At 70.8% G+C, this 57,671-nt stretch carries 46 protein-coding genes and 1 tRNA gene (2 of these 47 running past the window's edge); 12 read left to right on the top strand and 35 right to left on the bottom strand.

Annotation, left to right across the window (positions count from 1 at the left end):
• Positions 1 to 824: the 5' portion of a Gfo/Idh/MocA family oxidoreductase gene (locus tag AAME72_RS10995; RefSeq protein WP_348786605.1), read on the bottom strand. The gene continues 274 nt to the left of window position 1, outside the view; only the first 824 of its 1,098 coding nucleotides appear in the window; the start codon lies at positions 822 to 824; the stop codon falls past the left edge of the window.
• Complete coding sequence (locus AAME72_RS10990) at positions 821 to 1,543, bottom strand: sugar phosphate isomerase/epimerase (protein ID WP_348790116.1); 723 nt, start codon at positions 1,541 to 1,543, stop codon at positions 821 to 823. The genes AAME72_RS10995 and AAME72_RS10990 overlap by 4 nt, the downstream gene beginning before the upstream one ends.
• 169 nt (positions 1,544 to 1,712) lie before the next feature.
• Here AAME72_RS10990 and AAME72_RS10985 point away from each other — a divergent pair, with 169 nt between their 5' ends.
• From AAME72_RS10985 to AAME72_RS10975, 3 genes are all read left to right on the top strand, one after another.
• Positions 1,713 to 2,903, top strand: a complete 1,191-nt coding sequence (locus AAME72_RS10985; protein ID WP_348786604.1) for an ROK family protein — start codon at positions 1,713 to 1,715, stop codon at positions 2,901 to 2,903.
• Positions 2,904 to 2,996: 93 nt separating this feature from the next.
• Positions 2,997 to 4,172 (top strand): Gfo/Idh/MocA family oxidoreductase, encoded by a 1,176-nt coding sequence (locus AAME72_RS10980; protein ID WP_348786603.1) that lies wholly within the window; start codon positions 2,997 to 2,999, stop codon positions 4,170 to 4,172.
• A complete protein-coding gene (locus tag AAME72_RS10975) occupies positions 4,169 to 4,906 on the top strand; it encodes a ThuA domain-containing protein (RefSeq protein ID WP_348786602.1) in 738 nt (245 codons plus the stop codon). Before AAME72_RS10980 ends, AAME72_RS10975 begins: the two co-directional genes overlap by 4 nt.
• A 1,699-nt stretch (positions 4,907 to 6,605) precedes the next feature.
• On the opposite strand, the gene AAME72_RS10970 is transcribed toward AAME72_RS10975, so the two are convergent.
• The 6 genes from AAME72_RS10970 to AAME72_RS10945 form a co-directional block, all read right to left on the bottom strand.
• Positions 6,606 to 7,034: a hypothetical protein gene (locus AAME72_RS10970; RefSeq protein WP_348786601.1), complete on the bottom strand. Its 429-nt coding sequence runs from the start codon at positions 7,032 to 7,034 to the stop codon at positions 6,606 to 6,608.
• A complete protein-coding gene (locus AAME72_RS10965) occupies positions 7,034 to 7,357 on the bottom strand; it encodes a hypothetical protein (RefSeq protein ID WP_348786600.1) in 324 nt (107 codons plus the stop codon). The genes AAME72_RS10970 and AAME72_RS10965 overlap by 1 nt, the downstream gene beginning before the upstream one ends.
• A gap of 238 nt (positions 7,358 to 7,595) precedes the next feature.
• On the bottom strand, positions 7,596 to 8,783 hold the full coding sequence (locus tag AAME72_RS10960) for an RHS repeat-associated core domain-containing protein (protein ID WP_348786599.1): 1,188 nt from the start codon (positions 8,781 to 8,783) through the stop codon (positions 7,596 to 7,598).
• A gap of 414 nt (positions 8,784 to 9,197) precedes the next feature.
• A complete protein-coding gene (locus AAME72_RS10955) occupies positions 9,198 to 9,629 on the bottom strand; it encodes a hypothetical protein (RefSeq protein ID WP_348786598.1) in 432 nt (143 codons plus the stop codon).
• 38 nt (positions 9,630 to 9,667) lie between these two features.
• Positions 9,668 to 15,970: an RHS repeat-associated core domain-containing protein gene (locus AAME72_RS10950; RefSeq protein ID WP_348786597.1), complete on the bottom strand. Its 6,303-nt coding sequence runs from the start codon at positions 15,968 to 15,970 to the stop codon at positions 9,668 to 9,670.
• A gap of 8 nt (positions 15,971 to 15,978) precedes the next feature.
• Positions 15,979 to 16,635, bottom strand: coding sequence for an LPXTG cell wall anchor domain-containing protein (locus tag AAME72_RS10945; protein WP_348786596.1), 657 nt, complete (start codon positions 16,633 to 16,635; stop codon positions 15,979 to 15,981).
• Between the two features lie 322 nt (positions 16,636 to 16,957).
• Between AAME72_RS10945 and AAME72_RS10940 the strand changes: the two genes are divergently transcribed.
• Positions 16,958 to 18,001 (top strand): Gfo/Idh/MocA family oxidoreductase, encoded by a 1,044-nt coding sequence (locus tag AAME72_RS10940; protein ID WP_348786595.1) that lies wholly within the window; start codon positions 16,958 to 16,960, stop codon positions 17,999 to 18,001.
• A gap of 34 nt (positions 18,002 to 18,035) precedes the next feature.
• Positions 18,036 to 18,830, top strand: coding sequence for a YqaJ viral recombinase family protein (locus AAME72_RS10935; protein WP_348786594.1), 795 nt, complete (start codon positions 18,036 to 18,038; stop codon positions 18,828 to 18,830).
• 18 nt (positions 18,831 to 18,848) lie between these two features.
• On the opposite strand, the gene AAME72_RS10930 is transcribed toward AAME72_RS10935, so the two are convergent.
• From AAME72_RS10930 to AAME72_RS10885, 10 genes are all read right to left on the bottom strand, one after another.
• Complete coding sequence (locus AAME72_RS10930) at positions 18,849 to 19,544, bottom strand: DUF998 domain-containing protein (RefSeq protein WP_348786593.1); 696 nt, start codon at positions 19,542 to 19,544, stop codon at positions 18,849 to 18,851.
• Between the two features lie 76 nt (positions 19,545 to 19,620).
• Positions 19,621 to 20,163, bottom strand: a complete 543-nt coding sequence (locus AAME72_RS10925; protein ID WP_348786592.1) for a GNAT family N-acetyltransferase — start codon at positions 20,161 to 20,163, stop codon at positions 19,621 to 19,623.
• A gap of 100 nt (positions 20,164 to 20,263) precedes the next feature.
• Complete coding sequence (locus tag AAME72_RS10920) at positions 20,264 to 22,264, bottom strand: S53 family peptidase (protein WP_348786591.1); 2,001 nt, start codon at positions 22,262 to 22,264, stop codon at positions 20,264 to 20,266.
• Between the two features lie 229 nt (positions 22,265 to 22,493).
• Positions 22,494 to 23,183, bottom strand: coding sequence for a 50S ribosomal protein L1 (rplA, locus tag AAME72_RS10915; RefSeq protein ID WP_348786590.1), 690 nt, complete (start codon positions 23,181 to 23,183; stop codon positions 22,494 to 22,496).
• 81 nt (positions 23,184 to 23,264) lie between these two features.
• Positions 23,265 to 23,696 carry a 50S ribosomal protein L11 gene (gene rplK / locus AAME72_RS10910; RefSeq protein WP_055890341.1) on the bottom strand — a complete coding sequence of 144 codons (432 nt, stop codon included), beginning with the start codon at positions 23,694 to 23,696 and terminating at the stop codon, positions 23,265 to 23,267.
• Positions 23,697 to 23,801: 105 nt separating this feature from the next.
• Positions 23,802 to 24,722, bottom strand: coding sequence for a transcription termination/antitermination protein NusG (gene nusG, locus AAME72_RS10905; protein WP_348786589.1), 921 nt, complete (start codon positions 24,720 to 24,722; stop codon positions 23,802 to 23,804).
• 54 nt (positions 24,723 to 24,776) lie between these two features.
• Positions 24,777 to 25,049 carry a preprotein translocase subunit SecE gene (gene secE, locus AAME72_RS10900; protein ID WP_348786588.1) on the bottom strand — a complete coding sequence of 91 codons (273 nt, stop codon included), beginning with the start codon at positions 25,047 to 25,049 and terminating at the stop codon, positions 24,777 to 24,779.
• Between the two features lie 42 nt (positions 25,050 to 25,091).
• A tRNA-Trp gene (locus tag AAME72_RS10895) sits at positions 25,092 to 25,164 on the bottom strand.
• 399 nt (positions 25,165 to 25,563) lie between these two features.
• Positions 25,564 to 26,265, bottom strand: coding sequence for a response regulator transcription factor (locus tag AAME72_RS10890; protein ID WP_348786587.1), 702 nt, complete (start codon positions 26,263 to 26,265; stop codon positions 25,564 to 25,566).
• Positions 26,266 to 26,269: 4 nt separating this feature from the next.
• On the bottom strand, positions 26,270 to 27,484 hold the full coding sequence (locus AAME72_RS10885; protein WP_348786586.1) for a PspC domain-containing protein: 1,215 nt from the start codon (positions 27,482 to 27,484) through the stop codon (positions 26,270 to 26,272).
• A 116-nt stretch (positions 27,485 to 27,600) separates the two neighbouring features.
• Between AAME72_RS10885 and AAME72_RS10880 the strand changes: the two genes are divergently transcribed.
• The 3 genes from AAME72_RS10880 to AAME72_RS10870 all read left to right on the top strand — a co-directional run bounded on the left by AAME72_RS10880 (position 27,601) and on the right by AAME72_RS10870 (position 31,951).
• Positions 27,601 to 29,187, top strand: coding sequence for a PspC domain-containing protein (locus tag AAME72_RS10880; protein ID WP_348786585.1), 1,587 nt, complete (start codon positions 27,601 to 27,603; stop codon positions 29,185 to 29,187).
• Positions 29,188 to 29,198: 11 nt separating this feature from the next.
• Entirely contained in the window at positions 29,199 to 29,708 is a 510-nt protein-coding gene (locus AAME72_RS10875; protein WP_348786584.1) for a hypothetical protein, read from the top strand.
• Between the two features lie 116 nt (positions 29,709 to 29,824).
• Positions 29,825 to 31,951: a RecQ family ATP-dependent DNA helicase gene (locus AAME72_RS10870; protein ID WP_348786583.1), complete on the top strand. Its 2,127-nt coding sequence runs from the start codon at positions 29,825 to 29,827 to the stop codon at positions 31,949 to 31,951.
• Positions 31,952 to 31,992: 41 nt separating this feature from the next.
• Here the strand turns inward: AAME72_RS10870 and AAME72_RS10865 are convergent, their stop codons facing one another.
• On the bottom strand, positions 31,993 to 33,000 hold the full coding sequence (locus AAME72_RS10865; protein ID WP_348786582.1) for a DMT family transporter: 1,008 nt from the start codon (positions 32,998 to 33,000) through the stop codon (positions 31,993 to 31,995).
• Positions 33,001 to 33,070: 70 nt separating this feature from the next.
• Between AAME72_RS10865 and AAME72_RS10860 the strand changes: the two genes are divergently transcribed.
• Positions 33,071 to 33,643, top strand: a complete 573-nt coding sequence (locus AAME72_RS10860; protein WP_348786581.1) for a CGNR zinc finger domain-containing protein — start codon at positions 33,071 to 33,073, stop codon at positions 33,641 to 33,643.
• On the opposite strand, the gene AAME72_RS10855 is transcribed toward AAME72_RS10860, so the two are convergent.
• The 10 genes from AAME72_RS10855 to AAME72_RS10810 form a co-directional block, all read right to left on the bottom strand.
• Entirely contained in the window at positions 33,640 to 34,371 is a 732-nt protein-coding gene (locus tag AAME72_RS10855) for a hypothetical protein (protein ID WP_348786580.1), read from the bottom strand. The genes AAME72_RS10860 and AAME72_RS10855 overlap by 4 nt on opposite strands.
• Positions 34,372 to 34,437: 66 nt before the next feature.
• Positions 34,438 to 35,574 (bottom strand): UDP-N-acetylmuramate dehydrogenase, encoded by a 1,137-nt coding sequence (locus AAME72_RS10850; RefSeq protein WP_348786579.1) that lies wholly within the window; start codon positions 35,572 to 35,574, stop codon positions 34,438 to 34,440.
• On the bottom strand, positions 35,571 to 35,999 hold the full coding sequence (locus tag AAME72_RS10845) for a MaoC family dehydratase (RefSeq protein ID WP_348786578.1): 429 nt from the start codon (positions 35,997 to 35,999) through the stop codon (positions 35,571 to 35,573). Before AAME72_RS10845 ends, AAME72_RS10850 begins: the two co-directional genes overlap by 4 nt.
• Complete coding sequence (locus tag AAME72_RS10840) at positions 35,999 to 36,445, bottom strand: MaoC family dehydratase N-terminal domain-containing protein (RefSeq protein ID WP_348786577.1); 447 nt, start codon at positions 36,443 to 36,445, stop codon at positions 35,999 to 36,001. The genes AAME72_RS10845 and AAME72_RS10840 overlap by 1 nt, the downstream gene beginning before the upstream one ends.
• Positions 36,446 to 37,136: 691 nt before the next feature.
• Positions 37,137 to 37,805, bottom strand: a complete 669-nt coding sequence (locus AAME72_RS10835; RefSeq protein ID WP_348786576.1) for a ThuA domain-containing protein — start codon at positions 37,803 to 37,805, stop codon at positions 37,137 to 37,139.
• Positions 37,806 to 37,808: 3 nt separating this feature from the next.
• Positions 37,809 to 38,501, bottom strand: a complete 693-nt coding sequence (locus AAME72_RS10830; protein ID WP_348786575.1) for a DUF624 domain-containing protein — start codon at positions 38,499 to 38,501, stop codon at positions 37,809 to 37,811.
• On the bottom strand, positions 38,498 to 39,412 hold the full coding sequence (locus tag AAME72_RS10825; RefSeq protein ID WP_348786574.1) for a carbohydrate ABC transporter permease: 915 nt from the start codon (positions 39,410 to 39,412) through the stop codon (positions 38,498 to 38,500). The genes AAME72_RS10830 and AAME72_RS10825 overlap by 4 nt, the downstream gene beginning before the upstream one ends.
• A complete protein-coding gene (locus tag AAME72_RS10820) occupies positions 39,412 to 40,344 on the bottom strand; it encodes a sugar ABC transporter permease (RefSeq protein WP_348786573.1) in 933 nt (310 codons plus the stop codon). Before AAME72_RS10820 ends, AAME72_RS10825 begins: the two co-directional genes overlap by 1 nt.
• 93 nt (positions 40,345 to 40,437) lie before the next feature.
• Positions 40,438 to 41,715 carry an extracellular solute-binding protein gene (locus AAME72_RS10815; protein ID WP_348786572.1) on the bottom strand — a complete coding sequence of 426 codons (1,278 nt, stop codon included), beginning with the start codon at positions 41,713 to 41,715 and terminating at the stop codon, positions 40,438 to 40,440.
• 50 nt (positions 41,716 to 41,765) lie between these two features.
• The gene (locus AAME72_RS10810) at positions 41,766 to 42,776 is read right to left on the bottom strand and encodes a hydroxyacid dehydrogenase (protein WP_348786571.1); all 1,011 of its coding nucleotides are present in this window, start codon (positions 42,774 to 42,776) and stop codon (positions 41,766 to 41,768) included.
• 158 nt (positions 42,777 to 42,934) lie between these two features.
• Between AAME72_RS10810 and AAME72_RS10805 the strand changes: the two genes are divergently transcribed.
• From AAME72_RS10805 to AAME72_RS10795, 3 genes are read left to right on the top strand one after another with little or no spacing between them, the layout of a single operon-like run.
• Positions 42,935 to 44,953 (top strand): heparinase II/III family protein, encoded by a 2,019-nt coding sequence (locus tag AAME72_RS10805; protein WP_348786570.1) that lies wholly within the window; start codon positions 42,935 to 42,937, stop codon positions 44,951 to 44,953.
• Positions 44,950 to 46,086: a substrate-binding domain-containing protein gene (locus AAME72_RS10800; protein ID WP_348786569.1), complete on the top strand. Its 1,137-nt coding sequence runs from the start codon at positions 44,950 to 44,952 to the stop codon at positions 46,084 to 46,086. The genes AAME72_RS10805 and AAME72_RS10800 overlap by 4 nt, the downstream gene beginning before the upstream one ends.
• Positions 46,083 to 48,059, top strand: coding sequence for a DUF2264 domain-containing protein (locus AAME72_RS10795; RefSeq protein WP_348786568.1), 1,977 nt, complete (start codon positions 46,083 to 46,085; stop codon positions 48,057 to 48,059). The genes AAME72_RS10800 and AAME72_RS10795 overlap by 4 nt, the downstream gene beginning before the upstream one ends.
• Positions 48,060 to 48,165: 106 nt before the next feature.
• Here AAME72_RS10795 and AAME72_RS10790 read toward each other — a convergent pair whose 3' ends face one another.
• From AAME72_RS10790 to AAME72_RS10765, 6 genes are all read right to left on the bottom strand, one after another.
• A complete protein-coding gene (locus AAME72_RS10790; RefSeq protein ID WP_348786567.1) occupies positions 48,166 to 48,918 on the bottom strand; it encodes an ABC transporter ATP-binding protein in 753 nt (250 codons plus the stop codon).
• Positions 48,905 to 49,810 (bottom strand): ABC transporter ATP-binding protein, encoded by a 906-nt coding sequence (locus AAME72_RS10785; protein ID WP_348786566.1) that lies wholly within the window; start codon positions 49,808 to 49,810, stop codon positions 48,905 to 48,907. The genes AAME72_RS10790 and AAME72_RS10785 overlap by 14 nt, the downstream gene beginning before the upstream one ends.
• A 16-nt stretch (positions 49,811 to 49,826) precedes the next feature.
• The gene (locus AAME72_RS10780) at positions 49,827 to 52,529 is read right to left on the bottom strand and encodes an FtsX-like permease family protein (RefSeq protein WP_348786565.1); all 2,703 of its coding nucleotides are present in this window, start codon (positions 52,527 to 52,529) and stop codon (positions 49,827 to 49,829) included.
• Positions 52,526 to 55,549, bottom strand: coding sequence for a hypothetical protein (locus AAME72_RS10775; protein WP_348786564.1), 3,024 nt, complete (start codon positions 55,547 to 55,549; stop codon positions 52,526 to 52,528). The genes AAME72_RS10780 and AAME72_RS10775 overlap by 4 nt, the downstream gene beginning before the upstream one ends.
• A 141-nt stretch (positions 55,550 to 55,690) precedes the next feature.
• Positions 55,691 to 57,082 carry an LLM class flavin-dependent oxidoreductase gene (locus AAME72_RS10770; protein WP_348786563.1) on the bottom strand — a complete coding sequence of 464 codons (1,392 nt, stop codon included), beginning with the start codon at positions 57,080 to 57,082 and terminating at the stop codon, positions 55,691 to 55,693.
• A protein-coding gene (locus AAME72_RS10765) for an ABC transporter ATP-binding protein (protein ID WP_348786562.1) crosses the window boundary here: on the bottom strand, positions 57,079 to 57,671 show its end. It continues 1,126 nt past the right edge of the window; 593 of the gene's 1,719 nt are visible here — the last part of the coding sequence; the start codon falls outside the window, past its right edge — the gene reads right to left on this strand; its stop codon occupies positions 57,079 to 57,081. Before AAME72_RS10765 ends, AAME72_RS10770 begins: the two co-directional genes overlap by 4 nt.

The following is a 57,671-nucleotide window of genomic DNA, read 5'->3' as shown; positions in this document are numbered from 1 at the left end:
CCCTCGAAGGTGTTCGGGTCGGGGACGACGACCGTGCCGTCGACGCCGGCGACCTCGAACAGCGTGCGGCCGAGCTTCGAGTCGAAGCTGAAGATGGCCTGCGCCGTCTGCCCGCTCTCGAACTGGTACAGGGCGCTCACGTGGGTCGGGACGGTGACCTCGAACTCCTCACCCGCGCGCGGGCCAGAGCCGATGACGCGCTTCGCCTTCGACTTGGAGGCGACCGCGCTCACGCTCTTCACCGGACCGAACAACTGCACCAGGGTGGTCAGGTAGTACGGGCCGATGTCGAACAGCGGACCCGCGCCCTCCTGGAACAGGAAGTCGGGGTTCGGGTGCCAGGACTCGGGGCCCGGGCTCTGCATGAGGGTCAGCGCGGTGAGCGGGGCGCCGATGCTGCCGCTCTCGACCAGGCGGCGCGCCGACTGGATGCCGGCGCCGAGGAACGTGTCCGGCGCCGTCGCGACGCGCAGCCCCTTGGCGTGCGCCGCCGCGAGCAGCTCGGTCCCGCTCTCGCGGTCGAGCGCGAACGGCTTCTCGCTCCACACGTGCTTCCCGGCGTCGAGCGCCTGCAGGGCCACCTCGACGTGCACCTTCGGGATGGTCAGGTTGACCACGATCTCGATCGCGTCGTCCGCCAGCAGCTCGGCGACCGAGCCGGAGCCGGGGACGCCGTACTTCTCCGCCTGACTGCGGGCGCGCTCCTCGTCGATGTCCGCGACGAAGCGCACGTCGAGGTCGGGGAACGTCGTGAGGTTCTCCAGGTACTGGTTGCTGATGACGCCCGCGCCGATGACTCCGACGCCGACCTTCCCGGCGCTCACGCGAGGCCCTTGGAGGTGAGGAAGGCGAAGCTGTCGGCGACGGCCTGGAAGCGGTCGCCGCGGGAGTCGTCCAGCTCGATGACGCGCAGGGCGTCCGGAGCGGCCTGGATGATCTGCTCGATCGGGAGGGAGCCCTGACCGACCGCGACCTGGTCCTTGGTCTCGGTGGTGCCGGGGCCGTCCTTGACGTGCAGGGCGACGACGCGGTCGCCGAGCTTCGGGAGCAGCGTCACCGGGTCGTGGCCGCCGACGGCCACCCAGTACGTGTCGACCTCCAGCACGACCTCGGGCGAGAGGCGACCCGCGAGGAACTCGAGAGCGGTGACGCCCTCGATCTCGCTCTCCACCTCGTGCGCGTGGTTGTGGTATCCGACGCGGACGCCGTGCGCGGCCGCGGCCTCCGCGGCGGCGTTGAGCTGGTCGGCGATCTGCGCCACGTCCGCGACGCTCTGCCAGCGCTCGGGGGCGACGTACGGGTCGATCACAGTCTGGATGCCGAGCTCCTTCGCGGCGCCGAACACCTCGTCGAGGTCGCCGCCGACGAAGCCCTGGTGCGTGGTCGGGGCGCTGAGCCCGGCCTCGGTGAGGCCCTGGCGGAGGGCGTCCCCGAACGAGAGGAAGGCGAAGGGCTCGACCTGGGTGAAGCCGATGTCCGCGATGCGCCGCAGCGTCCCGACCGTGTCCTCGGTCAGGAGCTCGCGGACCGTGTAGAGCTGCACGGAGAGTTTTGACGTCGACACAGTTCTCCTCGTCGAGTTCGTTGGTGAGGGCGTCGGGATGCCGACGTCGCGCATCCATTCAAACCGGACTTTTGTCGATTGTCAATCAAAAGTCGACCGATCGCGAGCACCTTTGGTCCGTCGCGGAACGGTGTGGTTCAATACGAGCATGACCGAGAGCGCCCGCCAGCCCGGCATCGTCGCTGCGGACGCCGCCGACCTGCTGGCGATCCTGCGTGACGGCGTGCCGCGCACGCGCGCGCAGCTGGCCGAACTGACCGGCCTCGCCCGCTCCACCATCGCGGTGCGCATCGACAGTCTGACCGCCGCCGGCCTCGTCGCCCCCGCCGGGGACGACGTCTCGACCGGTGGTCGCCCGCCGGCCCGCATCCGCTTCAACCCGGACTCCCGCGTCGTCATCGGCATCGACCTCGGCGCGACGCACGGCGTCGTGGCGCTGGCCGACCTTGCCGGCACCATCACGACCAGCGAGTCGCGACGGCTGCAGATCTCGGACGGCCCCGAGCGCGTGCTCGACTGGGCGGTGGACACCGCCGCCCGCCTCTATGCCGCCACCGTGCGCCCGCGGACCGACCTCGTCGGCATCGGCATCGGGGTCCCCGGGCCGGTGGAGCACTCCACCGGCCTGCCGGTGAACCCGCCGATCATGCCCGGCTGGGACCGCTTCGACATCCCCGCCTACGTGCAGCGCACGTTCGACGTCCCCGTCCTCGTCGACAACGACGTGAACCTGCTCGCCCTCGGCGAGCACGCCCTGGTGTGGCCCGACCAGACCGACCTGCTCTTCATCAAGGTGGCCACCGGCATCGGCGCCGGCATCATCAGCGGCGGCCGCCTGCAGCGCGGAGCGCAGGGCTCGGCGGGCGACCTCGGCCACGTCCGCGTACCGTTCGGCAGCGAGACGCCGAGCCACGGGGCGCAGGACGCCGACCTGGAGGCGCTCGCCAGCGGTCCCGCCATCGCGCGGTCGCTCACCGCCTCCGGCATCCCCGCCCGCACCAGTGACGACGTCGTCTCGCTCGCCCGCACCGGCAACGCGGACGTGCAGACCGCGATCCGCCAGGCCGGACGCGACCTCGGCGAGGTCGTCGCCACCTGCGTGAACCTCCTCAACCCGTCGATGGTGATCGTCGGCGGCAGCCTCTCCCACGTCGGCGAGCAGCTGCTCGCCGGCGTCCGCGAGGTCGTCTACCACCGGTCGACGCCTCTCGCGACCCAGCACCTCACGATCACCCAGTCGCGCTCCGGTGAGACCGGCGGCGCGATCGGAGCGGCGATCATGGTCATCCAGCACGCGCTCGATCCGCTCTCCGCCACCGCCCGGCCGCTCACACGCTGACCGGGCCGCCTCCCGCATCCCCGTCCACCTCGTCGACCCCACCAGCATCGAATCGATTCGACAACCGAACTACACTCATCTGAAAGGACAGCCGTGAGCACAGCACATCCCCCGATCCGAGCCGGCGTCGTCGGACTCGGCTGGGCAGGACAGCAGCACATGGACGCGTACGCCACTCTCCCCGGCGTCGAGCTCGTCGCGATCGCCGGCATGGAGGACGGCCCGCGCGCCGAGCTCGGCGAGAAGTACGGCGTCGAGCGCCGCTACAGCGACTGGAAGGACCTCGTCGCCGATGGCGACCTGGATGTGGTCAGCGTCGCGGTCCCCACCTTCTTGCACGCTCCGATCGCCGTCGGCGCGCTGGAGGCGGGCATCCACGTGCTGAGCGAGAAGCCGATCGCGCGCACCGCGGAGGAGGCGCAGACCATGGTGGACGCCGCGCACCGCTCCGGCCGGGTGCTGGAGGTCGCGTTCAACCACCGCCGCCGCGGCGACATCGAGGCGCTCAAGGCCGCGATCGACGCCGGCCAGATCGGCAGGCCCTACCACGCGCGGGCCACCTGGCTGCGTCGCGCGGGCATCCCCGCCCTCGGCAGCTGGTTCACCAACCGCGAGATGGCCGGCGGCGGCCCGCTCATCGACATCGGCGTCCACGTGCTCGACTACGCGCTGCACCTCTTCGGCGAGCCGCAGGTCACCGCCGTCTCCGCCGTCACGCACGCCGAGCTCGGCGTCCGAGGACGCGGCGGCGCCAAGTCGGACAAGCAGCACGTCGGCTCCGCATACGAGGTCGAGGACCTCGCCAGCATGCTGCTGCGCCTGGAGGGCGGCGGCTCGATCGTGCTCGAGACCAGCTGGGCCGCGTACCGCCCCGCCGGCGACGAGTTCGGCATCACGCTCTACGGCACCGAGGGCGGCGCCGACCTTCGGGTCGTCGACTACGCGCCTGCCGGCGAGCTGACCATCTTCACCGGCGACGGCGAGGAGACCGAGGACATCTCGGTCACGGCCGACCCGGGCCGCGGCCACCTGGCCGTGGTCGAGACCTTCCTCGAGCACGTCGCCGACGCAGGCAACTGGGCGAACTGGGACGGCTCGCTCGCCCTCGACCGGGCCCGCGTCATCGACGCCGCCTACGAGTCCGCCCGCATCGGCGCCGAGGTGCGCCTGAGCCCGGCGACCACGGGCCTCGAGGATACCGGCCCCCAGGAGACCGCATCCACCGCATCGACCGCATCCACCGCATCCACCGCATCCAAGGGAGCATGACCATGTCGGCACTTCGTGTCACCGTCTGGAACGAGGGCGTCCACGAGACGACCCAGCCCGAGATCGCCGCGATCTACCCGAACGGCATCCACGGCGCGATCGCCGAAGGCATCTCCGGGCTGCTCGGCGAGGAGGTCGTCGTGCGCACGGCGACCCTCGCCGACCCCGAGCACGGCCTCAGCGAGGACGTGCTCGCCGAGACCGACGTGCTGCTCTGGTGGGGCCACATCGCCCACGACCAGGTGGCGGACGACGTCGTCGAGCGGGTGCGCGAGCACGTGCTGGGCGGGATGGGCCTGATCGTCCTGCACTCCGGCCACTTCTCGAAGATCTTCATCCGGATGCTCGGCACCACCTGCTCGCTGCGCTGGCGCAACCCGGAGGGCGGCGAGCGCGAGCTGGTCTGGAACGTGAACCCCTCGCACCCGATCTCCGAGGGCGTGGACCAGCCGATCGTCATCGAGGCGCAGGAGATGTACGGCGAGTTCTTCGACATCCCGTCGCCCGACGACCTGGTCTTCATCAGCTCGTTCACCGGCGGCGAGGTCTTCCGCTCCGGCGTGACCTTCACCCGCGGCCGCGGCAAGATCTTCTACTTCTCCCCCGGCGACCAGGAGTATCCCGTCTACTTCCACCCCCAGGTCCGCCGCGTCCTCGCCAACGGCGTCCGCTGGGCGGCCCCCGCCGCCAGCACCCGCCGCGCCCCCGAGGTCTCGAACCCGCAGCCGGTGTAGGGACCCGTTCAGCGACTCCCGATGAGGATGAGTCCGACGACCACCGCCGCACCGCATCCCAGGACGAGAACCCACGGCGGGACGGCAGAGCGCCGCCTACCTTCGGCCTCGCGTCTGTCCGCGGCCGCCTTGTCGTGCCGCCGCGCCCACGGCATCACAAGCGCGGCCGCGCCCACGATCCCGATGATCCCTGCGATCAACCACGGTGGCGGCATCGTTCCCCGTTTCGGACGCTGGTGCTCGGAACGTTCGCTTCGGCGAGCCCAGAGCATTTGCTCTGTGGCCGGTGACCGTCGCGTACATCGACGTTGAAAACGCCTGCGTTCGAGAACGGTGGGAACGTTGACGGCCTGCGAGCGCCTGCAGTCGGTCGAAGGCAAGCCGCGCCCGCTCCGGCGCGGAATAGAGGACTGTTCCGCCGCGTACCCACAACCACGTCTCGGGTGCCGATTGCGGCGGGAGCGTCACCGCTGTCCATGTCGACCCGGACCACGTGTAACCGACGTTCGGCGGCCCGTTCAGCGGTCGCGGCGCCCATACCGCGACCGCGTCCGCGGGCAACGAGTATGCGCGCGGCCAGCCTTGCGCTATGGATTCCTCTGCCTTGAGGGATCGAAGTCCGCGCGGGCCCCAACCTGCCAATAGCGCGCCACCGAATCCGACCGCCTGCATGCTCAGGACAAACCAACCCCCGCTCGTGAGCACGAACCAGAATGGCACGGTCGAGCACGCGGCGAGGATAGTCGCGCACACGGAGAAGCGTCGCCGCCAGACCAACCATGCCTCCGCCACCACCCACGCGAGAGAGACCGCGACGGCTGCCCAAGAGAACGCCGACGGGTTCACCTGCGCCCCGGCCACTGTCACTATCGGGAGCCACACCACACCCACCGCAGCCACTCCGCCGACAGCCATCCGCCACACCGAGCTGCGAACATAACGACGATGCTCGCGCTCGCCCCAGGCGCCGATCGACGGATCGTGCCCACTCATCGGCCTGATTGCCTTTCACGCCAGGCGTGGATTCGGCGCGGTTTGGTCGCCATATACGGCGCAATGAACGCCACGCGACGTAGTAGCTGCAACGCGTCCGAAAGATGCCTCGTCATGGATTGCCGAAGCCAAGCAACGCGCTGAGTTCTCGTGAGGCCGCTTCCAATGCCATCGGGGTCGTAGCCGTACTCTCGCACCTGGTAGGGCTCGGGTGCGAGGTTAGACAACTCCGACCTGACGCGAGGTTGCGCCGCCGTAGCAGGCATGTGGATTCCCACCGCGTTGGAAGAGACCACAACAAGGACATCGATCGCCCCGAGTCCCGAGCCCCTCAGCGGTTCCGCCCACGTAACAATGGGTGGCAGCTCCACTGGGCTCGGCAACAAGCGGCAGACCCAAACCGAGTTATCCGTTTGAGAACATCGGCCAGACAGCGGACCGTGGGCCGTGCTTGAACGCACATAAGGAGTGCTCGCAATGCGAGGACGGTAACAATGGATGCCAGTAGTAACTGGAAGGCCCACAACGCTGCCGGGCTGCCAGCGATAGCCACGACTAAAGGGGTGAACAGCGCTCCCAGGACGCTCGCTGGTGCGATTGAACGAAGTGTCGTGATCATCAGAACACCCTGCATCCCACCACGCTTGAAGAATGGCGATTGAAGGCAGAGACCACGGCCGAGGAATAGAGTCACCTTCCCCCAATATCAACGTCTGCCCGACGCAATCGACTCCTCGTACGCGCGCACCCGGTTCATCGCCGCCTCCCACTGCTCCTTCGTAAGATTCGGCTCACCCGCCTCTCGTACGACGATGCCGCTCCTGGAATGCACACGCTCGACCTGATGGTTCCCGTTCACCGTGGTGTAGCCGGCCTCGATCTCCCTCTTCGCCTTGAGATCCGACCAACGGTCGAACACGAATGCCGCCACGGACCCACCCGCAAACAGCGCGAAAACGGCAATTCCCACGGGATCCCAAGCCTTAGTCTTCGGTGCCACTCCGAAGCCCCAAATCAGCGAGCCGATCGCGCCCACGGCCGCGATGGCGATGCTGATCAGGACCCACCCCCCGATCTGGAATGTTGTCGCCCCTGGCAAGAGATCGCGTCTCCTCCACTCCGGTTGGTCGCTCACTAACCCCATCCCTTCGATACTCCGAGCATGTCAAATGAGATACCCAATGCCTGCGACGCCTGCTTCCAAGCCTCCGTTATCCATTCCGCGGCATTTCGACTCATGGTCTTTCCGATCAATCTGCCCGCCCCTGGAATTACAGCCATGACGGCACTCACGATGCACGCACCAATGCCGTCTAGACCGCCGGTAATGCACATGTAGATCACGCTGGCCGCGCTGGCAACGAGCGCGATGGGTGCGAGCCACTGCATGCCCGGGATCAGCGAGAGCAGTCCCGCTGCAGCACCGATCCAACCGTGGTGGTTCAGGGACAGCTTCATCTCCGGCGAGCACCGTCCTCGTTTCGCCATGTCACACTACGGATCCCAATGGCGATCACCACCCCGCTCACTGAAGCCAGGCCCGCACGGGTACCTCCAAGCAGTAGCCCGAAATCTGTGAAGAGCGCGACGGCAAGTGCGATCAGTCCGCCCAATAGCAGCACCACGCCGACGACCAGATGGTGTCGACGTGCGAACCTGAACGTCCGGCCCCTTTTTAGCCTGCCGAGCACTTCAATCAGCATGACGCAGGCACTCCCATTCCGCCCAACCAACCGGTTGCCCATGCGCAGGCAGCTTCACCAATCGGGCGGCTGATGTTGTCCTTTACCCAGGCACCGGCGCGCCGCCATTGGTCCAGGTACAACTGGTAAACAACGTCTGTAACCCACATCAATTGCTTGTAGAGAACGATCTCCAGGGAGATAAGCATCCCCACCCCGACGTTGAGGATCCCTGCAAGCGTGGTGACGACCAACCCGAACACTCCGTTCCAATCCATAGGCGGGAAGTCAGACGTGGCGGAGGGAAGCTTGGCAAGTGCTACGGAGATGAAGTCCTCGTGGCGAACCGTGGTGTCGCTCTTGTCATTGGGTCCGTCCCCGTAGACGATTGGTGCGCCGTTGTCGTCGAACACAGGGACGGGTCCCGGGATGTTTGGTGGCACGGGTCGCGTCGTCTGTGGTGTCTGGGTGGCTCCGCAGCCGAGCGGGAGCGCGTCGGTGACGTTACGTGCCGCGCAGACGTGCCCGTCCGGATCCAGGTAGGTGGTCGGGTTGTCATGCACGTACTGATACCGCGCCAGCGACCTCGGCTGCGTCAGCAGGCCGGCCCACGTGTCCGGGGACGTCCAGGTGCCGGTGGCCGGGTCGTAGGTGCGGGCGTAGGTGTGGACCAAACCCTGGGTGGGGTCGTGGGCGTGGCCGGTGTAGTTCTCCGGCGCATCCCACCCGCCGGTCTCGAAAATCTGGGCGCCCCAGTCCTCGTAAGAGGCGAGCTGGGTGATCGAAGCACCGGTCCCACCGGCGACCGTGGAGGCCAGACCATCCAGCAGGTCCCAGGTGGCCTCGCCGGTGTCCGAGACGTGCTCGGCGAGGGAACCGGCCGCATCCCGCACCAGCGTGGTCGTGCCCTGCGTCGACGAGGTCGACTGGGAGAGCGCGGTGCCGTCATAACTGTTCCGGACGGTCTCCGTCCCGTACGCGGTCGTGTCAGTGCGGGATGCCTGGCGACCCAGGCCGTCGTACGCGTACGAAGTGGCGCGGCCGTCACGAGACACCGACGTCGTCTGACCCGTGACGTTGTAGGCGTACCGGGTGCCGACACCGGCGAAGTTCCCGCCGGTCGAGCCGGTCCGAGTCCGCCCAGTGCGGTTGCCGGCCGCGTCATAGCTACCCGACAACTGGAGGATGTCTGTACAGTCCACGCTACGACTGGCTAGTTAGAAGCAGTAATAGGTTGACTCCACTGACCAGACCACCGGCGACCGTCAGCACCCCGACAATGAGTACCCGACGTGGTGTCGAGGCGCGGATGAACGGCTCTGTGTGGCGTCCCAATGCTCGGATTCGTTGTGCGTCACGCTCGGTTATTCGACGCCGGAACACGATATGGACAATTCCCAGCGTCGTTAGCACGAGTGTGGAAATGCTAAGGCCGATTTCTGCATTACTCATTCGCGCTCACCAGATCCATACGATGGCGCCGTTGCAGCCGAGAGCAGCGCCGTACGCTGCACCGCTTCCCCTGCGTCCGTTCCGGCGAGCTCTCTGGTGTATTCGACGAATGCTCCAAACGAACCGTAGGTCCTTATGGCGTGGCGTAGTTGGGATGAACTGGTTCATCGGCCTGAACGTTGAAGGTATTCCTGCACGCGCTGCTTTGCTTCGCGTTCTTGAACACGGTTCAGGGCCTGCTGACCAGCACCACGAACAACGACTCCGGTCGGCGAGTGCCTGCGCTCAACGTCATAGTGTCCCTGCATCAGAGTCGTATATCCCGCGGCCAGCTCTAGACGTTCTTTACGCTTCATCTGCCTCGAACTGATCAAGAGGACCACACTGCCAATCAAGAAGGTCGTGAGACAAGCAATGGTGACCGCGTCGATGGCCTGGTTCGCTGCAACGATCGTGACAGCACAGATAGCAGCACCCAGCCCGCCCGCTGCAGCGGTGACCAAGCCAAGGACGCCAACCCGGGCCCATTCGAATGCTGAACGACCGGAGATCAGGTCGCGCTGCTCCCACTCCTCACGCGATGCCCCATCGCCCATTGCGAGTTCCGTCCCGTCACGCCGAGGCGCCATCGTCGTCACCAACCCTCTGCCACACCCACGATGCTGCCGGACAAACCCAAAGCCCGGACAGCGTCCTTGATCACTTCGGAGAGCCAGGCGGATAGCCGCCCTCGAAGGACTGCGCCCGCGGCGCCGCCCAAGCCTGGAATAACAGTCGTGAGGATTCCGACAACGCAACCAGTGAGCCGAACTCCACCGTTGATGCAGTTGTAGATTGTGCTGGCCAGACTCGCAATCATTGCGATCGGTGCGAGCCACTGCATGCCTGGAATCCACGAGAGCAGGCCCGCAGCCGCGCCGATCCAGCCGAGCACATCAAAGAACGTGCCCCAGTTTGCGGCCTGCTGCTTGAGGGCATCATTGGAAACGCAACTGGAGTTGGTGTAGCTACTGGCATACAACGTCTGCCCAGCGGGACAATCATGCCGGTCGCTCTCGTCGTTCTTGCTGTTGGGGCCGTCGGCCTGTGGCTTGTTCGGACCTGCGTGGATGTAGCCTCCGCCGTAAATGGGGTCGCTGATCGGGGTAGACGGTTTCGGAGGCATCTTCACGTCGTCGCGTGCCTTCACGGGTGGTGCGCCGCAGCCGAGCGGGAGCGCGTCGGTGGAGTTGCGTGCCGCGCAAATGTGTCCGTCCGGATCCAGGTAGGTGGTCGGGTTGTTGTGCACGTACTGGTAGCGGGCCAGCGACTTCGGCTGCGTCAGTAGGCCGGCCCAGGTGTCCGGGGTGGTCCAGGTGCCGGTGGCCGGGTCGTAGGTGCGGGCGTAGGTGTGGATCAGGTCCTGGGTTGGGTCCTGGGCGTGGCCGGTGTAGTTCTCCGGGGCATCCCAACCGGTTGTCTCGAAGGTCTGGGCGCCCCAGTCGTCGTAGGAGGCCAGCTGGGTGATCGAGGCACCGGTGCCGCCGGCGATCGTGGAGGCGAGGCCGTCCAGCAGGTCCCAGGTGGCCTCGCCGGTGTCCGAGACGTGCGAAGCCAGGGAACCGGCCGCATCCCGCACCAGCGTGGTCGTGCCCTGCGTCGACGAGGTCGACTGGGTCAACGCGGTCCCGTCGTACGTGTTCTTCGTGGTCTCCGACCCGTAACGAGTGGTGTCGGTGCTGGATGCTTGGCGGCCCAGACCGTCATACGCGTACGAGGTTGTGCGGCCATCCCGAGACACCGACGCCGTCTGACCGGACGCGTTGTACGCGTACTGGGTGCCGACACCGGCCACCGACTGCGTCGTGCGGTTCCCCGCTCCGTCATAGCCGTACGTCGCGATGCCAGCCGAGACCCCACGGCCCGAACCCGACGTCGTGGTCCGCGTCAGCTCGTTCGCGTCGTTGAACGTGGCCGTCTGGGTGAAGTTCCCGCCGGAGGAACCGGTCCGTGTCCACCCGGTCCGGTTGCCCGCGGCGTCATACCCGTAGACGTTCCTCTCACCCGCACTCGTCGTTGAACTGGCCAGCCGGTCCAACCCGTCGTAGCTGTAGTCGACGATGGACACGCTCGTCGCGGCACGGATCCCAGCCAGACGCGTGAAGGTGTTGTCCGGGGTGGTCGGGGACGGGATCGGGGTCACCACACCCGTCGCCTCCGGGGCCGCCGTGATCGTCCGGGTCGACTCGGCGAGGTTGCCGTCCTTGTCGTACTCGTAGGCGTAACCGAGGGAACCACCGTCCTCCACCGGGTTCGCCGGGGTCGGGAGGGTGCGGTCGCCGAGGTAGGCGTCGGTGTGCCGGCACAGGTTGTTGAACCCGGCACCCGGAGTGGTCCGATCCGCGAGGTAGCCGGCGACCGTCGCGCACTTGTCCGCGGTCGCCTCCCCCGCGGCATACGCCACCGGGGTCGGCGTCGGCGTCGGGGCCGATGCGGGCGCCTGCGGGGTCTGGTGCAGCACCGAGGTGACCCGGTTGTCCGCGTCGTACTCGAACGCAGACGTCACCCCGGAGGACCGCGACATCGTCGTCAGGTTCCCCACCGGATCCCACCCGTACTTCAATGAACCCCACGGGGAGGACTGCGAGGTCACCTGCCCCGCCTTGTCGTACGTGTAGTCGATCGCCTGACCGGTCGGGAGCCGCATCCCGGTGACCTGCGACGCGGCGTCGTACGAGGTGGACAGGTGGCCGCCCTGCTGGTCGATCTGGGTGGTGGTGCGGCCGTCCTTGTCGTACACCCAGCCGGACACACCCGTCGGGTCGGTCATCGCGATCAGCTGCTGATTCGCGTCGTACTCGAAGGACGCGGTCCCACCGGCCACCTTCTGGGTCGCCAGGTCACCGCGCTCGTCGTACGCGTACCTCGTCGTGGCCCCGGTGCCGGTGGTCGACAGCGACAGCCGCCCGGCCGGCGTGTACGCCCACGACGTCGCGACGCCCGTCGGCCCGACCTCGCGGGTCGTCCGGCCGACGGCATCCACGGTGTAGGTGGTGATGTGGCCGTTCGGGTCGGTCACACCGGTCAGGTTCCCATCCGGGTCGTAGCCGTAGCGGGAGGTGACATTGACGGCCGAGGACGGCTTCGCGTCCGTCTGATAGCCCTCGATCACCTGGATGAGCTGCCCGGCGGGGTCGTACCCGTACCGGGTGACGTGACCCTCCGGATCGGTCAGGGACGTCTGGTTGGCCGCCGCATCCCAGCCATACGTCGTGACCGCGCCGAGCGCATCGGTCGCGGTGGCCTGGTTGCCGTCCGGGTCGTACGTGTACGTGGTCGTGTGCCCGTTCGCATCCGTCACGGTGGCGGTGCGGCCGTTGCCGTCGTACGTGTAGCCGGTCGTGTTCCCCGCCGCATCCGTGGAGGACGCCAGCAGGTCCAGCGCGTTGTACGTGCTCGTCGTCGTGCGCCCCGGCGCATCCGTCGTGCTGACGAGGTTGCCATCGGCGTCGTAACCGTATGTGGTGGTCGCGCACTCCGGACTCGTGACGGTCAGCACCTGACCCGCTGCGTCATACGTGTACGTCCACGGGTTGCCCTGACGGTCGATCACGCTGGTCAGGTTGCCGTCCATGTCGTATCCGAACGTGGTGGCCTTCCCCGCCCCATCGGTGACCGAGGCGATCCGGTCCATCACGTCGTAGCCGTAGGTACTGGTGACGCCGTCCGGGTCGGTCTGGGAGAGCAGCCGGCCGACGGCGTCGTAGGTGTACGTGGTCTCGGCGCCGGTCGCATCCACGCTGGAGGTGAGGTTGCCGGCCGCGTCGTAGACGTTGACGGTCTTCGAGCCGGACGGGGAGGTCGTGGAGATCGGGTTGCCGACACCGTCGTAGACGTACGACCACTCCCCGCCGTTCGGGTCGGTGGTCTTCACCACCCGATCCTGCTCGTCCATCGTGTTCGCGGTGACCGCGCCGAGCGGGTCCGTCGTCGTCGCCAGCGCATCTTCGGCGGTGTACCCGTAGCGGGTCACCCTGCCCGTGGGGGACGTGGACGAGGTCAGGTGGAACATCGCGTCCCAGGAGTAGCTGGTCATCGCTCCGGTCGGGTCGGTGGCGGAGGCGAGGTGATCGTTGGGCTCCCAGCCGTACGCGAACACGCCACCCGCAGCGTCGACGACCTTCACCATGCGGTCCCCGGAGTCCCAGGAGTAGCTCGTCGTGTTGCCGCCCGGATCGGTCTGCCACACCATCCGTCCCGCCGCGTCGTAGGCGTACGTGGTCGTGCGCCCGATCGGATCCGTCGAGGAGGTGAGATGCCCGGCGGCGTCGTAGGCGTAGGTCGTCCGCGCGCCGGAGGGCTGCGTGCTCGCGGTTAGGTTGCCGGCAGCGTCGTAGCTGTGCGCGATCGTGGTCCCGTCCGGCTGGTGGATGGCGGTCAGGCGCCCGGCGGCGTCGTAGTCGTAGGCCCATGTCCGCACCGCGCCGTCGGCTCCGCCGTGGTCGGTCTTCGTCGCCACGAGTCCGGTAGGAGTGTACGTGTACAGCGTGACCGCGCCGTCGGATGCGGTCTCCTGGGTGATGTTGCCGGACGTGTCGTACACGTACGCGGTCTTCGCGTCGTTCTCGTCGGTGGAGCTCAGGATGTTGTTGCTCGCGTCGTACGTGAACGACGCGGTCGTGCCGTCGGGATGCTGCACCTTCGTGATCCTGTGCGAGGCGTCGAAGGAGTACACGCTCTTCCGGCCCAGGTTGTCGGTATAGGTGGTCTGCCCGGCCGTGGAGTAGTCCAGGCTGCGCTGGTTGCCCTCCACATCCCACTGCTTCACAACGCGTCCCGCGGAGTCGTACTCGTTCTTCAGGTAGGTGGCTCCTGTGGCGTCGGTGCCGGTCAGCAACCGGTGCGCGCCGTCGTACGTGAACGCGTGCCTGCGCCCGTCGGGCAGCGTGATCGTCGTGAGGTTGCCCGCGCCGTCGTAGGCGAGCGTCCACCGGTCGCCGCCGGGGCGGATGAAGCCGGTGATGCGACCCTGGGCGTCGCTGATCACCTGGATTCTCTGCCCGGCCGAGTCGGTGATCGAGGCGAGCGGGTAGAACTGGTTCACGTCCGGGTTCGCGGCCCCGTAGGACAGGGTCATCGTGTGGCCCTGCGCGTCCGTGTAGGAGGTCAGGTTACCGATGCCCTCGATGTCGGAGGCGTCGAACACCCAGCTCTCGCCAGACACGTCCGTCAGCTTCAGCCTCCCGGACCCGGCCTCCGACAGTGTCTGGTGCACACCCGCATCGGTCGTTGCATAACCGCCGTGCCCGTCGCCGCGGAAAACGAACGAGGCGCCGTCTCCGCGCACAACCATCACCGAGCCGTCGTCGAACCGCTGCGCCCGCGCGCCCAGCGCGAATGACCATCCTGCGCCCACCCGCGACAGCCGGCCATCCTGTGAGTTGTAGAACAGCGTCAGCTCCGTCTCGGAGCCTCCCTGGCCCGGCAGTGTGAACAGCTTCTCCTGCTCCACCAGGTTGCCGGTCGAGAACGAGAACGGCTCGCCTCCGTAGGTCAGGTAGTTCTGCAGGCCGAGCATGCGCCAGCGCTGGAGGTCCGCGGCCGAAGGCGGGGCCGGCCAGCCGCCGGTCACCGGGTCGGTGCAGTCGAAGCCCTGCGACTGAAGGTACTTGCCGAGGCCGGTGAAGACGCCGTCCGCGAGGTGCGGCATCCCGCCGTTGTCGATGAAGGCCCGGTCGTAGTTGTTGTCGATGTACAGCGCCTCGAGGTGCGTGAAGGCGTTCGGCGTGCCCGCGAACTCGTCGCCGGGGAAATTGCCGTTGTTACCCATGTTCGCCGCCGGCCGGCCCGTGTACGTCGGGAGGTTGCCGACCAGGGAGTCCGACACGGCGTTGTCCGGAGCACCGCCGCGTGAGTACACCTGACTGCCGCCCTGCTCCGGGTGTTCGCCGCCCCAGGCGACGCCCTCCCAGGTGTTGAAGCCGATGCCGAGGGTCACGGTCGGGTGCGCGGCGGCGATGATCCCGGCGCGCGTCTCCCTGCTGATGTACGGCACAGCGGGGTCCTGACGGGTGATCGCCACCGTTGCCAGGCACGCCGTCTGCAACCGCGACGCCACGTGCTGGGCCAGTTGGATGTTGTAGCCCAGCTCGGTCACGGGAGGCGCCGGTGTCTCTGCGTGGCCTTCGTCGTTGTCCGGGTCCAGCACGATGACCGGACCGGGAGGCGGCACGAACTTCTTCCCGATCACCACGAACTGCGACAGGTGCGTGGACTCGCCGCGCACCACCCCGGCGTCCGCGTCGTAGTACGAGGGCAGCAGCATCCAGGCGTCGCCCGCTCCCTCGCGTGTGTAGATCTGCAGCGTGTCGGGATCGATTCCGTTCGCCTTCACGAGCTCCGGATCCGGCGTCAGCTCGATGGTCACGCCCGGGATCACATCCGACACCACCGGGCCCTCGGCGCCGCCGCCGCGGATGTTCACCTGCTCAGCCGGGAACCGGGTCATCTCGTCACCGGAGCCGTCGGTCGCCGTCACGTCCACCGGATCCGACACGGGCACACCGCCGCCGGGCTGCTCCGCCCGCGCCGCATCCAGCGCGTCCTCCGCAGTCGCCCCGACGTCGACCGCCAGCTTCGAGCGCACCTGATGACCCGAGAACTCGACCTTCGCCCGCAGCTTCTTCGACGACAGGCTCGACTTCTTGCCCGGCTCGATCGTCCCCGTCGCGTCCGGCTTCGGTCGCTTGGTGTGCTCCGCTACCCGCGCATCCTGTACCGCCGACGCGGCACGCACCTCCGCCAGCGTCGCCGCCGCCGTCCGCGCGGCCGCCGCAAGGGGCGACGCGTCCGCCGGGGCCACGGTCCCGACCGCGGTCAGCGCGGCGACGACGACCCCTGCGACGAAGCCGCGCGCAACCGACCTGCGCCGCCCCCGGCGCCCCCGCGTCCCCCGCATCCCCCGCATCAGGCGGCCGCGCCCGTGGAGACTGCCGCCTGGAACAGCGCACGCTTGCGGTACAGCACCGCACCCGTGCCGACCAGCCCGGCCGCGATCGCGACCAAGAGCCAGATCGCGATCGACGCGCCCGTCGACGCCAGGTTCGAGCGGGGCAGCACGCACGCCGCCAGCTCGACCGCGTCCGAGACGCCGTCACCGTCGTAGTCCTCGTGCCCGGTGGCGCACGAGAGCGTGCCGCAGATCACCACGGACGCCCACCGCGGCACCCCGTTGCCGTTCACATCCGCGTTGTCCGTGTAGCAGGTCGCCGAACCGCAGGTCAGGATCCGCGCGTAGTCCGGGATCCCGTCGCCCACGCTGTCCCTCGTCGCGGACGCGCACGAGACACTCCCGCACGCCAGGACCTCGGTCCAGTCCGGCACCCCGTCGCCGTCGGTCTCCTCCCGGCCCGTCGCTCCCGTCGCCGTCCCCGCGACGACCCGCTCCACCTCGTCCGGAATGGAGTCGCCGTCCGCGTCGCACGACGACACATCCTGCTGACCCGAGCACGGTGCGGATTCCCCGGGCGCGGCCTGGGCCGGCGCCGCGGCGACCAGCGCGACGGTGACGAGAAGAGCGGAGAAGAGGATGCGCGTCAGGACGCGAGGCTCGGCAATGGACACGCGCCCAACTCAATAGGGCCCCGAACCGCCCTGCGGAAGGGAGGCTGCACAATCCGTGACGAAGACCTCTGATCTCAGCGGGTCGGCAGCCTCGTCTAGGTGGAACGCACGAGTTTCCTGGGTCGCCGCTGGGGGAGTCGGCGCGAGTCGGGAAGGCGCGCGGGGAAAGGGGGGATACAGGGGGACCCCGCGCGCCGGTCCGATTCACCAGGACGACCTGAGGTATTTATATCTCAGATATTTACACACTAGGTGTATCCAGCCGGTTCGTCAACATCAAATGGGTTCGCCCCTCCCACCATGCGCGGTGCAGACTGGGCAGATGCCCGCCTCCTCACGCGTCCTGCCCGCCCCGCGCCATCCCGACCCCGCCGACGCTCCCTCGTTGCGCTGGGGGGTGCTCGGGCCGGGAGTGATCGCGGGCGACTTCACGGACGCCCTGCACGCCCACACGGGACAGCGCATGGTCGCCTGCGGCTCCCGCTCGGCCGAGCGCGCCGACGCGTTCGCCGCCGCGCACGGCGTCGAGCGCGCGCACGCGTCGTACGAGGCGCTGGTCGGCGACCCCGAGGTGGACGTGGTCTACGTGGCGACCCCGCACAGCCAGCACCTCGAGCACGCGCTGCTCGCGATCGCCGCGGGCAAGCACGTCCTCATCGAGAAGCCGATGGCCGCGACCGCAGACCAGGCGCGGCGCATCCGGGACGCGGCACGGGGGGCCGGCGTCTTCGCGATGGAGGCGATGTGGACGCGGTACCTGCCGCAGACCGACATCGTCCGCCAGCTGTTGGACGACGGCGAACTCGGCGAGATCGCTCTCGTCACGGCGGATTTTGGGGGGCGGGCGCCATTCGACCCGGCCGGCCGACTCTGGGATCCGGCCCTGGCGGGCGGCGCGCTGCTCGACCTCGGCGTCTACACGGTCTCCTGGGCGTCGTTCGCGCTGGGTGCGCCGGAGAGCGTCGTCGCCGCCGGTTCGCTCGCCCCGACCGGTGTCGACGAGCAGGCGTCCCTCCTGCTCACCTCGCCGGGCGGAGCGCAGGCGCTGCTCAACACGACGCTGAGGGCGGGCACGCCGTCGCTCGGGACCATCTGCGGGTCGAACGGCCGGATCGAGACGGACAGCCCGTTCTGGGGCCCGAGCGGACTGCGGCTGCACACGGCTGACGGCTCGCTTGCCGCGCACTGGCGCGACCCGTACAACCGGCCGTACCGGCAGGGGATGTCGTATGAGGCGGCGGCGCTGGCGCGGTTCGTCGCCGAGGGACGGACGGAGTCGCCGCTGCATCCCCTCGACGAAGCGGTCTCGACGCTGGCGACGATCGACGAGGCGCGCCGTCAGCTGGGCGCGCGCGGCGTGGAGTGACGCCGCGCCCGCCCGGGCGTTGCAGAATGGAGGGGTGCTCGACCGTACCGCCGCCCGAACCGCCGACCTCTACCGGCCGGGCGTACTGGCGGACCTCGGGCCACGGTCGTCGGCGCCGGCTCCGATCGCCGTCGTCCCGGCGGTGCCGGGCGCGGAGGGTCACCTCGCCCGCGTCGTCGCCTCCTCCAGCGACAGGATCGGCTGGCTGCGCGCGCGCAGCCGCGGCATCACCGCGACCGACGTCGCCAAGCTGTCGACCCCGCGGTCGCTGCGCGCCGCCGCCCACGAGAAGCTGAACGGCTCCGGGTTCTCCGGCAACGTGTTCACGCAGCACGGCCGGAGCAGGGAGCCGGAGATCGCCGGCTGGGTGGCCGCAACCCACGGCATCCTGCCGTCGGACCTGCTGTTCCACGCCGAGCGCGACCGCCGGCACCTCGCGACGCCGGACGGTCTCGTCGTCCGCACCGGCGGTCGCATCGAACTCGCCGAGATCAAGACCACGAACAAGCCGTTCCGGAGCATCCCTCGCAGCTACCTACGGCAGATCTGGTGGCAGCAGTACGTCCTCGGCGCCGAGCGCACGCTCTTCGTCTGGGAGCAGCACGACGGCTTCGTGCCGCTGCACGACGAGCCGGAATGCCGGTGGGTCGACCGGGACGACACCGAGATCGCGCGGCTCGTCCGTCTCGCCGGCGAGCTGATCGACATGCTCCGGGATGCGACCTCGCGACCCGCTGCCCCGACACTGCCGGCGCCGGTGCAGCACACGATCCCTCGTGCCGCGGCTTCCGCACCCTCGCCGCTCACGGCACAACCGCAGCTCTACTGAGCGCGGCGGCTCCGGCCGCTACTCCCCCGCGGCGACGGGGACCCGGACCAGCGCGAGCGAGTACACGGCGATCCACGCGATCGCCACGGTGGTCCCCACCAGCTCCAGCCACGCCCCGACATCCGTCGCGACGTGCGCGATCGCGAGCAGGCCGCCCACGATCGTGATGAGCGCGACGGCAACGCAGCTCGCGAGCGAGAAGCGGGCGACGCGAGGCAGCCGGGTCGCGAACGCGACCTGCAGCATCGCGAAGCAGGCCGCGGCGAAGCCGAGCACGGCCGAGACCGTGTGGATGAGATCCTGCGCCGTCGAACGCGGGTCCATCAGCGGCACCGGGCAGTTCGCGGTGCAGGTCACCTGCGATGCGAGCACGAAGCACACGGCCGCGAAGCCGAGGCTGGCCGCCGGCGCCCACCCGTTCAGCACCCGGACGGAGGAGCGGACGTGCCCGCTGGCCAACGCGATGCTGAAACCTCCCGCCGCGACCAGCAGCAGAGCGACCGCGAACGGGCCGGCCGTCGGCGCGCCGATCGCCCCGAGCTCGCTCACGTACACCGGGTACGCGAACGTGAGCCGGGCCGCCCAGATGATCGTCAGGCCGGCGAGGACGCACACCGTGCCGATCGCGAGCAGCACGGGCACCGCGCGCTGCCAGCCGACGGCGAGCAGCGGGGCGCTGAACGGCTGTCGCACGATTCGCAGCAAGCGGCGCACGGGCACTCCTCGGGAGGTTCGGGTCGCAGCATCCTAACCGGCGCGCGGCTTGAAACATGCTGTGCGGGCGCGCGCGTCAACCGAGCGCCAGCGGACGCTCCATCACCCAGTCGTCCTCGAGGCGATCGCCCACCAGGAAGCGCTTCGAGCCGACCCGCTCGAAGCCGTGCTTGCCGTAGAACCGCTGCGCACGGGCGTTGAGCTCGTTGACGCCGAGCCAGACGCCCGCGGCGCCCGCCTCGGCGGCGGCGGCCAGGCTCTCGGTCATCAGCCGTCCGGCGACGCCCTCGCCGTGGTGTCCCGGCAGCACGTAGCACTTGCTCAGCTCGACGGTCGGCCGGATGCGGATGGCCGCGCGCACGTCCCCGTCCGCCGGCTCGCCGACGTTGAGAAGTGTGTAGCCGATCGCGCTCCCCCGCTCGTCCTCGGCGAGGAGGATGCGGCGGGAAGGATCGGTCAGGTACTCGGCGAAGCGCTCCTCGGAGAGATGGGTCGCGATGAACTCCGCCTTGGCCTCGTCCGTGGCGTGCGGCGGGCAGGCGAGCGGGAAGGTCACGGCCGCGACGGCGGCCAGGCCGGCCTCGTCACCGGGGCGGGCGGGGCGGATTCCGACGGTCACGCCCACCAGCGTAGCGGCGCGCGGCGCGCATCCCGAGCCCCGCACGACGGACCGGCCGCCCCGAAGGGACGGCCGGTCGTGTGTCGTGGGGCGATGCGGGCTAGTGCCTGCCCTGCGCCACGAAGTTGAGCAGCGAGAACGAGACGTCGCCGAGGCCCGTCACGTCGTCGTAGCCCTTGGCCGTCTTCAGCGATGTGTCGTTGTCCAGCGAGACCAGGTAGGTGTTGCCGCTGATCTTGCTGGTGTACACGAGCGCCTGCGGCGGGTTCTGCGGCACGATGTCGCGGAAGGCGGCCGGGACCACGCGCTTGACGGCGTAGAGGGTCGGGTTCGCGAACCCGATCGTCTTGCCGGTCGCCTGCTGCACGATCGCGATCTGCGCGGCGACGATCGGCGAGGCCAGCGACGTTCCGCCGTAGGTCTCGTTGATGTAGTCGCCGGTCGCGAGGGTGGTGTCGTCCACGATCGGGCGGATGCCGATCTGGAACCCGGTGTACGGATCGGCCAGCGCCGCCACGTCCGGCGACACACGGTGGCCGTTCGCGAGCGCGTTCGGGACGATCCCGCGCTGGTAGTCCGGCTGTGCGAACACGTCGCTCACGCCGCCGCCCGCGCCGCCGACGAAGCGGGTGCCGGGAAGCGGCGCGATGTAGCCGAGAGTGCCGTCCGCGTTCTTGACGATCTGGTCGAACTGGTCTCCCCAGCCCGTCTCGTACGCGATGGAGCCCTTCTTGTCGATCGCGACGCTCGTGCCGCCCACCGAGGTGACCCACGGCGAGGACGCCGGGAAGTCCGGCGACGGGTAGCCGAGGTTCTCGACCTCGTCGCCGTTGTCACCGCTCGAGAAGTAGAGGCCGATGCCCTCGCCCGCTGCCTGCAGCTGCAGGTTGACCTCGCCCTGGATGACGTCGGCGGGCACAGCCTCACCGACGTTGCCGTAGCTGTTGCTCACGATGTTGGCGAGCTTGTTGTCGAGGATCTTCGACATCGCCACATCCAGGCCGCCGCCGCAGTTCGTGCCGCCGACGTAGAGGATGCGCGCCCCGGGAGCGATCGCGTGCACGGACTCGACGTCCAGCGTCTGCTCGCCCTGCCATCCGCTCGGGTACTGGCAGAGCGCCTGGTCGGTGAACTGCGCCGGGCTCGGCACGAGCTGCTGGTAGCTGGAGTTGGTGAGACCCGGCTCGCCGTTCTGCTGCGAGTAGGAGTTCACGTCCTTCACGATGCTCGGGCTGGCGTACGCGTCGATGATCGCGACCGTCTGCCCGCGGCCGTTCACACCGCGCTTGCCGAGGTCGCTCAGGCCGTACGCGCTGCGCAGCTGCTGCGGCGTGTACCCGCAGTTGTAGGTGCTGAAGCTCGTCTTGCCGTACGCGGCCGGAACCGTGACCGTGTGCTCACCGATGTAGTGCGAGCAGGGGGTCTCGATCACGGGCCCGGCGTTCGGGGCGACCGACTTCATCTTCACCTGCGGAGTGTTCGACGGCCCGAGGTCGCCCTGCTTGATCGAGTCGGGCCGGGTCAGCGTGCGCGACTGCTCCAGGCTCACACCGGACACCTTCGTCCCGATGTTCGACGGCAGCGAGGGTGCGGAGGCCGGCGCGACGAGCTGACGGCCCGCGTAGCTGAACTCGTGCAGCGAGGTGCCGAAGATCGAGCCCAGCTGCTCCGGCGTGCCGCGGAACACCACGTACTGACGGCTTGCGGGAACGGCGGTGATCGTGAGCCCGGCGGCCTTGAGGAAGTTGACCACCGCGTCGGAGTCCGCCTTGGTCGGCGAGAAGCGGTTGATCCACTGCTGTGGGCTCAGCGCCTTACGGTAGCCGGAGAGAGAGGGGTTGGACACCTGCTTGGCCAGGGCCTCCGCTCCGTTCTGGTCGCGGAGCGGCAGGTAGATCTCGCCCTCGACCGTGGTGTCGGCCGGGGCGGCTCCTGCATCGTTCTGGGCGGTGGCCCACGAGGGGACGGAATCGGCATAGATCACCCGATCGGCGGCGTCGGCCGCGGATGCGCCTGCCAACGACAACGCCACCACGGCGGTCGTGGTGGCGAGGATTCCGAGTGCCCTCTTGTGGAAGGCGATTGTGTTGCGAGGTGTCATTGAAAAACGTTCCTTCGCTCGGACGGGCTCGGCATCGAGCCGGCGTGCGGTGCGCGCCAGGGCGAGACTAACCCGAGCCTTCTACCTCCACAAGAGGGGGTAGACAGGTCTGTCCAACCGGTTGACGTTTATGAACGTTCTCTCAGGAAACGGATTCTTCCCGGAATGCCGAACGGGGCCGGTCCCGGCTGCTGCCGGTCCCGACCCCGTTCAGATCGAAGCGCGTCGCTCAGATAGCGTTGACGTCCAGCGGGATGCCCGGGCCGAACGTGGTCGACACGGCGCCCTTCTGGATGTAACGACCCTTCGCGGCGGACGGCTTGAGACGCATGACCTCTTCGAGGGCGGCCTTGATGTTCTCGTCGAGCTGCTCGGCGGTGAAGCCCGCCTTGCCGACGACGAAGTGCACGTTGGCGTGCTTGTCGACGCGGAACTCGATCTTTCCGCCCTTGATGTCGGAGACGGCCTTCGCGACGTCCGGGGTCACGGTGCCGGTCTTCGGGTTCGGCATCAGGCCGCGCGGGCCGAGCACCTTACCGAGACGACCGACCTGGCCCATGAGCTCCGGGGTGGAGACGGCCGCGTCGAAGTCGGTGTAACCGCCGGCGACCTTCTCGATCAGGTCGGAGCCGCCGACCTCGTCGGCGCCCGCGGCGATCGCGGCCTCGGCGGCCGGACCGGTCGCGAACACGATGACGCGCGCGGTCTTACCGGTACCGTGAGGAAGAATGACGGTACCGCGGACCATCTGGTCCGCCTTGCGCGGGTCGACGCCGAGCTTCAGCGCGACCTCGACGGTCGAGTTGAACTTCGCCGAACCGGTCTCCTTCGCCAGGGTGACGGCCTCGGTGGGGGTGTAGTACTTACCGGCCTCGATCTTCTCGGCCGCGGCCCGGTAAGCCTTGGACTTCTGTGCCATGGGTTTTCTCCTTACGAGAATGTGGTGCGAGCCTGGCCGGCTCTGCCACGGTTATGTCTGGATGACGGGTGCGGTGAGGCCTCAGGCCTCGACCGTGATGCCCATCGAGCGGGCGGTGCCTGCGATGATCTTCGACGCGGCGTCGATGTCGTTCGCGTTGAGGTCGACCATCTTCTGCTCGGCGATGGCGCGCACCTGCTCCTGGGTCAGCTTGCCGACCTTGGTGGTGTGCGGGACGCCGGAGCCCTTGGGCACGCCGGCGGCCTTCTTGATCAGCTCGGCCGCGGGCGGGGTCTTCAGGACGAACGTGAACGAGCGGTCCTCGTACACGGTGATCTCGACCGGGATGACGTTGCCGCGCTGCGACTCGGTCGCCGCGTTGTACGCCTTGCAGAACTCCATGATGTTCACGCCGTGCTGACCGAGCGCGGGGCCGATCGGCGGGGCGGGGTTGGCAGCGCCGGCGTTGATCTGAAGCTTGATCAGACCGGTGACCTTCTTCTTCGGTGCCATGTCTCTTCCTTCTTTGTGTGTTCGAGCGGGTGGGCACGCGGCCCGCGTCGCTCTCCCGGTTTCTCGGCCCTTCCGAGATCCGGTGATTTCGTAAGTCTGTTGTGGTTAGAGCTTCGTGACCTGGTCGAAGCTGAGCTCGACCGGCGTCTCGCGCTCGAAGAGCGAGACGAGGACGGTGAGCTTGCCGCTCTCCGGCTTGATCTCGCTGATCGATCCGGGCAGGCCCGCGAACGAGCCCTCCTTGATCGTGATGGTCTCGCCGATCTCGAAGTCGACCTCGGCGGGGATGACGCGCGCTGCGGCCTTCTGGCCCTTCGCGGCGCCCTTGGCCGGAGCCGCCTCGACCTGCACGAGGCTCTTCAGCATCGAGAAGGCCTCTTCGAAGCGCAGCGGAGTCGGGTTGTGGGCGTTGCCGACGAAGCCGGTCACGCCCGGGGTGTGGCGGACGACGGACCAGCTGTCCTCGTTCAGGTCCATGCGCACGAGCACGTAGCCGGGGATGCGCACGCGGTTGACCATCTTGCGCTGGCCGTTCTTGATCTCGACCACGTCCTCCATGGGGACCTGGACCTCGAAGATGAAGTCCTCCATGTTCATCGAGACCATGCGGTTCTCGATGTTGGACTTCACGCGGCGCTCGAAGCCGGCGTACGAGTGGATGACGTACCACTTGCCGATCTTGGAGCGCAGCTCGGCGCGGAACTCCTCGTACGGGTCGGCTGCGACCTCGTCCTCGTCCTCGACCGCCTCGGCAGCAGCCTCGGCCTCCTCGGCGGAGTCCACCTCGAGGGCCTCGTCGACGGCGCGGTCGGCCTCGGGGTCGACGGCCTCGGCCATCGCATCCAGCACGGCGTCGAGATCGACCTCGGTGCCGTCCTCCGTCACGACGTGGAGAGCCTCGTGCTCGGCCGCGTCGACGGAGTCCTCGTCGCGTGCCAGCACGTTGCCGGTCTGCGCCTCGTCGTCTTCGGAGGACTGCTCGGCAGCGGTCGCCCAGTCCACGTCGTCGCGATTCGTCTCAGACACTGAATTCGTTTCCATTTCTGTCGGGGAGGCCTGGCGGCCAGGTCGGCGGGGTGGTTACTTCGGATTGCCGAAGACCCAGACCACGCCCAGACCGAACACCCAGTCGAGCAGGGACACAAGGGCCATCATGATCACCACGAAGACGAGCACGACTCCCGTGTAGCTCAGGAGCTCCTTGCGCGTCGGCGTGACGACCTTCTTCAGCTCGCCGATGACCTGCCGGATGAACAGGGCGATCCGCGCGAACGGGTTGCGCCGTGCGGCGCGGTCCTTCTTCGCGTTGGCGACGATCTCCTCGCTCGGCTCGTCGATTACCTTTCGGGCCACCTCGTTACACCTTTCGTGGACCGGCATCGGGATGCCGGTTTGCAGGGCGGACAGGAATCGAACCTGCAACCTGCGGTTTTGGAGACCGCTGCTCTGCCAATTGAGCTACCGCCCTAGGGAGACGAACTGCGAAGCCTTCGCGCTTCCTCGGTCCAGGCTAACCGATCACGTATCCGAATGCGTCGGATGCGTTCCCGCAGCAGGGGCGTCCTGCCATCGCCCGAACCGAAAAAAGGCGCAGAAAAGCTTGGCAGATTCAACCACCTCGTCCAGTGTACGGGACACCCGCACCCACCTCCAAACCGCGCCCGGGATCGGCTCGCGCCCAGCCGTAGAGTGCGGAGAGAATCCACGTACTCGACTGTTTCGGGGCAATTTTCTGCGTACTCGACGGCGGCGGTGGGCGTGACTCCGGGAGGTTCGGGCGCCCCCGCCATCAGTTCCTGAGTTGTTCACGCGACACACCGGTATGAGGCGTGAAGAACTCAGGAATGGACGCCGAACGGACTCGCATCTAGAGGAGTTTGCGCTCCAGCGCCCACGCGGTGAGCTCGTGGCGGGACGAGAGTTGCAGCTTCCTGAGCACCGCGGACACGTGCGTCTCGACGGTCTTGATGGAGATGAACAGCTCGGCGGCGACCTCCTTGTAGGCATAGCCGCGCGCGATCAGCCGCATGACCTCGCGCTCGCGCGCCGACAGCCGGTCGAGCTCGTCCGTCGTCTCCGCCTGCTCCCCCGCGGCGGCGCCGAACGCGTCGAGCACGAACCCGGCGAGCTTCGGAGAGAAGACCGCGTCGCCTCCGGCGACCGCGACAACGGCGTCGCTCACCTGGCCGCCCGAGCTTCCCTTCGTCAGATACCCGCGGGCTCCCGCGCGGATGACGCCGACAACGTCCTCCGCCGCGTCGGAGACGCTGAGGGCGAGGAAGCGCGTCGCCGGGCATTCCGGGGCGGTGCGTCTGGCCACCTCGGCTCCGCCGCCGCCCGCGCCGCCCGGCAGGTGCACATCCAGCAGCACGACGTCCGGCCTGGACCGGAGGATGGCCGCGACCGCCCCGTCCACATCCGCGGCCTCGGCCACGACGGTGAGGCGGTCGTCGAGGTCCGCCTTCAGCCCGGAGCGGAAGATGGAGTGGTCGTCGACGATCGCGACCCGGATGGGGCGCTCGGCGCCTCCGTCTGCTCCGTCTGCTCCGGTGGCGTTCTGGTCGGTCATGCTCTCATTCTTGCTCGGTCGGGAGCTCGATGCTCAGGTGGACTTCGGTTCCGCTGTCCCGGGCGGTGACGGTGGCCGAGCCTCCCGCCCTCCGCATCCGCCCGAGGATGGACTCCCGCACCCCGAGCCTGCCCTCCGGGAGGGCGTCGACGTCGAAGCCCGGCCCGCGGTCGCGGACGAAGACGTCGGCGGACCCTGCGCCCGCCTCGACGTAGACGGAGACCTCGCCGCCGGCGTGCCGTGCGGCGTTCAGCATGGCCTCGCGCGCGGCCGCGGCGAGCTCGGTCGGCGCGTGCCGCACCGGCTCGCCCACCGAGACGATGTCGAAGTGGACGGCGTGGTCGACCTCCAGGGCCGCAGCGACATCCCGCAGCTCCGTCGCCAGGTCGCCCTCCTCCGCCTCCGGAGCGTGCGCAGCATCGGCGTAGAGCCAGTCGCGCAGCTCTCGCTCCTGCGCACGGGCGATCCGTCCCACCTCGCTGGAGGCGCCGGCCCGGTTCTGGATGAGGGCGAGCGTCTGCAACACGGAGTCGTGCAGGTGCGCGGCCATCTCGGCGCGCTGCTCCTCCTTGATGCGCGCCGTGCGCTCAGTGATCAGCTCGCGCCAGAGCCGCAGGGCCCACGGGGCGACCAGGACCGCGGCCCCCGCGAAGGTCGCCGCGATGATCGCGAGCCAGAGCCCACCGGATGCGGCCCCGCCCTGCAGCAGGCTGAGCGCGAGAGCGACGAGCACGAGGAACGCGCCGGCCGACATCCGGAAGGCCGTGGCGGACACCGGTGCGGGAGCAGGACTCCCCTGGTCCATGAGCTGGTCCCAGGCGACCGCGGCCACGACCAGGACGATCGCCGTCACGAGCGCGCCGATGCCGGGGCCGACCGAGCCGACGGCGACGAGGACGATGGAGGAGATCCCGGCAGCGGCGCCGCCCGCCGCGAACACCCAGGGCAGATTGATCAGCCGGGTGACACGCTCCTCCGGGTCGTCGGGAGCGGCAGGGCGGAGCGGGGTCAGCGCCCAGAGCCACAGATAGAAGAGGATGCCGAAGCCGCTCAGCAGGGACGTGCCCACCAGCACCCACCGGACCGCGGCGACCGGCCAGCCGAGGTGGTCGGCGAGCGCGACGCTGACCCCGCCGACGACGCACGCACGGGGGCGCGCGAGTGGCGGGCGCTCGGTGCGCGGGGGGCCGGCGGCGCGCGCCGCGTGGTCGGAGGTCATGTTCAGAATCCAAGCAGACGGCGGCCTCCCCCGACACCGCCTCCCCACCGAATCAGGGTGCGCTCAGGGTGTCACCGGATATCGCGCGGGCACCGTCGGGCGGCAGGATTCTGAACATGTCACAGAACGGCTCGACACCTCCCCCGTACGGCGGACCGCAGACCGGCTTCGCCGGACGCGGCACGCGCTTCTTCGACTGGATGCGCAGCATCGGCGTCGTGCGCGCCGACGGCTGGCTCGGCGGTGTGTGCGCAGGGATCGCGTACCGCATCGGCATCGACCCGCTGATCGTCCGCGGGATCGCCGTGGTCGCCGCCATCCTCGGCGCCCCGGTGCTGCTGCTCTACGCGGTGGCCTGGGCGCTCCTGCCGGACCGCGAGGGCCGCATCCATCTGCAGCGCCTGTTCGACGGCGACTTCGAGCCTCCGATCGTCGCGATCGGCGTGATGCTCGTGCTCTCGCTGCTGCCGTGGACGGGCGGGTTCTGGTGGTTCGGCGGGCCGTTCGACCACGACTTCGGCTGGGGCGATGCGGTCGGCCGGGTCATCTGGACGCTGATCGTGCTCGGCGCCGCCGCCGCGTTGATCGTGCTGGCGGTGCGCAACTCCGGGGCCAAGGGTGGGGGGAACGTGTCGGGTGCGCCGGGCTCGCCCGCCTCGCCGACCTCCTCGGGGGCACCGGCGGCGAGTGCAGCATCAGCGGCGGGAGCCGCGGGCAGCGATCCCGCCACCACGACGGTGCCGGAACCCGGAGCGGCCGCCGCTGCCGGAGTCGGCGCCGGCACGGCTGCCGCCGGTGCCGTGACGCCCGACGCTCCCGTGCTCGACACCGCGGCGGAGCCCACCGCTCCCCCGGCGCCGTCCGTCGGCGCCTCACCGCAGGACGTCGCCGACTGGCGTGAGCGCCAGGCGCAGTGGAGGGCCGACCACGCGCAGTGGAAGCAGCGCCTCGACGCCGACATGCGCGCGGTCAAGGCGCAGCGGTCCGCGGAGATCCGGGCGCAGGCCGCCGCGGCCACCGCCGATGCGGACGCGCGACGCATCGCGTACCGCGCCTCCAATCCGCGCGTCGGCGCCGCCATCGGCTGGCTCGCGGTCGGCGTCGCCCTGGTGGCCGGCTCCCTCACGGCGGCGTTGTGGGGTCCCGCCACCGGAATCCAGAGCTACACGTTCACCGCGGCCCTGGCGGCGGCGACCGCCGTCTTCGGGCTCACCGTGCTCATCGCCGGGCTCGCGCGCCGCCGCAGCGGCTTCCTGATCTTCCTCGGAATGTTCCTCGCGGTGTGCACGGCGATCTCGGCACTCGCGCCCTCGACCGTGCGGTTCGACCGGGCGGGCGTCGTCATCGGCGGGGCGCTGGATGTGACGCCGGCCGCCGGGGCGAGCTACGCCCAGGGCTGGGGCGACACCACGATCGACCTGAGCAGGGCGGTGACCGCTGCGGGGACTCCGGTCGTGAACCTGGCGAAGGGGCGCGGCGAGACGACCATCCTGGTTCCGGAGGACGCGACCATCCGGCTGCAGGCGGCGACGCCGTCCGCCGTCACGGTGCTCGACTCCTCCGGCGCCGCGCAGACCCACTCGTGCCACGAGGACACCGGCGAATGCGACACCGACGTGACGATCGGACCGGCGGGATCGGCGGACGCGATCGTCCGGGTCGCGCAGATCGACGACCTCACCATCCAGCAGGTCCAGAAGTGAAGGACGAGGACATGACCCAGAAGAACGGCACGCCCGGAGACGACGACCAGCCGACGGTGCCACTGGACGAGGTGGCGGCCGCGAAGGACGCTGATGCCACCGCTGCCAACGCGGCCAACGCGGCCACCGTGCCGATAGCGGAGGCCGAGCCCGCGGATGCCACCGCGGCCACCGCGGCCACCGCGGCCACCGCGCGCATCCCCGCCGAGACGGCGCCCGCCGAGCCGTGGCTGACCGCGCCTCCCGTCGCACAGCGTCCTCCGGTCGCACCGCCCGGTCGGCCCCCGGTGCGCTGGGGTGGAGTGATCTGGGGACTCCTCCTGCTCGCCTTCGCGGCCCTGACGCTGTTCCTGGTGTCCTCGCCCGCGCGGCTCGCCGGAGCCATCGCCTGGTTCGCCACCCTGACGCCCGGCTCCGCATGGGCGCTCTGGATCGGTGTGGTCGGCCTCATCATCGCGGTGTCCGCGGTGCTCGGCGCGGTGAACTCCGCGCAGCGGCGCCGGCGACGGACTCCCGCCTGACCACTCGCTTCTCGCCGTAGGTCGACGCTCCTTCACAGCCCCGGGCCGGGGGTCGGTTCTCCACCGATCTCCGGCCCGGGGCTTCCGGCGTCGGACCCGTCTGGAACGATGGCTGCATGAGCACCACCGGCACCGCCTCCCCCACCGACGCCACCAGAGTGCGTGCGCTCGCCCGCCTCCGCGATCTCGTGGGGCGGCCGGACGCCGACTTCCACGACGGGCAGTTCGAGGCCATCAGCGCGCTCGTCGACGAGAGGAGGAGGGCGCTGGTCGTCCAACGGACCGGGTGGGGGAAGTCCGCCGTCTACTTCGTCGCCACCCTGCTGCTGCGGGAGAGGGGTGCGGGACCGACCATCCTGGTGTCCCCGCTCCTCGCGCTGATGCGCGACCAGGTCGCGGCGGCCGAGCGAGCCGGCGTCCGCGCGCTCACGATCAACTCGGCCAACCGTCACGAGTGGGACGACGTGATCGCGCGCCTGCGCGACGACACGGTGGACGTGCTGCTCGTCTCCCCCGAAAGGCTGAACAACCCCGACTTCCGCGACCAGCACCTGCCCGCGCTCGTCGAGCGCGCCGGCCTGCTCGTCATCGACGAGGCCCACTGCATCTCGGACTGGGGCCACGACTTCCGTCCCGACTACCGCAGGCTCCGCGACCTGGTGGCGGCTCTGCCGTCCGGCGTCCCGGTGCTCGCGACAACCGCCACGGCGAACGAGCGCGTGGTCGCCGACGTCGCGGAGCAGCTCGGCGGTTCCGCGACCGGCCACGCCGACGTGACGACGATCCGCGGTCCGCTCGCCCGGCGCTCGCTGAGACTCGGAGTGCTCCGGCTGCCCGACGCCACGGCCAGACTGGCCTGGCTGGTGAGCAATCTCGCTGACCTGCCGGGCAGCGGCATCGTCTACACGCTCACCGTGTCGGCCGCCGAAGACACGGCGCGGGTGCTGCGTCAGGCGGGACACGAGGCCTACGCGTACACCGGTCAGACCGACACGGCCGAGCGCGAGGAGCTCGAGGACAAGCTCAAGCGCAACGAGGTCAAGGCCCTGGTGGCCACGAGCGCGCTGGGGATGGGCTTCGACAAGCCGGACCTCGGGTTCGTCGTGCACGTCGGTGCGCCGTCGTCCCCCGTGGCGTACTACCAGCAGGTCGGCCGCGCCGGCCGCGCGACAGACAACGCGGATGTCCTGCTCCTGCCCGGTCCGGAGGACCAGGCGATCTGGCAGTACTTCGCCACCGCCTCGATGCCGTCCGAGGAGAAGGCCGGTGCATTGCTCTCGGCGCTGACCGATACGCCGCAGTCGACGCAGGTGCTCGAGAGCCGGGTCGATCTGAAGAAGACGACGCTGGAGCTGCTGCTCAAGGTGCTGGATGTCGACGGGGCCGTGCGGCGCGTATCCGGTGGCTGGGTGTCCACCGGGCGGCCGTGGACCTACGACCGCGAGCGGTACGAGCGCATCGCCGCCGCGCGGGAGGCGGAGCAGCGCTCGATGCTCGAGTACGAGCGCACGAGCGACTGCCGGATGCAGTTCCTGCAGCTCGCCCTCGACGATCCGGACGCACAGCCGTGCGGACGCTGCGACTCGTGCGCGGGAGCCTGGTACCCGTCGGCGATCGAGGAGGAGGCGAGCGGTGCGGTCTCCGCGCAGCTCAGCAAGGCGGGCGTCGCCATCGAGCCGCGCAAACTCTGGCCCACCGCGGCGGACCGGCTCGGCGTGCCGGTCAAGGGCCGCATCCCCGCGGAAGAACAGCTGGAGCCGGGACGGGCGCTCGCCCGGCTGACCGACCTCGGCTGGGGCAATCGGCTTCGCGAGCTGTTCGCCGCGGACACCGTCGATGCGCCGTGTCCCGCGGACATCGTGCGCGCCTGCGTCACGGTGCTCGCCGAGTGGGACTGGGAGCGCAGGCCCGCAGCGGTGGTGTCGGTCCCGTCACGGCACCGTCCTCAGTTCACCGAGAGTCTTGCCCGCACTCTCGCCGAGATCGGCCGGCTGCCCTACCTCGGCGCGCTCGGCCACCGCGGGGCGGGTCCGAGCGGCGGTCCCGGCGGCAACAGCGCGTTCCGGCTCTCGGGAGTCTGGGATGCGTTCGACGCCGGCGCGCTCGCCGTGCCCGCGGGTGAGCCCGTGCTGCTGGTGGACGACATCGTCGACAGCCGCTGGACGATCACGGTCGCCGGGCGCGAACTCCGGCGGGCGGGCGCGGGTGCCGTGCTGCCGTTCGCTGCGGCGATGCAGGCCTGACGGCGTCGGTCGCGTCGGTCGGTGTCGGCGGCGATGGTGGACTACCCGGCAGAGCGGCCGCCCGTTCCGGTGTCCGACGCGACGGCGGGATCGGCCCGCTCGCTCCGCCCATCGGGCGTCATCTCCGGCTCGGTGAGGGCCGGTTCCGTCTTCTCGGCGCGGACGAACGCGATGCCGCCGAGGATGAGGACGCCGCCGAGGAGCTGGAGGGGCTGCAGGCTCTCACCGAGCAGCAGCCAGGCGTACAGCGTCGCCGCCACCACCTCCAGAAGGCCCGTGAACGACGCCAGACGGGAGCCGAGGATCTCGGTCGCCGTGATGCTGGACGCGTAGGCCATCGCGGTCGCGAACACGCCGACGACGAGCACGGGCACCCACCACGGCACCGCCGAGCCGAGCAGCGGCACGTCGGTGAAGCTCACCGTGAACGGGAGAAGACCGGTCGCGCCGACCGCGGCCAGCGCGAGGCCGCCGATCAGCAGACCGCCGCACGCCAGCGCCACCGGCGGGAGCCCATCGCTCGGCCGGGCGGCGATCACGTAGAAGATCGCGCAGCCCACCATCGCCGCGATGGCGAGCGCGAGACCGATCGCGTCGAAGGCCTGGGCACCGCTCGGCGAGACCACCAGCACGAGCCCCACGACGGCGACGACCGAGCCCACCAGCACGACCGGCTTCGGCGCACGCCGCGAACGCGCCCACACGAACACCACCAGCAGGATCGGGGCCAAGTACTCGACGAGGATCGCCGTGCTCACCGCAATGCGCTGGATCGCCGCGAAGTACAGCACCTGCGTGCCGGCCACGCCGATCAACGCCATGCCGAGGATGCGCCAGCGGCCGCGCCAGACCGCCGCCCAGCGCCCGCGCACAGCGAAGAGTGCGACCGGCAACAGCACGACGCCGCCCGTCAGCGCCCGGACCGTCACCGCGGCGACGGGCGACCAGCCGCTCTCCAGGAGCGGCTTCACGAATGCTCCGGACATCCCGAAGGTCGCAGCCGCGAGCACGGCGACAAGGAAGCCGACGGTGAGCGATGAACGTCGCATTGCAGCCTCCCGGTCAGGGTCTAGTGAAAGAATGATCCTGACGCTAGCCCTGAGCGAGTAAGGAGTCAACTTGCATTTTGCCCCTGACACGGAGGATGCGCTGGAGTTCGCCGTCGTCCTCTGCAACACCGTCCCCGGCGCCTCGCGGAGCGGCGAGGACGAGCTCGCGACGCCCGAGCAGCTCGTCCAGCTGCTGACCGAGAACCAATACTCCGGCCGCGTAGACGGCGACGAGGCCGAGCTGCGCGAGGTGCACGACACCCGCGAGCGGCTGCGCCGCGCGTGGGCGATGGCGCGGGACGAGGCCGCACTCGAAGTCAACGCGATGCTCGCCGACGCGCACGCGCTCCCGCACCTGCTTCGGCACGACGGTTTCGACTGGCACCTGCACGCGACGGCGCAGGACGCGCCCCTCGCCGAGCGCATCCGCGTGGAGATCGCCCTCGCCCTCGTCGACGTGATCCGCTCCGACGAGATGGGGAGGCTGCGGGTCTGCGCGGCCGACGACTGCACGGGACTGCTGCTCGACCTCTCGCGCAACGGGTCCAAGCGGTTCTGCAGCGTGCGCTGCGGCAACCGGATGAACATGGTCGCCTTCCGCGCACGGAAGGAGGAGGCGGCCCGTCCGGCTGACCCCCGTTAGAGGAAGTCGCCGCCTCCGAAGTCCCCGCCGCCGAAGTCCCCGCCGCCGAAGCCGCCGCCATCCCAGCCGCCCGCGTCGCCCGCGCCGCCGCCGTCCCAGCCGGCCGTGTCGGCCCCGGCCGCGTCGACGCCGCCGTCCGCTCCACTGGAGCCGTCGGCGCCACCGCCGTCGCCGGCGTCCGCTCCGCCGGAGCCGTCGGCGCCGGAGTCGGCGTTCGCGTCCGCGGACCCGTCCGCGCCGGCCTGATCCGCGCCGGGCGCGGGAAGGAACGCGCTCACGAGGGCGGAGCCGATGACATAACCGGCGACGCTGCCGAGCAGCGAGCTCGCCACCATGCCGCCGAAGCCCATCCCGCCGGGACGCCCGCCGCCACCGGCTCCACCGCCGCCGAACGACCGCTCGAGCGTTCCGGGCTGGCGCAGCTCGGAACGGGTCGCCGACTGCGCGAGCGAGCGCGGGTCGTCCGCGCGCGGCTGATCGCCGGCGGGCGCGTTCTCGCTCAGCTGCCGGAAGACCAGCGCGCGCTGCTCGGGCGTCAGCTTCGCGAACGCCTCCTCGTGCACCTGCTCGATCGTCTCGGGCGGTGCGGTGCGCAACAGGTAGCGATATCGCTCGACGGCGATCTCGTCTTCGCTGCGTGCAGCCGGCTGCTGCCGGGTCTGCTCGTTCTGGATCGGGGCGGACGGGCGCGGCTCTTCGCGGCCCAGGAGGCGATCGAGGAATCCCATGGCCAGAGCGTAGGGGCGCTGCGTGAGAATCCTCTCAGAGGCAGCCGCCGGTTCGCCGACAGGCGGTCAGAGCACGAGACCCACGAGGATCGGCTCCGGGCGCAGCAGCACGCCGAACTCGGACTGCACGCGGGCCTGGATGAACGAGGCGAGCTGCGCGACGTCCGCGGCGGTGGCATGGCCGCGGTTGACGATCGCGAGCGTGTGCTTCGACGAGATCCCGGCGCCCGAGCCCGGGAGCGCGTAGCCGCGGCGGATGCCCGCGTTCTCGATCAGCCACGCCGCCGAGAGCTTCACCTGGTACGGCCCGTGCGCGAGCGGAGGGATGTCCATCGGGTGAACGCCGCCCGGGGCGAGGCCGATCACGGTGTCCGGCTCGGCGGGGCCCACCGGCCAGCGCGGTGCCGTGGTGGGCAGCCCGCGCGCGAAGCTCTCCGAGACGATCGGGTTCGTGAAGAAGCTGCCCGCGCTGACGGAGTCGGGGTCGTCACGGTCGAGCACCATCCCCTTCGAGGAGCGCAGCGCGAGCACGGCCCTGCGCAGCTCCGCGACCGGGACCCGGGTGCCGAGCGGGACGCCGAGGGAGTCCGCGAGCTGGGCGTACGCGATCGGTTCGCTGAGCGGCGCACCGAGGCCGCCCGGGACCGTGTTGTCGGCGAGCTCGATGTCGACGGAGAGGACGACGCCGAGCATCCCGCGCTTCAGCGCCGACGTTCGGTAGCCGAGGCCGAGCTCCCGCCTGGTCAGGGTGCGCACCTCGCCGGTCGCGTAGTCGAGGAACTCGACGCCGACCAGAGCGGACTCGATCTCCTGGCCGTAGGCGCCGATGTTCTGCACCGGGGCGGCTCCGGTCGACCCGGGGATGCCGGAGAGGGCCTCGATACCGGCCCAGCCGTTGCGCACCGTGAGGGCGACGAGATCGTCCCACGGCTCCCCCGCCTGCACGCGCAGGCGGACCCGTGACTCGGGCGCGGGGAGTCGCTCGACCCCACGGGTCACGACCCGGATCACCGTGCCCTCGAAGCCGTCGTCGCTCGCGACCGTGTTCGAGCCACCACCGAGCAGGAGCCAGTCGTCGCCGCTCGCCCACACGTCGAGTGCCGTCGCGACGAGGGCGTCGCGGTCGACGGGGGCGACCAGGTCGTCCGGCACGCCGCCGACGCGCATCGTCGTGAGCGTGGAGAGGGCGGGGAGGTCCGTCATCGCTCGAACGACACCCGGACCTGCGCCTTGCCGAGCACCGTCTCGCCACCGAACGTGGTGGTCAGGTCGATCCGGGCGACGCGCGCCTCCGCATCCAGCTGGCCGACCTTCGCGGTGACCGAGACCGTCGCGCCGGTCTCCGGGTCGACGATGACCGGACGGGTGAAGCGCACCTGGTAGTCGGAGACGCGGGCCGGGTCGCCGATCCAGTCGACGACCGGCTGGACGGCGACGCCCATCGTCAGCATCCCGTGGGCGATGACCCCGGGCAGGCCGACGGAGGTCGCGACGTCGTCGCGGTAGTGGATGGGGTTGAAGTCGCCGGAGGCGCCCGCGTAGCGGACGAGCGCGTCGCGCGTGAAGGCGAACTCGCGCTCGGCGACGACGTCGCCGACGGTCAGGCTGTCGAACTCGGGTGCGGCCATCACTCGTCTCCTCGCACGACCAGGGTGGAGATCGCCGTGACGACGTGCTCGCCGTCCGCGTCGACGATCACGGATTCGGCGGTCACCATCGAGTGCGCGCCGAGCGACTTCACCGCGGTGACGGTCAGGGTGGCCGTCAGTTCGTCGCCGGCGACGACCGGACGCGAGAACGTGAACCGCTGGTCGCCGTGCACGACGCGGCTGAAGTCGATCCCCGCCTCCGGGTCGGCGAGCAGCTGGTCGAGTGTCAGCTGCTGCACGACGACCGGGAAGGTGGGCGGCGCCACCAGGTCGGCGTGGCCGGCGGCGCGCGCGGCGTCGACGTCGAAGCTGGTCGGGTCGGTCGCGAACACCGCGCTCGCGAACTCGCGGATCTTCTCGCGACCCACCAGATACGGCGGCGTGGGCGGGAAGCTGCGCCCCTTGAGGTCTGGATTCACTGGCACCCGACGATTCTACGGGGGCGGCCGCGCGCCCGGCTCTGCGCCCCGGATACGAGGAAGACCCCCGGCGCTCACGCACCGGGGGTCTTCGAGGCTTGGGTCAGCCGGCTACTACTGGCAGCTGTCGCACTGCAGCATGTCCATCGGGTCGACGGGAACCGCGTAGCCGCCAACGCTGTCGTTTTCGTAGTCCATGATGGCCTCCCCTGAAGTCTTGGTTTTCTCCGCGTTCCGCGGTGTTCCATCACTATATAACCCGAATGACAGGATTGTCATTCCACTAGATGTAGTGGTTTGGGACTTTTTTCGCGTCCCTCCCCGACACGCCTGAATTTACGCGGAACCACCGACATCCGGCCCCCGTGCGACACGCCCGGACACGGCGTGTCGTCGGCGTGTCGCCCCGGACCGGGCCATGGCGGAACCGCCGAGATGAGTGAGTCGCCTATCGCCGTGGTTGCCGGCGACGGTTGGAGGTGGAGTGTGCGTAACTCCGCAGTCGGCGCCTACCTCGCCACCTGTTCGTGTCGCGTGAACAACTCAGGAACCGATCGCGGGGATGCCCGAACCTTCCGGAGTCACCCACACCCCAGAACACGCGAGTACGCAGAAAATCGACCCGAAACCGTCGAGTACGCGGATTCTCTGCGTACTCGACGGCTGGGGAAGCGGCCGTTCCAACGGACTCAGCGCCCTACGCGAGGAGCCAGCGGACGGCGCGGGCGAGGATGAGCCTGTGCGTCTCGGAGTCGTAGGACGCCGCGTCGTGGCCGAGGGCGTCGACGACGACCCGCGCGCGGCCGTAGTGACGGGTCCAGATCAGCGGGTGCCCGCGGCCGTCGTGCTCGTGCGAGGCCAGTGGTTCCACGTCCGGTGCCACGCGGAGGTCGGTGTAGCGCTCGTCCTCCACCTCGAAGTCGGCGAGACCGGCGACGATGTCGTGGCGGTCGGGGTGCACCAGGATACGGGCGCGGCCGTACTCGGGATGGAAGCTGGTGCCGCGCACCCAGATCGCGCCGGCGATCGTCTCCCATTCCGGGATGCCGCGGAGGGAGGTCAGGGACACGTGCGAGGCGAGCAGCCGGCCGCCGCGGCCGAGGAAGGCGAGCAGCCCCTCCCTGCCGCGCGCCTCCGCCTCGGGATCGACGTCGCCGGCCCGTGCCGGGTCGCCGATGTTCACGACCAGCAGGTCGGGGTCGTCGCCGGGAGCGGCGAGCGATGCCATCCGCGCATCCACGTCGCCGGAGATCTCCACCTCCAGCCCCTCGGCGCGCAGGATGTCCGCGAGCCGTTCCGAGGTGTCGGCGAACGGGTGCCAGGGGTCCGCGTAGCGGCCCGCGCCGCTCAGGATCAGCGCACGCATCGCTCAGCCCTCCCCCTGCAGCACACGCCGGAAACTGTAGTGTGCGTTGGCGAACACCGCGTACAGCAGCAGCCCGGGTGCGAGCGCCCCGAGGACCGGCTGCAGCAGGAGCACCACGACGATGAGGGCGAGCAGTGCCAGCGCGAGGACGCTGAAGTACCAGCGCCGCACCGACAGGTACAGCGCGGCCTTCGCGGTCGCGCGCAGCGACGCCGTCTCGAAGACGCTGAGGCCCACGACCGTGGTCACGGCCGTCGTCACGGCGAGCAGCGCGACGACGAGCAGGGTCGGTCCGAGCAGCACGGCCCACGCCGTGCCGGAGACGATCGCGCCGTCGTAGAGGACGAAGCCGACGACGAGCACGGTGGCCGCGCCGACCAGGGCGGCCTGTGCGCCGCGGCGGCGGTAGCCGCGCCAGAACGCGGCGAACGGGCGCGGCTGCCCCTCCCCCATCGTCCGGTAGACCTCGAAGGCGCCGGCGAGCGACGGCGCGACGGTCAGCGAGAGCAGGAGGAGCAGCGGCCACGCCTGCAGCAGGTCGCGCGCGACGAGCATCATCACCGCGAGCGGGAGGTTCGCGAGCACGAGCAGCACATCCACCATGAGGATCGCGTAGGCGTAGCCGAAGATCGTGTCCAGGGTCTCGTGCCGCATCCGGAGGAGGCCGCGGGGCGCCCGCGCCGTCGTCTGGCTCATCCCTTCATCCCGCTCGTCGCGATGCCGGCGATGAAGTACCGCTGCCCGGCGAGGAAGATGACGAGGATCGGGATGATCGAGATCACCGACCCGGTCATGATCATCGCGTACTGCGCCGAGTACTGGCCGATGAACGATCGCAGCCCGATCTGCACGGTCCAGAGCTCGTTGCTCGAGAGGTAGATGAACGGCCCCATGTAGTCGTTCCACGTGTTCACGAAGGTGAGCAGGGCGAGGGAGGCGAGAGCCGGCTTCGACAGCGGCAGGATGATGCGCGCCCAGATTCCGTAGTCGCTCAGGCCGTCGATGCGCGCCGCCTCGTTCAGCTCGTCCGGGATGGTCATGTAGTACTGGCGCATCAGGAAGACGCCGAACGCGCTGAACGCCTGCAGCAGGATCAGCGCCGTGAACGTGTTCGTCAGCCCCGCCTTCTGCATCATGATGTACTGCGGGATCATGTACGCCTGCCAGGGCACGGCGATGGTCGCGATGTAGGCGAGGAACAGTGCGTCCCGGCCGGGGAAGCGCACCTTCGAGAAGCCGTAGGCGGCGAAGCTGCCGGTGACGACCTGCAGGATCGTGATGACCACCGCGAGCAGCGCGGAGTTGGCGAGGTAGCCGGCCATCGGGACGGCGGTCCAGATGTTCGCGTAGTTGCTCCAGACGAAGTCCTTCGGGATCCACTGCACCGGCACGGTGAGCACGTCGTTGTCGTGCTTGAGCGACGAGGACAGCATCCAGAGGAACGGCAGCAGCACGACGACCAGGAGCACGACCAGAAGCAGGTACATCCCTGCGCGGCCGAGCCTGGTCCGTGCGCGAGGGCGGCGGCCGCCGCCCGGTCGCGGCGGGGCGGGCTGGAACCTCCCGGTCTCGAGCTCCTGGGCGAGGTCGGTGGTGAGAGTCGACATCAGCGCTCCCGTCTCTGCTGGATGCGGAACTGGAAGACCGTCACGAGCAGGACGATCAGGAAGAGGACGAGCGAGATCGCGGACGAGTAGCCGAACTCGCCGTTGATGATGCCGTCCTGGTAGATGAGCTGGGAGAGCACGAGGGTCGCCCGGCCGGGGCCGCCCTGGGTCATCACGAAGATCAGGTCGAAGACCTTGAAGCTGGAGACGCTGAGCAGCACAAGCACGAGGAAGGTGGTCGGCCGCAGCGAGGGAAGCGTCACGTTCCAGAACGACCGCCAGCGCCCGGCGCCGTCCATCTGCGCGGCCTCGTAGTACTCGCGCGGGATGGCCTGGAGCCCGGCGAGGAACAGCACCATGTAGTAGCCCATGTCGCGCCACACGCTCGTGATGATCACGGCGGGGAGCGCCCAGGTCGTGCTCGCCGTCCATCCCGGAGCGTCGGCGATGCCGATCGCGTGCAGGAACTGGTTGATCGGCCCGCTGGTCGGGTCGAACAGCATGTTCCAGACGATCGCGATCGCCACCAGCGAGGTGATGTACGGGAAGAAGATCGCGACCCGGAAGAAGGCGATGCCGCGCAACTTCTGGTTCAGCAGCAGCGCGAGCCCCAGCGAGAACGCCAGGGTGAGCGGCACGTGGCCGATCGCGTAGAGCACGGTGTTGGTGAGCGCGACGCGGAAGTCGTCGTCGCGGAACAGCCGCAGGAAGTTGCCGAACCCGGCCCAGGTCGGCGGGTTGTATGCGTCCCAGTTCATGAACGCGAGCACGAACGCCGCGATCACGGGGACGAGGGTGAACAGCGCGAAGCCGAGGAAGTTCGGCAGGATGAAGCTCCAGCCGATCAGGATGCTCCTGCGCCGCAGCGAGCGGGGGCTCCGCCGGGGCGGCGTCGCCTCGGCGGTCTTCGGTCGTTCGGTGATGGTGGTCATGGTCTCGGCTCCGCCCGAGGCGGCGCGACTCCGTTCTCTCCGTCGAGGGACGGTGCGGCGGGGCAGTGACGGCCCCGCCGCACCGAGCGGATATTACTGGTGAAGCACGTCGGACTTCACGCGGGACGCCATCTCAGCCGTGGCGTCGGCGACCGACGTGCTGCCGGTCATGATCAGCTGGTGCTCCTGGTTCAGCACGGTGCCGATCGCGGCGGCGTTGGGACCGGTGGGGCCGTCCGGCAGGATCGTGTCCGGCGTGAACGCCTTCTTCGAGAGCGCGTCGGAGGGCATCCCGTCGAGACCGAAGTACTGCTTCGTGATCTCGTCGCTGTGGTAGGCCGGGACGATGCCGACCCCGGCGACGGCCTTCGCACCGTCGGGTCCCGCGGCGAAGGCGAGGAACTTCTTCGCCGCGTCCGCGTTCTTCGAGTTCTTGTTCACGCCGAAGCCGGTCGGGCCGCCCATCGTGGCGATCTTCGAGCCGGACTCGATCTGCGGGACGGGCGCGATGCCCCAGTCCACGTCGGTCGTGCCCGCCTTCGCGTCGGCCAGCAGCGGCGCGATCAGCCAGGTGCCCATGGGCACCATCGCCGCCTTGCCCTTCTCGAACATGTCCTTGTACTGCACCTGCTGGCTGTTCGCCGTCGCCCAGTCCATGATCGTGCCGGCCTTCTGCATGCCGAGCGTCAGGTCGTACTGGTCGGTCATCCAGGAGTAGTCGGGCTTGTCGTAGCTCTTGCCCTGCTGGGCGGCGGCGTAGCCCTGCACCAGCGAGTTCCAGGTGTGGATGTAGGCGCCGTAGACCTTGTCGGCGCCGCTGCCCTTCGTGAGCTTCTTCGCGTCGGCGGCGAAGTCGTCCCAGGTGAGGTTCTCGGGAGCGGCGACGCCGGCGTCGGCGAACATCTTCTTGTTGTAGTAGAGGACCGAGAAGTCCTGGCGGTACGGCACCGCGTAGTACGCGCCATCCGTCTTGTAGTCGTCGGTCGCCGGGATGTCCGTGGTCGGCAGTCCCTTGACGACATCGGCGACGTCGAGGAGCTGCTTCTTCTGGGCGTAACCGGCGTAGTCGGTGAGGTTCTTCACGGTGATGATGTCGGTCGTGTCGCCGCCGGCGAGCATCGTGGTGATCTTGTCCTCGTAGTTGGCGGCGAGGATGTCCACCGGCTGGATCTTGATCGAGGGGTTCGCCTTCTCGAACGCGCCGAACAGCGCGCCGAACTCGGGCGTCTGCTGGAGGTTCCACACGGCGACGCGCAGGGTGGTCTTTCCGCCGCTGCTGCCGGAGCTCGGGGAGCCGGTGCCTGCGCAGCCGGCGAGTCCGAGCGCGAGCGCGGCCACGGTGGCGCCGGCCGCGATCAGTGAGCGTTTCATGGGTGATGAACTCCTTTGTTATCGGTGAAGGGAGGGAGACGTTGCGGGGGTCACGCGCTCAGACGGAGGTCCTCGCTCGTGATCTCGTCGAGGAGGGGCTCGCCCGCGACGTAGCGTTCGAGCTCGTCGAGCGCCGCGTCCGTCATCCGGTGGATCTCGGAGCCGAGCGACCCGGCGAGGTGCGGGGTGACCATGACGTTCGGGAGGCGGTAGAGCAGGGAGTCGGCGGGCAGCGGCTCGGGGTCGGTGACGTCGAGGATGGCGTTGAGCCGGCCGGACGCGCACTCGCGTTCCAGGGCGGCGGTGTCGACGAGGCTGCCGCGCGCGGTGTTGATGAGGGTCGCGTGGGTGCGCAGCGCCGCCAGCTGCGGCGCGGCGATCATGTGGTGCGTGGACGGCAGGGCGGGCGCGTGCAGGGAGAGCACATCCACGCGGGGCAGCAGCTCGTCGAGCGTCACCGGGATGCCGCCCGCCGCCAGGATCTCGACCGGGTCGGCGTACGGGTCGGAGACCAGGCAGGTGACGTCCTCGAGCTGCTGGACGAGGTCGACGACGCGCCGCCCCACCCGGCTGAAGCCGACGACGCCGATCGTCCTGCCGAGGTTGGACAGCTCGCCGAACCGGCTGATCTGCAGCCCGTGATCGCGGCGCACCTCGGGGTCGGCGGCGATGAAGGGCGCCTTCTTCCCGGCGAAGATGATCGCGGCGAGCGTGAACTCGGCCACCGGGACGGCGTTCGCCTCTGCGACCGAGCTAGCCCGGATCCCGCGCTCCCAGAAGTCCGGGGTCACCTGCGGACGCACCGTGCCCGCGCAGTGCAGCATGGCGCGCAGCCGCGGCATCCGCTCCAGCCTCGCGGCGTCGAGCCGCGGGGCGCCCCAGCCGGTGAGCAGCACCTCGACGGTGGCGAGCCGGCCGGCGAGCGCGGGGTCGTCGAGGTCGTCGGTGAAGACCGGGTCGGGGACGCTGGCGAGCCGGCGCAGACGCGCCAGCCGCGCGCCGTCGAACTGACGCTCGTACACGTCGCGTTCCATCACCACGAGCGCTTCTGGGGTGTTCATGTCGGTCATCGCCGCCGGGTCCAGCCTTTCCCTCGAGCGACGTTTCCGCGGGTCGTTGCGTCGTCGCGAGACTCAGTACATACTCAGACCCGTCACCAAACAAACTAATCGATCCGATTCGAACAGATACAGACACGAAACGTACCAGGGAGGCACCGGTGCCGAACCATGCACGGCCGGAGACGGCAGCGGATTCCGACCGTGACGACGCGTTCTCGCGCGTGAGCGCGCACACCGCTCCGCCGGCCGGGACCGAGGCGGTTGCGGCGGCGTTCGCGGGGCCGCTGTCCGAACACTGGGGCGACGGGATGCGCGAGCCGGCACTGCGGGCGGGGTTCGCCTCCACCGGCTCCGACGGGCTGCGGCGTCGCAGCGGCATCCCCGAGGCCGGGGACCGCGCCGTCTGGGATGCGGCGGACCCGGTCACGATCGATCGGCTGCGGGTGGACGCCGAGGCGGAGCGCGGCCTCCCTTGGGCCGACGTGACCGCGTCCCTGTTCGCCCGGTACGTGCGCGACGGCGACCGGGAGCACTACGAGGCCGCGGTGTACGCGCGCCAGCACCGGTTCACGCGGGCCGTCGTGCTCGCGGCGGCGACGCGCACCGACGAGTGGATGGACGAGGCCGCCGACGGGGCCGTCGTGCTCTGCGAGCAGAGCACGTGGTCGCTGTCCGCGCACGACGACGCCAACGCGCGGCGCGGGTTCGTCGTTCCGGACGCGGCATCCCCGTACGTCGATCTCTGGGCCGGGGAGATCGTCGCGCAGCTGGCGGTGGCCGACCGGGTGATCGGCGCGGACTGGGAGCGCCGCTGGCCCGGCGTGCGCGAGCGCATCCGGCACGAGGCCGAGCTGCGCGTCTTCACGCCGTTCGAGACGCGCGACGACTTCTGGTGGCTCGGCTACTGGCGCGAGGTCAACAACTGGAACCCGTGGATCCTGAGCAACGTCCTGCTGGCGGCGGTCCTGCTGCTCGACGACCCGGAGCGCATCGCACGGATCACCGCGCGGGCGCTCGACAGCCTCGACCGCTACGTGGCGACGCTTCCCGCCGACGGCGCGATCGACGAGGGCGTCGCCTACTGGTGGAACGGCGCCGGGCGGATGCTCGAACTGCTCGCCCTCGTCTCCCAGCTGACCGACGGCGGGCTCGAGGCGGCATCCCTGCCGCTCGTCGCAGAGGTGCTGCGCTTCCCGATGCGGATGCAGCTCGGCGGCGACTGGTACGTCAACGTCGCCGACGGGCCCGCGCGCAGCCGTGGCGGGGAGCCGTGGCAGCTGCCGTTCCGGTGGGGCCTGCGGACCGGGGACGGCCGGGTCGCCGACTGGGCGCGCGGCGCCAGGCGGCCGGGGCGCCCCCTGGCGTCGGTGGCGGGCGGGCTGCCACGGTTCGTCCGCGCGCTCGCGGACCCCGAGTGGCGGGATGCGACGCCGGCCGACCCTCCGCTCCCGGCGTCCGTGTGGCTGCCGTCCGTGCAGCTGCTGGTCTGCCGCTCGCGGGCGGGCGACGCGTCCGGGCTCGCCCTGGCGGCGAAGGGCGGCACCAACGACGAGAACCACAACCACAAAGACCTCGGCTCCTTCATCGTCGCGGCGGGCGGCCGGCCGCTGCTCGTCGACATCGGCAAGCCCACGTACACGCGCCAGACGTTCAGCGCCGAGCGCTACCGGATCCGGGCGATGCAGAGCGGCTGGCACAACGCACCCGCGCCGCACGGGCTCGAACAGGGCGAGGGGCCGGACTTCGTGGCCCGCGTCTTGCGTGCGCCGGCCGCGGATGAGCCGATCGAGCTCTCCCTCGACCTGGCCGGGGCGTATCCCCTCGCGGCGGACGAGGAGTGGACGCGGTCGTTCCGGCTCGCGCGCTCCGGGCGGATCGAGATCACCGACACCTGGCGGCTGAGGTCGAGCGCGGCGGGGGCGGGCGCCGCCACGCCTGCCGCCGTCCTGCACCTCGTCGCCGCGGGCGAGGTGCGTGTCTGGGGCGGGCGCGTGCTCGTGACCGCCGACGGTCACAGCATCGCCATCGACGCCCAGGGGATCGTGCCCACCGTCGAGGAGTGGCGGCTGGACGACCCCGAGCTCTCCGGTGTGTGGGGCGACACCCTCACCCGCCTCGGCTACGCACTGCCGGACGCGTCCGGGAGCATCACAACGACGATCGAGGAGGCCCGATGAGCGGACGCGAACCGCTGTACTCCGTGCAGCGCCGGGAGCGCATCATGGACGAGCTGCGCGAGCACGGTGCGGTGAGCGTCAGCGCGCTCGCCGCTCAGCTCGGCGTCAGCGAGCTGACGGTGCGCCGCGACATCAACACGCTGGCGCAGCAGGGGCTGGTCACCCGCGTCCACGGCGGCGCCACCCTCCGCAGTTCGCTCGACACTGGCGTCCGCTCGGCGGCGGCGCCGCTGCCCGCCAAGTACACGATCGGGATGGTCGTGCCCTCGCTCGACTACTACTGGCCGCCGATCGTGCACGGCGCCCGCGCGCAGGCGGCGCAGCTGCGGGCATCCCTGCTGCTGCGCGCATCCACCTACGACTCCCGCGACAACCGCCGGCAGGTGGAGGCGCTGCTGAAGACCCCGGGACTACACGGGCTGATCGTGGCGCCGGACACCCTCGGCGACGACGCGATCGAGACACTGCGCTGGCTCGACTCGCTGCCGGTGCCGGTCGTGCTCGCCGAGCGGCGCGTGCGCACGGCCGCCGCCGCCAGGCGGCTGGACTCGGTCGCCTCCGACCACACCGCCGGCGCCGCGCTCGCGGTCCACCACCTGCACGAGGTCGGCCACACCCGCATCGGGCTCTTCATCGAGAGCGAGAACCCCACCGGCCGCTACGTGCGCCGGGGCTGGAGCTCCGCGCTCGAATCGCTCGGGCTGCCGACCGACGTCGCGATGCTGCACGGCATCCGCTTCGACGCGCCGGGACGGGAGGAGGCGATGGACGACGCGCTCGCGCTCCTGAAGAGCACCCGCACGACCGCCGTGATCGTGCTCCCCGACCCGCAGGCGATCGCGCTGGAGCAGCACGCGCTCGACCGCGGCGTCCGGGTGCCGCACGACCTCGCGATCGTCGCCTACGACGACGACGTCGCCCGGTTCGGCGACCCCGCGATCACCGCGGTACGACCGCCGAAGGAGTTCGTCGGCCGCGAGGCCGTCAACCTGCTGATCGCCCGGCTGGAGGCGGGGAGCAGCCGGCCGGCCTACCGGGTGACGCTCAGCCCGGAGCTGCACGTGCGCCAGTCGACGCTGCCCGCGTCGATCCCGGCCGCCACCACCATGGACGAAGGAGACCAGACCGCATGACGTTCGACCCCGCCCGCATCGACCTGCCCCCGGAGGACCGGACGCTCTCGCCGTACACCGGGTGGACGCGCGGGCACTGGGAGGCGGTGGCCGACCACCTGCTGCTCTCGCTCCGGCCCTACTTCTCCGCCTCGCGCAGCCGGGTGCTGCTGCCGGGCATCACCAGCTCGCACGGCTCCGACAGCGACGGGCTGGAGGGCTTCGCGCGGTCGTTCCTGCTGTACTCCTTCCGCACCCGCGGCGAGCGCGGCGACGACCCGCACGAGTTCACGCAGTGGTACCGCGACGGCCTCGCGGCGGGCTGCGACCCGGCGAACCCTGAGCGCTGGCCGCTGCCGAGCCGGGTGGGCCAGGCCAAGGTGGAGGCTGCATCCATCGCGCTCGGCCTGCAGCTGACCCGGCCGTGGCTGTGGGACACGCTGTCCGTGGAGGAGCAGCGGAACGTCGCCGCCTGGCTCGCCGACGCCCCCGGCGGCTGGTACCCGGACAACAACTGGCTGTGGTTCCGGATCACGGTGGAGACGTTCCTGGCGTCGGTGGACGGCCCGCACGACCCCGAGCGGATCGCGGCCGACCTCGCGACGATCGAGTCCTACTTCCGCACAGACGGCTGGTATGCCGACGGCCCGCTGCGCGCCTTCGACTACTACTGCGGCTGGGCGATGCAGCTCTACCCGCTGCTCTGGACCGCGTCCGAGGGCGCCGACCGGTTCGGCGCCTCCACGCTGGAGCCGGTGTTCCGCGGCCGGCTGGAGCGCTTCCTCGACGACCACGTCGCGCTGATCGGCGCCAACGGGATCCCGGTGCTGCAGGGCCGCAGCCTGATCTACCGCTTCGCCGCTGCCGCTCCGCTGTGGATGGGCGCGATCACGGGCGCGACCCGGGTGCCGATGGGCACGGTGCGGCGCGGCGCCTCCGGGATGCTGAAGGCGTTCCTCGATCGCGGCGCGGTCGATACGCGCGGCCTGCTGTCGGTCGGCCTGTTCGGCGAGTGGCCGGCGATGGCGCAGGCGTACTCCGGGTCCGGCTCGCCGTACTGGGCCTCGAAGGGCTTCCTCGGACTCGCGCTCCCCGCCGACCACGAGGTCTGGACGGCGACCGAGGCACCGCTGCCCGTCGAGCGCGGCGACGTGCGCCGCCTGATCCGGGCGGCCGGCTGGATCGTGAGCGGCACCGTCGCGGACGGCGTCGTCCGGCTCGTGAACCACGGCGCCGACCACGGCCTGCCCGGCGCGTTCACGGCGGACTCGCCGCTGTACGCGCGCCTCGGCTACTCGTCGGCGACCCTCCCGCCGCTGACCGGAGCGACGGTCGACTCGCCGGTGGACAGTTCGATCGGCGCGATCGACGCCGAGGGGCGCACGACCAACCGGTCCGGGTTCGAGACGGACGTCGTCGGCGACGACGGGATCGCCGCCTTCGCCACCTCCACCGGCCGCACGCACTGGGTGGACACCTCCGGGGACGACAGCGCCGACCACGGCTCCGGGCGCAGCGGGCGGGTGACGGACGGGCCGGTGCTGCGCACCGCATCCATCGTGCGCGGACCGTGGGAGGTGCGCGTGACACGGCGGCTGGCGGACGACGAGGCCGGTGCCGGTGTGCCCGTGCCGCTGCGGGCGAGCGGCTGGCCGCTGACCGGAGCCGGTCCCGCGGCGGTGGCCGACGCGCCGGATGCCGGGATGGGGCTGCTGGAGCTGGACGGCACGTTCACCGGGCTGTTCGTGCTGGCGGGCGACGGACGCGTGCGCGTCCACGAGGAGCGCGGCACCTCGCCGATCGGGGAGGTGACCAGCGTCCCGTGGGCGGAGTTCGACGGGGTCGGGGTGGACGACGTGGTCGCGGTGGCGGTGCACCTCGGGCGGATCGTGCCCACCGGCGCGCCGTCCGTCGAGATCGTGCGCACCGTCGGCGGCGGGGCGACCGCCCTCGTGCGCTGGGCCGACGGGGCCGTGACCAGCGTGGCGGTCTGAGCCGCGAACCGCTCCTCCACATTTGCGCCAAATGTGTGTCGAGCGCACGTCGGAGCCACGATTTGGCGCAAATGTAACGAGAGCGCGCCGCGGCGAAGGTGCGCGGTCAGTCGGCGGCGTGGCGGCCGCGGGGACGCTGCTGCGCGGCGAGGCGGCCGTCGTGCAGCTCGACGACGCGGTCGGCCCTGGCCATCAACAGCGGATCGTGCGTCGTCACGACCGCCGCGACGCCGCTGCCGTGCACCAGCTCGACCAGCAGGTCCATGATGGCGCGGCCGGTCACACTGTCGAGCTGGCCGGTCGGCTCGTCGGCGAACAGCAGCGGCGGGTCGGCGGCGAGCGCCCGGGCGATCCCGACCCGCTGCTGCTGGCCTCCGGAGAGCTCCGTGGGCCGCTGCTTGGCGTGCGCGGCGAGGCCGACGCGATCGAGCAGTTCGGCGACCCGCGCATCCCGCTCGGCCGGAGGGGTTTCCAGCAGCCGCAGCGGGAGCTCGACGTTCTCGGCGGCGGACAGCACGGGGATCAGGCCGAACGCCTGGAAGACGACGCCCGTGCTGCGGCGGCGCAGCCGCACAAGCTCGGCCTCGTCCGCGGTGGTCAGGTCGACGCCGTCGAGCACGACCCGGCCGGTTGTCGGCCTGTCGAGGCCGCTCAGCACGTTCAGCAGCGTCGTCTTCCCGGACCCGGAGCGGCCCTTCACGACGACGAGCTCGCCGGGATGCACGGCGAGGGTCGCCTCGGCGAGCGCGACCACCGGTCCGGCGTCGGTCTCGAACACACGGCCGACGCCCTCCGCGGAAAGGATCGGCTGCGCCTGCCCGGCGTCGTCGCGTTCCAGGATGCTCTCAGCGGTCGTCATCGGCGTCGTCCTCCCCCGCGGCGTGCGGCCACACGCCGACATGATCGGTCTCGAGCGCGAGCCGCACGCGCTCGCGCATCCCCAGCGTCGTCAGGTACTCCTGCGGCAGCTGCAGCCGGCCCACCCGGTCGAGCACCGCGAACTCCTCGGCCACGATGTGCTCGTCGCCGTCCGCCGTGACCCCCGTGCGGCGCAGCACCTCGGTGGAGGTGCGGCCGTCGCGGATCTGCACGGTGCGGGCGACGTGGTCGGAGACGGCGGGGTCGTGCGTGACGATCAGCGTCGTCACGCCGAGCTCCCTGTTGACGCCGCGCATCGCCTCCAGCACCTCGGCGCTGGTCGCCTCGTCCAGCTCGCCGGTCGGCTCGTCGGCGAGCAGCACGCGCGGGTCGTTGGCGAGCCCGACTGCGATCGCGACGCGCTGCTGCTCGCCGCCGCTCATCTCGGTGGGCCGGCGGTCGGCGCAGTGCGACACCTCGAGCAGGTCGAGCAGCTCGCCGGAGCGGCGCTCCCGGTCAGGGGTGCGGGCGAGGGACATGGTGAGCGCGATGTTCTCGCGGGCGGTCAGGTAGCCGAGCAGGTTGCGCGAGGTCTGCTGCCAGACGAAGCCGACGGTGTGCCGCCGGTAGTCGACCCGCTCCCGGTTGGAGAGCGCGAGCAGGTCGCGGCCGGCGACGGACACCTGGCCGGCGGTCGGCTTGTCGAGCCCGGACAGGATGCCGAGCAGCGTCGACTTGCCCGACCCGGAGGCGCCGACGATGGCGACGAGCTCGCCCGCATCCACCCGCAGCGTCAGGCCCTGCAGGGCCTGCACCTCCACGCCGTCCGCGGTGAAGATGCGCACCAGGTCGGCGCAGCGGATCGACGCGTCGGCGCGGGCATTCTCGGTCACGGCACTCATTCTTCCCTCATCCCCCTCCGGTGGTCCTCAACACGGCGGCGGGCGATGCGCGCCGTGCACCCGCGAGCGCCGCCAGGGTCGCGACGGCGGCCACGGCGGCGAAGCCGGCGAGCGCGGCGAGGATCAACCACGGATCCCGGACGATCTCCGGCTGCACCGGGCTGCCGGTGAAGCCGCGCAGGTCGAGCGGGCCGAGCACGACGCCCGGCAGCAGCAGTCCCACCACGGCCCCGGCGATCAGCCCGACCACCAGCACGGGTCCCAGCTCCCAGGCGAGGACGCCGGCGGTCTGCCGCGAGCTGAACCCGATGGTACGCAGGGTGGCGACGAGCCGGATGCGCGCCGCGGTGTTCATCACCAGCGTGAGCAGCAGCGCGCCGATGCAGAGCAGCGCGGTGAGCGCGATGGACAGCAGGGCCACGCTCTCGGTCCCGGCGACGAGCGGGGACGCGCGCAGGGCGGCACGTTCGGCGATCGCATCGCCCACGGTCGCGCCGGCACCGCCGATGCGGGCCAGCTCGGCGTGCACGCGCTGCGCATCCGCCCCGGGAGCGAGCGAGACGAGCACCGTCTGCGGCGTGCCGGTGACCTCGCTGGACGCCGGCAGCGTCGTGCGGTCGATGATGACCCAGGTGCTGTCGCGCAGGTACAGGCCGGGGGTGAAGTCGAGCTCGGTCACGCCGAGATGCACGTTGGTGCCCTGGGAGACGATGAGGGCGCTGGTGACCGGGATACGGCTGTCCCAGCCGCCGAGGATCGCGCCGGTGCGGCCGGTGATCACATCGGTCAGCGGCGTCGACATCCTTGCCGACGGCGGCAGGTCCTGCTGCACGGCGTCCAGCTGGCGCGGGTCGACCAGGTAGCCGGAGACGAACTCGGTGCGCCCGGACACGCTGACGCCGACACCACCGGCGAACTCGACGGTGGCCGTGCGGTCGACGCCGGGGATGCGCCCGATCTGCGTGACCTGATCCGCGGTCAGGGTGGACGCGGCCGTCACCGACAGGTCGGCACCGACGCGGGCGCGCGCTCCCCCGTCCAGCCCGGAGCGCTCGGTGGAGAGCACGCTCACCGAGAACAGCGCGATGCTGACGCCGGCGATGAGCGCGAACACCGGCCACAGCACGCCCGCGTGCGACCCGCGCGCACCGGACGCGCCGAGCAGGGCGACGGCGCCCCGACCGCGGCGGAACACGCCGGCGAGCCAGCCGAGCGGCACGACGGTGACGCGCAGCACGAGCACGCAGGCGGCCAGCGCGACGAGGACAGGCGTCAGGGCCGCGAGCGGGTCGACGCCGAGGCCGGTCCCCGCGGGCTCCAGCCCCCTGCGGCTCAGCAGGACGACGCTGAGCACCGCCAGCCCGACCACCACGACCTCCGCCACCCACGCCCAGCGCGGGCGCGTCGCCCGTGCGACCGATGGCGTCAGGCTGCCCGCCGCGAGCACCAGCGCGAGCGGGGGCAGCACGGCGCAGAGCACCGCGAGCAGAACCGGCACCGCCAGCGGCACGGCGCCGGGCGTGACAGCGACAGCGATCCCGAGGCCGAGGGCGGCGGCCGGGACGGAGGCGATCGCCGCATCCATCGCAAGACTCGACCGCAGTCGCGCGGGAGAGGCGCCCCGCGCGGCCATCAGCAGCAGCGCATCCCGCCGCCGAGCCACCACGAGACGCGCGCCGAGCGCGAGCACGGTGAGCGCGACCACCAGCGGACCGGCGGCAAGGATGGCGAAGAGCGTGTTCGCGGGCTGGGCGCGCGCCTGGAAGTCGTCGAGCGGCCGCTGCAGACTGGTGGCGAACGTGAGCGGCACCGCGATGCCGCCGACCGTCGCCGCGGGCGGCGACGCCAGGTAGTTGCCGAGCGCGGCGCGGGCCGCGGGCAGCCCCTCCACCGTGAAACGTTCCGGGACGACCGGGTACCAGATGGCCGCTGAGGTCTCGTCCGCGTGGGCGGCGAGCACCGGCCAGGACGCGGGGTCGAGCCACACCACGGCGCCGAAGTCCTTCCCGGAGTCGCCGCCGTCCACGTAGTGGCCCTTCGCGCGCACCGGATCGAGGTCCCAGAAGTCCGCGGAGGGATCGCGCGGCTCGACGATGCCCGTCAGCTTCAGACGCACGCCGTCGGCGATGCCGGCGCGTCGCTCCTGCCCGAGCGTCCAGGCGAACAGCTTCGCTGCCTCGCGCGTCATCACAACCGGCACGACGGCGTCCGGCCTGAGCGGCGACGCGATCGGCCCCGGCCACTCGCCGTCGACGAGCCGCGCCGCCGAGCGGAGCCCGCGATACGCCTCCATGACGGCGGAGTACCGGCTGTTGCCCGCGGCCCCGGCCGGCGGAGCGATGCCCGCTGCCGCTCGCGCCGCGACGTCGCCGTCGGTGGTCACGGCGCGCAGCGGCGGCCGCATCCGCTCGCGCGCGGCGACGGCGGTGGCCGGCAGTGCGTTCCACACGGCGACGGGTTCGAGCACCGGCCCGAAGCCGGAGTTGCTCGCCTGGATGGCGGTGCTGAAGTCCCGGCCGCCCGCTCCCGCCTCCACCAGCTCGTGCCGGAGCTCGGCCGTCAGCAGCGAACTCGCGATCCGCGGCCAGGCGCAGAGCGCGGTGGAGGTGATCAGGGCGACGACGGCGAGGAGCAGCAGGCCGCCCCGGAACGCGCGCAGCGACCGGGCGGCGAGGCCGGCATCGGAGAGCCGGGACGTGCGGGCGCTCACCGGGTCTCCTCCCGGTAGGCGGTGTCGGCGGCCTGTCTGCGCACCGCCGAGCCGTAGCCCCAGACGGCGACGGCGACGGCGGCTCCCAGGGCGACGAGGCCGACCGCCATGCCGACCGGATCCACCGTTCCCCGCACGGACAGCGTGGCGGGCGCGGTGACCACCGAGAGTCTGGCCAGGGTGTTGCCGACGAGCAGCACGACCACGACGCCGCCGAGCAGCCCGAAGACGCCGGCGGCGACGGAGACCCCGACGACCTCGAGGCGCCGGGCCCCGGCCTGCTGACGACCCGAGAGACCGACCGCGCGCAGCACGATCACCTCGCCGCGGCGGCGCCGCAGGGCCGCGGCGATGGCCGCCGTGATGGCGGCGACCGCCAGCAGCGCGCATCCCGCCGCACCGAGCCAGGTGCTGATGACGGCGCCGGAGAGGAAGCGCGAGACGAAGGCGCCGGACGCGGTGCTGACGACGGCATCGGGCCCGGCGGAAGCGCGCGCCGCCCCCGCGATCGCGTCCGTGTCGTCGCCGGTCAGCAGCACGGCGGACGCCCGCGTGACGGACGGCGTCGTGTGCAGCAACTGCTCGCCGAGCGCGGGCAGGTCGGCGAACACGGCGCGTTCGGACGAGGTGCCGGGCAGGGCGGGGACGATGTCGGAGACGACGGCGGACAGCGAGCCGATCGGGCCGCTCAGCTCGATGCGCTGGCCGAGCTCGAGCGCATCGTCGGCCGCGAGAGCGCCCGTGATGGCGACGGGCACAGCCGCGGCGGAGGCCTTCGGAAGGAACCGGACCGACGCATTCCCGTCGAGGTATGCGGCGGTCGCGCCGAGCGGGGCGACGGCGCGGAAGGTGCCGGCCGAACCGAACGCGGCGGGAGCGAGGGCCCAGGAGGCGGCGGCCGAGGGGAGACCGGCGACCCGGACCTCCACGTTCGCGGCCCCATCCGTCACCGAGGCGACGGCGACGTCGGCGGCGACCAACCGCCACGACCCGCCCGAGGGCACGCGGATGCCGACGGCGCCGGCCGCGGAGGGCGCCGCGCTCACCGGCACGACCTCGCCCGCCGTGTTCGCGAACCAGAGCGTCGCGCCGGTCACCTCGGCCGCGCCTGCCGAGGCCGTCAGCGCGACGGTGGCGTTCACGGTCCCCGTGACGCGGGGGCCGGCCAGCGCATCCTTCACGGCCACCCGGGAGGCGAGCCGCTGCGTGTCGAGCAGATACCCGCCGACCGGCACCAGCGCGGGCAGCCTGGCGGCGTCCGCGGCGACGACCGTCACATCGGTGTCGCCCACCGTGCCGTCGTCGACGATCGCGGGCGAGGATGCGGTGACGCCCGAAGCATGGCTCAGCGACTCCGCCCCCGAGACGTCCTCCGCGCCGCGCGGGCTGCCGCCGACACCGAGGTCGACCCGGACCGCAGCGCCGTTCACGAGCAGTGCGGAGTCGCGCAGGAAGCCGCCGAACGTCCCCGCGTAGCCGGCGGCGAAGGTGATCGCGCCGACCGCGAGCACGATGAGGGCGACGGGACCGGCGAACAGCGCGACGCCGCGGCCGACCTGGCGCGCCGGGAGCACCCCCGCGACGCCGCGCCCGCGGCCCGCGACGCGCTCGACGGCGGCCGAGGCCGGGCCGAACAGCAGCAGGCCGAGCAGGGCGATGGCGCACAGCACCGCCGCGGGAGCGACGACCCCGGCCGGGTCGACGGCGGTGCCCCCTGCGGCCGGGCCGAACGCGACGAAGCGCCACAGCGTCACGCCGGCGGCGATGACCGCGAGCACGGTGAGGCCGCCCGAGACGACGGTGCGGCCGCGCCCCGCCTCCACCGCACCGGGCGCGTCCGTGATCGAGCGCGCGGAGACGGCGACCGTGAGCGTCGCCGTGCCGACCGCCGCGGCGAGGACCAGGAGCGGCGGGAGCAGCACATCCAGGACCCCGGAGGGCGGGCCGACCAGGAGGGACAGCACGGCCTGGGCCACCCCCGAGCCGACGACGACGGCCGCGATCGCGACGACGCCGGACTCGGCCGCAGTCGCCAGGGCCAGAGCCGGGACGGTGACGCCGCGGGAGCGGAGCAGTCGCGTCTCCACGCGCCGCGCGGCCGCCAGCAGCTGGACGAGCAGCACCAGGGCGATCACCGAGCAGACGGCGAGCACCGCGAGCGGGACGGGGATGACCGCCTGCAGGGCCAGCACGGAACGCTGCATGGCCGTGGCGGTCGCGGCGGCGCCGCCGGTGGCCGAGAACGGACTGCTGCCGGCCACCGCGTCCTCGCTGAGCGCGTCGCGGACCGTCGTGAGCCCCTGGTGCAGGCGCGGCAGCTGGGCGGCCGTCAGCCGGCCCGCGTCCGGGGCCAGCGTCCACTGGGCGGTGATGCCGTCCCCGGCGGCGTCGGCCACTCGCCGGTCGGCGATGACGCGACCGTCGGTCGCACCGATCCCGCTCGTGACGCCGAGCCAGGCCGGCGCCGCCGCATCCCGCGGCCGCCAGACGCCGGAGACGGTCACCCGGACGGGTCCGGAGGCGGCCCGGAACGTGAGCGCATCCCCCGCTTTCAGCGTGTGCGCGCGGGCGAAGGCGGCGTCGACGGCCGCCTCGCCCGCCCCCGGCGCCCTGCCCGAGACGAAGCGGACCCGATCCTCGAGCGCGCGGTCGGAGACCAGCAGCAGGGCGGACCCGCCGCCGGAGACGGCCGCGGACGGCACGAACGAGACGGCATCGACATCCATCGGCGCCCCGCGGAACCGGGAGCCGATCACCGAGCGCACGGCGGCATCCTGCGCCTCGGCGTCGGAGGAGGCGGTCGCCTGCAGCGCGAGCGAGGTCACCGCCGCCGGTTCCTCCGCGAGCGTCGCGCGGACGGCCGCGTCCGGCGAGCGCAGCGCCAGACCTGCCATCACGCTCGCGAGGAACGCGACCACCACGACCACCAGCCCGGTCGCGGCCAGCGTGCCCGCCTGGGCGCGCGACCGGAGCAGCCAGAACGGGCGGACCGCTGCCCCCCGGTCCGGCTTTGCACGCATTCCCTCAACCTACTGGCACACGCGCGGAAATCCGCCCAGCCGGCACCCTCCGCCGACTGGGACATTTGTGCCACATCGTGGGAATCGCCGGCGCTTTCCCACGATGTGGCACAGATGTCGTCGCCGTCGGCGGCGGGACGGTCAGCGCGTCGCCGTGAGCAGCTCCGCGCCTCCGCGGTAACGTGCGCCCGCGTGGTTCTCCAGCAGCCGGGCGCGGCCTGCGCCGAACAGCCGCTCGCGCAGCGTGCCGGAGCGCTCGCCCTCCTGCGGGAACCGGCCCCGCCTGCGCAGCTCCGGGATGACCAGCTCGGCGAAGTCGCGTGCCGTGTCGAACGAGTGGTACTGGCGGAGGTTGATGCCGTCCAGCCCGTCCTCGTCGAGCCAGCGCTCGATCTCGTCGGCGACGGTCTTCGGGTCGCCGACAACGAGGAAGCGGTCGTCCCTGCTGTTCTTCACGAAGTCCAGCGCCTGCCCCACCGTCTTGTCCAGCGGCAGGAACGGCACCCGCTCCGGCGGGAACTCCGCCCGGGCGAGCGCCTCCCGCACCGTGATGTCGCGCGGGAACGCCGTCAAGTCGACGGGGAGGCTGCTGTGGGCGAGGATCCCGTCGAGGCTCGAGTGCTGCTGGTACAGCCGCCACTTGTCCTCCGCCTCCTCCTGCGTGCGGCCGACGATCACGCCCGCCATCGCGATGAAGCGGATGTCGTCGGCCTGCCTGCCCTGATCCACCGCCGCCCCGCGCATCCCGTCGGCCGCCGCGCGGAACTCCGCGCTCGTCCGGCCGCCGGTGAAGACGACCTCCGCGTGCCGGCCAGCGAACGCGATCCCGGCCGGAGAGCCGGTGGCCTGGAACAGCACGGGCGTGCGCTGCGGGGAGGGATGCACGATGTGCGGTCCGGCGACGCGGTGCCGCTCGCCGACGTGGTTGATGTAGCGCACCTTCTCCGGATCGGTGAAGACCCGGCGCTCACGGTCCGCGACCACCGCGTCGTCGTCCCAGGAGCCTTCCCACAGCTTGTAGAGCACATCCAGGTACTCCTCGGCCCTGCGGTAGCGCTCGTCGTGCGGCACCTCGTCGTCGAGCCCGAAGTTGCGGGCGGCGTTCGGCAGGTAGGAGGTGACGACGTTCCAGCCGATCCTGCCCTTCGTGAGGTGGTCGAGCGTCGACATGCGCCTGGCGAACGCGAACGGCGGCTCGTACGTGGTGGAGAACGTGACGCCGAAGCCGAGCCGGTCGGTCACGGCCGCCATCGCCGGGACGAGGAGCAACGGGTCGAGGTTCGGGCTCTGCAGCCCCTCCCGCAGCGCCGTCTCCGGACCCCCGCGGAAGACGTCGTACGCGCCGATCACGTCGGCGAGGAAGATGCCGTCGAAGCCGCCGTGCTCGAGCAGCTGCGCCAGCTCCAGCCAGTAGTCGATGTCGGCGAAGCGCTCCCGGTTGTTGCCGGGGAGCGGCCAGAGGCCGTGCGTGATGTGGCTCACGCACGCCATCTCGAAGAGGTTCACGAAGAGCTGCTTGCGCTCGGCCGTCATTTCTCGACGCCTTTCTGGATGGTGCGTGCGGCCGCGCCTTCTGAGGCGCCCGCCGGATCGAATTCGGGGATGGCCGCGATCAGGTCCCGAGTGTACGGGTGCTGCGGCCGCTCGAACACCGCCTCGGCGGTGCCCTCCTCCACGACCCGGCCGTCCTTCATCACGAGCACGCGGTCGCTCAGGTGGCTGATGACGCCGAGGTCGTGCGAGATGAAGAGGTACGCGACGCCGGACGCGCGCTGGAGGCCGACGAGCAGGTCGAGGATCTGGGCCTGGATGGTGACGTCGAGGGCGGAGACCGCCTCGTCCAGCACGATCACGTCGGGACGAGGCGCGAGGGCGCGCGCGATGGCGACGCGCTGCCGCTGGCCGCCGGAGAGCCGCAGCGGGAAGCGCGGCAGGGCCGACTCGGGAAGTCCCACCTGGCCGAGCAGCTCGCGCACCCGTGCGTCCCGCGCGGCCGCCGACCGGAAGCGCTCGCCGCGCAGGGCGTCCACGAGGATGCGCTCGACGGTCCAGCGCGGGTCGAACGAGCTCAGTGGGTCCTGGTAGACGACGGAGATGCGGCCGCGCAGTGCGCGGCGGCGGC

This window comes from Leifsonia sp. NPDC080035 (genome assembly GCF_040050925.1).
Lineage (GTDB): Bacteria > Actinomycetota > Actinomycetes > Actinomycetales > Microbacteriaceae > Leifsonia.
Note: the sequence above shows the minus strand (reverse complement) of the source record. Positions and strands in the feature narration are given on the sequence as shown.

Excerpts from the sequence above, each read along its gene's own strand:
- rplA (WP_348786590.1), bottom strand. The coding sequence starts at position 23,183 with ATGGCACAGAAGTCCAAGGCTTACCGGGCCGCGGCCGAGAAGATCGAG.
- AAME72_RS10865 (WP_348786582.1), bottom strand. The coding sequence starts at position 33,000 with ATGCGACGTTCATCGCTCACCGTCGGCTTCCTTGTCGCCGTGCTCGCG.
- AAME72_RS10810 (WP_348786571.1), bottom strand. The coding sequence starts at position 42,776 with ATGAACACCCCAGAAGCGCTCGTGGTGATGGAACGCGACGTGTACGAG.
- AAME72_RS10820 (WP_348786573.1), bottom strand. The coding sequence starts at position 40,344 with ATGACCACCATCACCGAACGACCGAAGACCGCCGAGGCGACGCCGCCC.
- AAME72_RS10855 (WP_348786580.1), bottom strand. The coding sequence starts at position 34,371 with ATGGGATTCCTCGATCGCCTCCTGGGCCGCGAAGAGCCGCGCCCGTCC.
- AAME72_RS10880 (WP_348786585.1), top strand. The coding sequence starts at position 27,601 with ATGTCACAGAACGGCTCGACACCTCCCCCGTACGGCGGACCGCAGACC.
- AAME72_RS10825 (WP_348786574.1), bottom strand. The coding sequence starts at position 39,412 with ATGTCGACTCTCACCACCGACCTCGCCCAGGAGCTCGAGACCGGGAGG.
- AAME72_RS10775 (WP_348786564.1), bottom strand. The coding sequence starts at position 55,549 with ATGCGTGCAAAGCCGGACCGGGGGGCAGCGGTCCGCCCGTTCTGGCTG.
- AAME72_RS10975 (WP_348786602.1), top strand. The coding sequence starts at position 4,169 with ATGACCATGTCGGCACTTCGTGTCACCGTCTGGAACGAGGGCGTCCAC.
- AAME72_RS10950 (WP_348786597.1), bottom strand. The coding sequence starts at position 15,970 with ATGCGGGGGACGCGGGGGCGCCGGGGGCGGCGCAGGTCGGTTGCGCGC.
- AAME72_RS10890 (WP_348786587.1), bottom strand. The coding sequence starts at position 26,265 with ATGACCGACCAGAACGCCACCGGAGCAGACGGAGCAGACGGAGGCGCC.
- AAME72_RS10800 (WP_348786569.1), top strand. The coding sequence starts at position 44,950 with ATGAGCGGACGCGAACCGCTGTACTCCGTGCAGCGCCGGGAGCGCATC.
- AAME72_RS10965 (WP_348786600.1), bottom strand. The coding sequence starts at position 7,357 with ATGAAGCTGTCCCTGAACCACCACGGTTGGATCGGTGCTGCAGCGGGA.
- AAME72_RS10790 (WP_348786567.1), bottom strand. The coding sequence starts at position 48,918 with ATGACGACCGCTGAGAGCATCCTGGAACGCGACGACGCCGGGCAGGCG.
- AAME72_RS10795 (WP_348786568.1), top strand. The coding sequence starts at position 46,083 with ATGACGTTCGACCCCGCCCGCATCGACCTGCCCCCGGAGGACCGGACG.
- AAME72_RS10835 (WP_348786576.1), bottom strand. The coding sequence starts at position 37,805 with ATGCGTGCGCTGATCCTGAGCGGCGCGGGCCGCTACGCGGACCCCTGG.
- AAME72_RS10830 (WP_348786575.1), bottom strand. The coding sequence starts at position 38,501 with ATGAGCCAGACGACGGCGCGGGCGCCCCGCGGCCTCCTCCGGATGCGG.
- AAME72_RS10920 (WP_348786591.1), bottom strand. The coding sequence starts at position 22,264 with ATGACACCTCGCAACACAATCGCCTTCCACAAGAGGGCACTCGGAATC.
- AAME72_RS10815 (WP_348786572.1), bottom strand. The coding sequence starts at position 41,715 with ATGAAACGCTCACTGATCGCGGCCGGCGCCACCGTGGCCGCGCTCGCG.
- AAME72_RS10885 (WP_348786586.1), bottom strand. The coding sequence starts at position 27,484 with ATGACCTCCGACCACGCGGCGCGCGCCGCCGGCCCCCCGCGCACCGAG.
- AAME72_RS10955 (WP_348786598.1), bottom strand. The coding sequence starts at position 9,629 with ATGGGCGATGGGGCATCGCGTGAGGAGTGGGAGCAGCGCGACCTGATC.
- AAME72_RS10985 (WP_348786604.1), top strand. The coding sequence starts at position 1,713 with ATGACCGAGAGCGCCCGCCAGCCCGGCATCGTCGCTGCGGACGCCGCC.
- AAME72_RS10845 (WP_348786578.1), bottom strand. The coding sequence starts at position 35,999 with ATGGCCGCACCCGAGTTCGACAGCCTGACCGTCGGCGACGTCGTCGCC.
- AAME72_RS10875 (WP_348786584.1), top strand. The coding sequence starts at position 29,199 with ATGACCCAGAAGAACGGCACGCCCGGAGACGACGACCAGCCGACGGTG.
- AAME72_RS10770 (WP_348786563.1), bottom strand. The coding sequence starts at position 57,082 with ATGACGGCCGAGCGCAAGCAGCTCTTCGTGAACCTCTTCGAGATGGCG.
- AAME72_RS10850 (WP_348786579.1), bottom strand. The coding sequence starts at position 35,574 with ATGACGGACCTCCCCGCCCTCTCCACGCTCACGACGATGCGCGTCGGC.
- AAME72_RS10940 (WP_348786595.1), top strand. The coding sequence starts at position 16,958 with ATGCCCGCCTCCTCACGCGTCCTGCCCGCCCCGCGCCATCCCGACCCC.
- rplK (WP_055890341.1), bottom strand. The coding sequence starts at position 23,696 with ATGGCACCGAAGAAGAAGGTCACCGGTCTGATCAAGCTTCAGATCAAC.
- AAME72_RS10870 (WP_348786583.1), top strand. The coding sequence starts at position 29,825 with ATGAGCACCACCGGCACCGCCTCCCCCACCGACGCCACCAGAGTGCGT.